Source organism: Enterobacter sp. P82, assembly GCF_037053385.1.
Lineage (GTDB): Bacteria > Pseudomonadota > Gammaproteobacteria > Enterobacterales > Enterobacteriaceae > Enterobacter.
The window spans coordinates 1-56,838 of the sequence record NZ_JBALHX010000006.1; the positions used below are offsets into that span (position 1 = coordinate 1).

Below are 56,838 nucleotides of genomic sequence, written 5' to 3' on the forward strand. Positions count from 1 at the left end.
GGACCAGCGCGGACAGGAACACATCGCGCTCACCACACCTTACGGTGCCACGCGGCTTAATCAGGGCCATATCGTTGATGAGCAGAACAAACAGCGGGGCTCAGGCTTTGAGCTGCGCACCGATGAATATGGTGTTATCCGCGTGGCAAAAGGGTTGTTCATCACCGCCGACGGACAGCAGAAAGCTGCGGGCGAAGTGCTGGACATGGACGCGGCGCTGAAAGAAATCGACATCTGCCAGCAGCAGATGAAAGCCCTGACCGCCGCCGCAGAACAGGCGCAGGCGCTGGAAGCCGATATCGCGAGCCAGAAAGCGATGTTCGACCAGCGCCTGAAACCGCTGAATGAAATGATCCACTTCCACGGCCCGCAAGGGGTGGCGTTCACCAGCGGCGAGCATATGCAGATGACCGCCAGCCAGAACGTGGCGATAAACGCCGGGGGAGACATCAGCAGCGGCTCAATGGGAAATACTGCGATTCTTGCCGGGGAAGGCGTCGGCCTGTTTGCAAGAACAGGCTCGCTGACCCTGAACGCCAGCGAAGGCCCGGTGCAGATTCAGGCGCAGAACGGTGCGATGCACATCTCCGCAGAGCAGAAGCTGAGCCTGTTATCGGCGAGCGACATGCTGTTTGCAGGTAAGAAGAAGGTGACGCTGATTGGTGGCGGCAGCTACCTGAAAATCGAAGGCGGGAAGATAGAGTACGGGACCAGTACGACGTATACGCGCAAGATTAAGCGTTCAGTGACGACGGGACCCGCTTCACAATCTGTGGACTTCCCGGAAGTTAACCCAGCGATAATGGACAAAATCTGTATTCCGTGTCTGCTAAAAGCGATTCAGGCGAATGAAGGCATTGTGCAGGGAGCATAACGATGGACATCACAGGGTTACTGGCAGCATTGCCCGCCAGAAAAGAAGAAACTATTTGCCTGTTATTCGAAGCGGGCGCACAGCCGGAAGCGGATTTCCTGACATTCAAAGCAAAGCACGAAAACAGACTGCATTCGTTGTATATCCACCCGCAGCTAATGGACTTTCAGAATTACGGTCCCTGGTTGTTGGAGGTGGATGATAAAGAGCAACTAAAGAAATATCTGAATGCCTTACCGGGATGTACTGCCGTGATCACCTCAACCCGCTATCCCCCCTCGCTGGCCGTGCAGTTGTCCCGCGGATGCACCATCGTGCCACCTGAGGGCACAGCTGTGCTGGCGCGCTTCTATGCCAGCCATGTTATTGAAGCATTGGCTGCCCGTGCAGATCATGACTGGCACGCTTGTTTGTTCAGCGACATCACGCAATGGTGGTTTCCCGGCGAAACACATTGGCAACTGCTCAGCATCGCAGCCTCCAACATTGAATACCCCCGAGATCATATCATCCGGCTGGATGAAGCCACCTGGCAGCAGATTTCGGATAAGCCGGAGGTGTCCGGTGTTTTAAAGGCGTGGCAGCAGATGCCAACCAGCCAGAACATTTCACCGTGTGCCCGGCGATTGATGGTACTTAAGGCACTAAATAAAGCTGAAAAGGCAGGTCTGGAAAAGCCCGCAGATCGTATGCTTTATGCGCTTTGCTATCTCAATGGCGGGAAAGGGGTATTGGAATCTGAAGGCTTCTGTACCGCATTGCCCAAGGTTATTCATGGTCAGATCCGATTAAGTCAGGCAATTTCTGGCATCTCATTCTGAAAGGAGTCAGTGCTGATGGGATTTTTTACACGGCTTGAAAAAGTGGAAGGTGCAGTTAACCGTTTTTACGCCAGGCGGAAAGTGTGGCTGTGGAGTGCCGTAGCGCTGCCGGTAGTGTTCGTGCTGGGCTGGATGGTGTGGGTGATGTTTTGGGCTCCCCCGATGGGAGGGGTGACGTTGATTATCCACACACGAATTGACCGGCCTATCCGGGGGTTTAGTGTGAATGGTGTCGCGGGTCCGAATTCTTCTGCACATAATCCCAATAAACCAAGTTTGTATGGTGGAGGGGCTGCAACCTGCTGCGGTGAGATTAAAGGAAAGACAGCGGAGGTCATCTGGACAGTGGATTATACAAAGGCTCAATACAATGCCGGGTTTCGAACTGAAGTGCATAGGGTTGTTATGCCGCTACCGGAGCGTAAACGGGGTGAGGATGACCTGCATGTGTACTTTTTACCGGGAGATCAGGTGCTGCTGGGGTGGAGTGATAATGCCTTCTCCCCCTATGACCCGCGCAGCCCGAACTATACGCCAGCACCGCAGCTGATGGGCAATTAAACAGGGAGTGAGTGCTGATGGGATTTTTTACACGGCTTGAAAAAGTGGACGGCGCAGTTAACCGTTTTTACGCCAGACGGAAAGTGTGGCTGTGGAGTGCCGTAGCGCTGCCGGTAGTGTTCGTGCTGGGCTGGATGGTGTGGGTGATGTTCTGGGCTCCTCCGATGGGAGGGGTGACGTTGATTATTCACACACGAATTGACCGGCCGATTCTGGGGTTCAGTGTGAATGGTGTCGCGGGTGGTAATTCCTCGGCGTTTGATCCCAAAAATAAGTATGCAGGAGAAAACGGGAAATCAACCTGTTGTGGTGCGATTAAAGGGAAGACAGCGGAGGTTATCTGGACGCTGGATGTTACTGGCACACAATATGATGCGGGAATGCGCCCTGAGCAACGCCGGGTGGTGATGCCGCTACCGGAGCGTAAACGGGGTGAGGATGACCTGCATGTGTACTTTTTACCGGGAGATAAGGTGCTGCTGGGGTGGAGTGATAATGCCTTCTCCCCCTATGACCCGCGCAGCCCGAACTATACGCCAGCACCGCAGCTGACGGGCAATTAAACAGGGAGTGAGTGCTGATGGGATTTTTTACACGGCTTGAAAAAGTGGACGGCGCAGTTAACCGTTTTTACGCCATGCGGAAAGTGTGGCTGTGGAGTGCCATAGCGCTGCCGGTAGTGTTCGTTCTGGGCTGGATGGTGTGGGTGATGTTCTGGGCTCCCCCGATGGGAGGGGTGACGTTGATTATCCATAGTAAGCTGAACCGTCCTATTCTGGAGTTCAGTGTTAACGGTGTGGCGGGTGGTAATGCCAGTGCACACGATCCAAATCATAAATATGTAAGTGAAAGTGGTGGAGCATCAACCTGTTGTGGTGCGATTAAAGGAAAGACAGCGGAGGTTATCTGGACGCTGGATGTTACTGGCACACAATATGATGCGGGAATGCGCCCTGAGCAACGCCGGGTGGTGATGCCGTTACCGGAGCGTAAACGGGGTGAGGACGACCTGCATGTGTACTTTTTACCGGGAGATAAGGTGCTGCTGGGGTGGAGTGATAATGCCTTCTCCCCCTATGACCCCCGCAGCCCGAACTATACACCGTCACCACTCCTTGAGGAGAAATAGCGATGGCATTTGATCTGGATGCCTGCATTGCGGCGGCGAACCGGGCATCCCAGGCCTGCGAGTATGGGCTGGGGAGTTGTTCACGAATACTGCATATTGGGTTCTTTTTTGATGGCGTAGGGCGCAATATCGATCAGGATGCGCCTGATAATCGGCTGAGTAATATTGCGAGGCTTTATAGAGCCTATCCCGATAAAGAAAATACAACAAATGTTGCTGTATATGGAAAACATTATATCTCAGGCTTGGGAACCCCTTTTCTCGAAATGGAAGGCGAAGCCCTTCAGCAAATTATGGACGGAACGAGTAACGCGGTGCGGGACGCGCTTAAAGATCAGCCCACCGATGCGCTGAAAGATATTTTTAAAGCCAAAGCGGGCGGTGTCAGCACTCAGGATGCGGTCAGTGAGTTAAGGCAAAAGCTGCTGACCCCGAAGGGCCAGCTCAGACTACTGGGACATGCCACCCTGAAAGGGGCGATTCGGGCAGATATCGAGGCAACTCCCTGGCTGAGGGACAACGAGTTTATCGCCTGGAGCACCGTAAGCGGGGCCGACACCCGGCTGAACAGTGTCAAAATCCGTTTTGAGCGTACCGTTGAAGATGCCCTGAAGCATGGTGAAGTGCCCGTCCGGCTGATTTCGGTATCCGTGTTTGGCTTCGATATGGGCGGAACGCAGGCCCGACAGTTTATCGACCTGCTTCTCAATGATCTGTGCGACCAAGGTGATAACGGAAAGCCAATATACAGGGGAATACCGGTTGATATTGTGTTTGCCGGGTTGTTTGACTGCTCGCGGGATACGCCGATGAGCAGTGACAACGGGCTGGACTATGCCGGCAGCGCAATGGAATGGGCGCCAGTGAAATATGCGGAAACGGCAGGCCAAATCATCTCCCTGTTCGGGCGAAAGTACCTCGACCATCAGTCGCCTCTGCCGGAAGCGGTCAAGCATTCGCTGCATCTGGTGGCGGCACACGAGCGCCGACGCTGGCGCTGCGTGTATCGTACCGGGCGAAAAGGTTTTGAGCACCAGGAAGTGCTGATGCCGGGGTGCAGCGATGATATTGGCGGCGGGTTAAAACCTGATGTGCAAAAACCGAGTGCCGAGCTCAGCCGTGTCCCGCTGCGCAAAATGTATCTGGAGGCCATGAAGGCTGGGGTACCATTTCATGACCTTAAAACCTTGAGAGAAGTATCCGCGACTGTTGCATCATATTTTTCTATTCAAGACAGCGTCGAAAGCCAATCAGTTGATAAATGGGTAGAAACATACCAGAGTGCGGTAAATGCCCGAGCACTCAGCTATCAGGCTCTGAACCGGCATCTTGACGGTTATTTTGAATGGCTGGGCAGGCAGTTTTATGAATACAAGAGTGAACTGCGTCGTCTGGAGGGTATTCGCAGTGGGATAATGACGTCCACGTCGTCAGCGTCAGGTCTGTTGGGGATATCTTCTCAGGCACGTCAGGAGATGGATAGCGTGACAGAAGATATCATCACGCTGAAAAAATACTGGGGCTGGCTGTCGGATGTGGCGAATGCTGCCAGTCTTCTGCTGACACAAACATTTTCTAATCCGCCGGAGATTTATCTGGAGAACATTCTTAAACCAGCGCGTTTGCGCGCTGAGACATTCCTGGAATGTGGTGCAGCAGGACATGATGGCAAAGCTCCTCCGGTAAGATGGTGCGTAGATGCTTCAGTGCTGTATGCGTGGTTTGTTCATGATGTGCAGCGCGCGGAAGGTATCAACGACGGTTATTTTTCGGTGCGCTGGATGGAGCCTAAGTAACAGCAGGCTCATAAACCAGACACGTTATGTACCGGGTGATGGGCGGCTTTTCCCCTGCCGCCCACTCGTCTCCAGCAACAACTCCCTCAGCCACACCTGCGCCGGGTGACGCTGCGTTCGTCCAGCAGGGCATCCAGCGTTTACAGCAGGTTGAGATCCAGAGTGCGCAGAGCCGCTTTCATGAGGTTATTCCACCTTTTTTCAGTTCACTATTATGGTTCTGCCCGCTTTTGACGCCGTGTGTTTCCCGCTATGATGAGCGGCTATTCTAAGGAGAACGCATGGTCTGGATAATGCTGGCAACGCTTGCTGTGGTGTTTGTGGTCGGATTTCGGATCCTGACTTCGGATTCCCGACGCGCCATCAAACGCTTAAGCGAACGTCTGGGGATCACCCCGATGCCCGTTGAGTCGATGATCGACCAGTTTGGCAAAACGCCGGGGAATGAGTTTATCCGTTATCTTGAGCGCCCGGACGAGGCGCACCTGCAAAACGCGGCACAAGTGTTGCTGATCTGGCAGGTCTGCATTGTCGATGGTAGCGAAGAGAACCTGCACACCTGGCACCGCATGCTGCGTAAAGCCCGCCTGGCTGCACCAATCACCGATGCGCAAGTCCGACTCGCGCTCGGCTTTATGCGCGAGATCGAGCCCGATCTGCAGGAACTTAATGCCTTCCAGCTACGCTACAACCAACTTTTCTTGCCGGAAGAGGGCGTGTTTTACCTGCACTGATCCCCTGTAATAACGACAAAAGTTGTCAAATCGTTAAATTCGTCACACTTTTGATGATAAACTGCGCGACTTTTCCGCACGTTTTTATCTTCAGGTGACGCCATGACAGAACATATCCAGCCCACGACCAGACCGCAGACCAAAGAGGTTTCACGCCCGAACTGGTCGGCGGTTTTCTCCGTGGCATTCTGCGTCGCCTGCCTGATTACCGTTGAGTTTTTACCGGTCAGCCTGCTGACGCCCATGGCGCAGGATCTGGGCATTTCCGAAGGTGTGGCGGGACAGTCTGTTACCGTAACCGCCTTTGTGGCGATGTTCGCCAGCCTGTTTATCACCCAGGTGATTGGCACCATTGACCGCCGCAAAGTGGTTATTCTGTTTAGCGTGCTGCTGACGCTCTCCTGCCTGCTGGTCTCGTTTGCTGAAAGCTTCACGTTGCTGCTGCTTGGCCGTGCCTGTCTGGGCTTAGGCTTGGGCGGCTTCTGGGCAATGTCCGCCTCACTGACCATGCGGCTTGTACCAGCCCGCACGGTGCCAAAAGCGTTGTCCGTTATCTTTGGTGCCGTTTCTATTGCTCTGGTGATCGCCGCGCCGCTGGGCAGTTTCCTTGGTGGGATTATCGGCTGGCGAAACGTGTTTAACGCGGCGGCGGTAATGGGTTTTCTGTGCATTATCTGGGTGTGGAAAGCACTGCCGTCCCTGCCCGGTGAAACCGCGCATCATAAACAGAACATGTTCAGCCTGCTGAAGCGCCCGGGTGTGCTGGCGGGGATGACAGCTATCTTTATGTCTTTCGCCGGGCAGTTTGCCTTCTTCACCTACATCCGCCCGGTGTTTATGACCATGGCGGGATTTGACGTGGATGGCCTGACGCTGGTGCTGTTGAGTTTCGGTATCGCCAGTTTTGTGGGCACCTCACTCTCGTCCCAGTTCCTGAAACGCTCCCTGAAAGTGGCGCTGGCGGGCGCACCGCTGGTGCTGGCTATCAGTGCCACGGTTCTGGTGCTGTGGGGTAGCGATAAATGGGTGGCGTCGGCGATTGCCATTATCTGGGGCTTTGCCTTTGCGCTGGTGCCTGTGGGCTGGTCAACGTGGATCACCCGCTCACTGGCCGATCAGGCGGAAAAAGCCGGTTCCATTCAGGTGGCGGTGATCCAGCTGGCGAACACCTGCGGTGCAGCCATCGGTGGTGTTGCGCTTGATCATCTGGGGTTGACGTCACCACTGGTGATTTCCGGCACGCTGATGCTGCTGACGGCGCTGCTGGTGGCAGGGAAGGTTAAAGCGAAGTAGTGTTTTTCTCCCTCTCCCGTGGGAGAGGGTTGGGGTGAGGGCATCAGGCTACGCCGATGCCTTAACCCTTCTACGCGAATCCATCGAAATCAGTACCACCGACGACACGATCAGCAGCGTCCCCAGCCAGTCCGGCAGGGTGAACGCCACGCCCAGCAGGATAACCGACAATAGCGCGCTGCTTAGCGGCTCGGCGCAGCTCAGAATGCTCGCCTTTGGCCCGCCAATCATTTGCGCACCTTTCAGGTACAGGCTGAACGTCAGCGCGGTACCGATCACCACCAGGTAGAAGAACGCCAGCAGCAGGCTGCCATCAATGACAAACGTTGTTCCGCGCCCGGCGTAGAACGGCGTCAGCATTAACCCGGCAATCAACATACTCCAGCCGACAATCGGCAGCGTGCCGTAGCGGGCGATCAGCGTTGACGGGTAAGTGGTATAAAACGCGGCGGCAAAGGCGGAAGCGATCCCGAAGAACAGCGCTGCAGGCGAAATAGAGAGTGAGGTCGGGTCGCCATGCGTCACCAGCAGAAACGTGCCGATAAGCGACGTCATTATCGCGGATAAGACAAACATACCCGGACGTTTTTTCCGCACCAGTGCAAACCACGCCACGATGATGGTCGGTGAGAGGAACTGCAACACTGTCGCGGTGGCGGCGTTAGATTTTTCAATCGTCAGCAGGAAAGTAAGCTGCACGGTGAGCGCGCCAACCAGCGAGAAAATCAGCAGGCTGAGGGCATCTTTGCGATTTTTGATGACCGAGAAAATCTTGTCGCCGTGCACGAAGGAAAGCGTGAGCAGGATAACACCGGTAAACAGCAGGCGAACCATAGTCAGGTAAGGTGAAGAAATATGGCTTTTCTCCATGATGTACTGCGCGCAAACCCCTGAGCTTCCCCATAAAACGGCGGCGATCAGGACGTTTAGCATCCCTTTACGTGTGGAACCCATGTTCTCCCCTGTTATGTTGGTTTTTTCCCAGCATAACATGGGTCGATTGCCTGTGGCGTGCAGCAAGGAGCCCTAAACCAGACTCGTCATGGGAAACGTAGCGGCGTACTTAATAATCTTCCATGCAATCCACCTGACCAATCGCTGCCCAGTAGGCGTCCAGATTGTCGCGCTTCACGGCGGTAATGGCGTTTTTGATCAGCAGTTGATTGGCCTCGGACGACAAAATCATCTCCTGCCAGGCTTTATCGCTCTGCTTTTTCTGTGGCGTACAGGTTTTCTTAATATCTTTAAGGACCTGCTGCTTTATTTGCGCCTCTTTCGCCGGATCCTCCTTTTCCTGAGCATGGACAAACGCGGCGAAGAGCAGACAAACCAGCAGGCAGACCAGGTGCGCAGCTTTCATCAAAACCCCCTTTAGAAACCACATGCTCTTGTGAAATATATCGTTACATTCAGTGTAGCGATTCCAGACAAAAGTATGATTTTCTCTTTTCTGCGCATGAGAATCGCCCACCGATGAAGTTAGTGAATCCCGCCGCCCAGCGACTGCCACAGTGTGATGCGGTTTTCCAGGTCGGTTTGCTGCAGCGCAATCAACGATTCCTGCGCCGACCACAGCGACCGCTGCGCGGTCAGTACCGTCAGATAATCTCCCGCGCCGGCCTGATAGCTGCGCGTTGCCACATCCAGCGTTTTCTGCTCGGCGGCCACGTATTCACGCTGGGCATCAAGCTGTTCGCTCAGCGTTTCGCGACGCGCTAGCGCATCGGCCACATCTTTGAACGCGCTCTGGATGGTTTTCTCGTAGGTGGCAATTAACCCTTTTTTCTCTGCCTCAGCGTAGCGCAGCTGCGCCATGTTGTTGCCGCCGCTAAACAGCGGCAGGGTGATGGATGGTGCGAACGACCAGACCTTCATACCGTGGCTGAACAGGGACGACAGCGAATCGCTGCCCACCCCTGCGCTGGCGGTGAGCGAAATCGTCGGGAAGAAGTTGGCGCGTGCGGCGCCGATATTGGCGTTGGCACTCAGCAGGTTGTGTTCGGCTTCCTGAATATCCGGGCGGCGCAGCAGCGTGCTGGAGCTGACGCCTGCCGGGATCAGGGTGATGGCGTTATCGCTCAGACTCTCCAGCGTACCGGGCAGCAGGTTATCCGGTACGGTCGCGCCCGCCAGCAGATTCAGGGAGTTTTTGTCCTGCATAACCAGGGTTTGATAACTCGCCACGCTGGCCCGCGCCTGCTGGTAAACCGCCATCGCTGAGCTGACGTCCGTTGCCGCCGCGACGCCAACTTGTTGCTGACGCTTCACGATGTTGAGCGAGTTTACGGCGCTCTCCATCGTCGATTTCGCCAGCGCCAGGTTGCTGTTATCGGCGGCGAGAGTAACCCAGGCCGTCGTCAGCTCGCTGACCATCGTCAGGCGGGTGTTCTGGGCGGTGAATTCGCTGGCAAGCCAGGTTTCACGTGCCGCCCGGGACAGGCTCTGGTTACGGCCGAACAGATCCAGCTCGAAGCTGGAGACAGCGCCATTTGCCTCATCGCTGGTGGTCACACTGCTTGCCAGCGTGCGGCTGCGGGTGTGACTCAGTTCTGCGTCCACCGTCGGGAACAATGACGAGCGGGTTTCACCGTACTGGGCGCGGGCGGCGTCGATATCGGCAATCGCTTTTTGCACATCGCGGTTACTGTTGAGCGCCATTGTCACCACGCTTTTCAGACGCGCATCGTTCATCACCTGCTGCCATTGCCTGACCACGGTCGTCGCTTCGCCGTGCGCGCCCGGCAATGTCGCCGGGACGGGGGCATCAGGTCGTTGATAGGTTGGATCGAGCGAGACACAGCCCGCACTCAACAGAGCTAACACTAAAACAGAGACGCGAAACATTATGACCTCCGGTTTGCGCGCTTACCGGAGAACAGACGTTTCACCAGTACAAAGAATAGGGGGACGAAGAAGATAGCCAGTAGCGTTGCGGCGAGCGTACCGCCGATGATGCCCGTACCGATCGCCACGCGGCTGTTGGCCCCTGCACCTGTTGCCACGGCCAGCGGTGTCACACCCGCAATAAACGCCAGCGAGGTCATGATGATAGGGCGCAGACGCGTCTGAGCGGCGCGGATAGCGGCCCGGGTCAGGGAATACCCCTCAGCCACTTTTGCCTCGGCGAATTCAACAATCAGAATGGCGTTTTTCGACGACAGGCCAATGGTGGTCAACAGCGCCACCTGGAAGTAAACGTCGTTGTTCAGGCCGCGCAGGGTGGCGGCCGCTGCTGCCCCCAGTACACCAAGCGGGATCACCATGATAACCGAAATCGGTACCGACCAGCTTTCATACAGCGCGGCAAGGCACAGGAACACCACCAGAATGGAGAGGGCATACAGGCTCATCGCCTGACCGCTCGCCAGTTTTTCCTGCAACGACAAACCACTCCACGCCCATGTGGTGCCGGATGGCAGGCTGTTTGCCAGCTGCTCCATTTTGCTCATCGCCGTACCGGAGCTCGCGCCGCTGGCGTTTTCGCCCTGAATCTCATACGCCGCCGATCCGTTGTAACGCACCAGACTTTCCGGGCCGTATTCCCAGCGGGTGGTGGCAAACGCTGAGAACGGCGTCATGGTGCTGTCGCTGCCGCGTACATACCATTTGTTGAGATCGGACGGCACGGCGCGGTAATCGCTGTCACCCTGGATATAGACCTTTTTCACGCGACCACGATCGATAAAGTCGTTCACGTAGGTTCCGCCCCAGGCGCTTGAGAGCGTATCGGTCACATCGCTGAGGGAGAGCCCCAGAGACACGGCTTTGTTGTTATCAATATCCACCTGCAACTGTGGCATCTGCGGCAGATCGTTGGCACGTACGGCGTGCAGGTCGCTATCCTGATTCGCCTCGCCAATCAGCTGGTTACGCATTTTCAGCAGGGTTTCACGGTCGGTATTACCGGCGGCCATCAGCTCGAAGGTAAAACCGTTGCTTTGCCCCAGACCGTCGACCGAAGGTGGCGTCATGGCAAAAACGGTGGCATCACGAATGGTGCTCAGCTCCTGCGTGGCACGCAGGGCAATGGCCTGGGCGGTGTTTTCTGTGCCTTTACGCTCAGACCAGTTTTTCAGCGAGACAAACGCCATCCCGGCATTCTGGCCGCTGCCGCTGAAGCTAAAGCCCTCAACGGTAAAGATAACGTCGGTATTGGCTTTCTCTTTGGTGAGGAACCACTCACGCACCTGGCGGCTCACCTCTGCGGTACGCACTGCTGTCGCCCCTGCTGGCAGGGTGTACTGCACCATTATTTCGCCCTGGTCTTCCGTCGGCAGGAAGCTGCCCGGCAGTTTCAACATCGCCAGCCCCATCGCGCCGCAGAGCAGGGCGTAGATGACCAGCATCCCGCCGGAGCGGCGCAGTGCGCGCAGCACCTTGTTCTGATAGCCGTGTTCGGTTTTGCTGTAGAAGCGGTTAAATGCGCCGAAGAAGCCTTTTTTGTGCGGTGGGGTGTGGCTCAGTACCGAGCCGCAAAGCGCCGGAGTCAGGGTCAGCGCCACCACGACCGAGAGGATCATCGCCGAAATAATGGTGACCGAGAACTGACGATAGATAACCCCAGTGGAGCCGCCGAAAAACGCCATCGGCAGGAACACCGCGGAAAGCACCAGAGCAATGGCGACCAGCGCGCCAGAGATTTCACCCATCGATTTTTCGGTCGCTTCGCGGGCGGGCAGCCCTTCGTCGCGCATAATACGCTCGACGTTTTCCACCACCACGATGGCGTCATCCACCAAAAGCCCTATCGCCAGCACCATCGCAAACAGTGTCAGGGTGTTGATGGAATACCCGAACAGCGCCAGGACACCAAACGTACCCAGCAGCACCACCGGCACGGCCAGCGCCGGGATAAGCGTGGCGCGGATGTTTTGCAGGAACAGGTACATCACCACCACCACGAGGATAATGGCTTCGAACAGCGTCTGGATCACATCCTCAACCGAGATCTTGATGAACTCGGTGCTGTCTTTCGGGTAGGCAACGTCGTAGCCTTCCGGCATCGCACGTTTAAATTCAGCGATTTTGTTCTTCACCGCCGTGGCGGTATCCAGCGCGTTAGCACCCGGGGAAAGCATCACAGCCATACCCGCAGCCGGGTGGCCGTTCAGCTTCGCGGTCGCGGTGTAATCTTCACTGCCCATCTCTACACGCGCGACATCGCTGATGTGGACGACTGAGCCGTTGGTCTTGCTTTTGATGATGATATTTTTGAACTGATCGACCGTTTGCAGGCGCGACTGGGCGCGCACGGTGGCGGTCAGCTGTTGTGCGTTTGATGACGGCAGCGCACCGATTTTACCAGCAGAAACCTGTACGTTCTGCGCTTCAATGGCGCTTTGAACGTCGGACGGCATCAGCGCGTAAGAGGCCAGCTTCGCCGGGTCGAGCCAGATGCGCATAGCGTATTCAGCACCAAACACCTGCAAGCTACCCACGCCTTCAACACGTGCCAGCGGATCTTGCACGTTACTGACCATCCAGTCGGCAATATCGGAACTACTGGATTTGTCGGTCTTATCGTACACGCCCGCGATCAGCAGGAAGTTACTCTGCGATTTTTCGACCGTGATCCCCGACTGCTGTACTTCGGTTGGTAGGCGTGATTCTGCCTGCTGGACTTTGTTCTGCACCTGAACCTGCGCGGTGTCCGGGTCGGTTCCCTGTTCGAAGGTCACGTTAATGCTGACCGAGCCGTCCGAACTGCTGGTGGAGGTGAAGTAGAGCAGGTTATCCAACCCGGTCAGCTGTTGCTCAATGACCTGGGTGACGCTGTTTTCCAGCGTCTGCGCCGACGCACCCGTGTAGGTGGCGGAAATCTTGATCGATGGCGGGGCGACGTCCGGGTACTGCGCAACCGGCAGTGTGCGGATCGCCAGCATACCCGCGAGCATAATCAGAATGGCGATCACCCAGGCAAATACCGGGCGACGCACAAAGAAACGGGAAAACATCAGGCGTTTCCTCCGTTTGTTTTCATCTCTTCGGCTTTCACTTCCTGGCCGGTGGTGACTTTGTCGGTGCCCTCAACAATCAGCTTATCGCCTGCTTTCAGGCCGCTCAGCACCAGCCATTTGTCACCGTATGTCTCGCCCGTTTCCAGCTGACGCTGTTCCACTTTGTTGCTGGCATCAACGACCAGCGCGGTGGCATTGCCTTTGGCATCGCGGGTAATGCCCTGCTGCGGCGCGAGGATCGCCTCGTTCATGATGCCTTCATCCACTCTGGCGCGCACGAACATCCCCGGCAACAGCTGATGCTGCGGGTTAGGGAAGACGGCGCGCAGCGTAACCGAGCCAGTAGATTCATCGACCGCGACTTCTGTCAGTGCCAGGTGACCTTTTTCGCTGTAGGTACTGCCGTCTTCCAGGATTAACGACACGCTCAGTGTATCGCTGTTGGTGGCGAGGGTTTGTTTACGTAAGCGCAGCAGATCGGCGCTGGAGCGCGTCAAATCGACGTACATGCTGTCCAGACCGCGAATGGTCGCCAGCGCGGTATCCTGCTGGGCGGTCACCAGGGCGCCGGGGGTGACAGAGGAGATGCCGATGCGTCCGGTAATCGGTGCGGCCACGGTGGTCCAGTTGAGGTTAATGCGAGCGCTCTCCTGCGCGGCCTTCTTTGACTCGACGCTGGCCTTGTCCTGCGCGCATGTAGATTTCGCGTCTTCCGCATCCTGACGTGACACGCCGTCGTCTTTCACCAGCTGTGCATAGCGCTGGGCTTTTTGGCAGTCGGCCGCTACCAGCGCCTGGGCTTGTTTCAGCGCCGCGGCGGCTTCATCAAACGCCGCGCGATAGCTGGAAGGGTCAATTTGATACAGCGCCTGTCCGGCTTTAACGGTATCGCCTTCGGTGAACAGCCGCTTTTGAATAATGCCGCCTACCTGCGGGCGCACTTCGGCGCTCATGACTGCGGTGGTGCGGCCCGTCAACTCACTGACGACGGAAACAGGCTGGCTCATGAGGGTGACAATCCCCACTTCCGGAAGAGGATGTTGGGGAGCAGATATTTGCGCATTATCGCACCCTGTCAGGAGGAGTAATGCCGCGATGGAGGTTGTTATGGTTTTCATAATCTTTTTCCAGGGTGAACGATACCTGCCCGTTAATCGCTTAACAGGGAGGAGGGCTATTTAAAGGCACAGCGATACCGCATCTCTGGCTGAGCCAGAAATGTAAAAAAGGGGGATTATTTATTCCCGCTAATTATTCATATGCGATTACTTCGCAGAGAAAAGCATATTTAAAATATCCTGATAAAGGGGTTCTAATTGTTCTGACGGTACTTTTAATGGCGTGAGTCGACGATAAATAGTTCCTTCGATCATCACAGCGGTAATCTCCACGCAGCAGCGAATATGCTTGTCGCTCAGGTGGGGAAACTGCTTTTTCAGGTGCTCGCAGGCGTTGGCGAACATGCGCGATTCGGCTTCTATCAGCATCGTCGCCACCTGCGGATTGCGCGTGGCCTCAGCGGACATTTCCAGCATCAGCGCATCGTCATCTTCGTTGAGGGTCTGTCGCCAGGCGAGCGCCTGCGGCATCCCTTCCACCAGGGTTTTCCCCTGCATCTCCTCAATGCGCGAGTCGATGATTCGGCGGATCATCTCTTCGATAATCGCGTCTTTGTTGCTGAAATAACGGTAAATTTGCCCGACGCTAAGCTTCGCTTCGCTGGCAATCTGCGACATGCTGGCAGCGTGAAATCCGCTGGCGCGAAAGCAGCGGCGCGCGGCGATGATGATCTCGTCCTGACGTTGTTTTTGTCTTTCTTCCAGTTTCGTACTCATCGTCGGCTACCGTGTAAAAGTGAGAATGATCGTTCTCAGTATACGTTTCGGGTGCGTATTGGAAAGGCTTTTTTTATTTACATATTGAATGAATGTTTCCTGGATTAAACAATGGAGGAAATAAGGAGTTTTTATGAAGGTTAAGCTGTGAGATATTCAGATTGCGCTGAAAATAAGGAGAACAATATGCATTTGAGCATCACTAAAAAAGTTACGCCTGAAGAAAAAGAAGAGTTACTGACGGGGCTGAGAGCCTATAACGGGCAGTTTTTAGATCTGGCGAGCTTCAGCGGGGATATTGGCGTTTACGTGCGGGACGAAAAAGGCATCATGCTCGGCGGGCTAATTGGGGTGCGTAAAGGCGACTGGCTGAATATTGATTTTCTGTGGGTCAGCGATAGCGTGCGCGGTTCCGGCGTCGGCGGTCGGATTATCAAAACGGCTGAAGACGAAGCCAGACGCCAGGGCTGCAAGCACGCGCTCGTCGATACCGCCAGCTTTCAGGCGCGCCCGTTCTATGAAAAACAGGGGTACCAGCTTCAGATGTCTTTGCAGGATTATCCTTATCCGGGCATGCAGCGACATTATCTGGCGAAAGCGCTTTAAATCCTGAATCTGTAGACAGGGTAAGCCCGGCAATCGACCGCATATAACTTATCCTTCTTATTGATTCTTTTTCGGTTTTTATTTCACCGCCTCGTTGTCGATATAGTCACTAAAACATTCAGCAAAAGGAACTGTCTTGTGAAACGTCGATTGGGTGCTCTGGTACTTGCTGGCCTGCTGCTGGCAGGGTGCGATCAAAGTGGCAGCGATGCCAAACACATTAAAGTGGGCGTCATCAACGGCGCTGAACAGGATGTGGCGGAAGTCGCCAAAAAGGTGGCGAAAGAGAAATATGGCCTGGATGTCGAGCTGGTGGGCTTCAGCGGCTCGCTGTTGCCAAACGATGCCACCAACCAGGGGGAACTGGACGCCAACGTCTTCCAGCATCGCCCATTCCTTGAAGAAGATAACAAGGCGCACGGCTACAAACTGGTCGCCGTGGCGAACACCTTTGTTTTCCCGATGGCCGGGTATTCCCGCAAGATCAAATCCGTGTCTGATCTGAAAGATGGCGCGACCATTGCTATTCCGAACGACCCAACCAACCTCGGCCGCGCGCTGTTGCTGCTGCAAAAAGAGAAGCTGATTACCCTCAAGCCAGACGTTGGCCTGCTGCCGACGGCGCTGGATATCACGGCAAATCCCAAAAACCTGAAAATTATGGAGCTGGAAGGGGCGCAACTGCCGCGCGTACTGGATGATCCGAAAGTCGATGTCGCCATCATCAGCACCACTTATCTCCAGCAAACCGGGCTGTCGCCAGTGCATGATGGCGTATTTATCGAAGACAAAGATTCGCCATACGTGAACATTGTGGTGACGCGTGAAGACAACAAAGACGCAGAGAACGTGAAGGAGTTTATTCAGTCGTATCAGTCACCTGAGGTGGCGAAAGCGGCGGAGACTATCTTTAACGGCGGCGCAGTGCCTGGCTGGTAAGCACGCTGGCGGGGAAACCCGCCTTTTCCTATTGGCCCGATTCCATCGATCATTGCCCTTTAGCCCACATCGCAAAACTGCCCCTCTGGCTATTCTCCTTATCACACTAACCGGAGGATAACCCATGAACATCACCCAAATTCGCAATGCCACTCAACTGATTACCTACGCCGGAAAACGTTTTTTAATCGACCCGATGCTGGCACCAAAAGGCGCGTATCCCGGTTTTCCGGGCACGGCGCGTGCAGACATTCGCAACCCGATGGTCGACCTGCCCGTTGACGTAAAAACGCTGCTGGATGCCGATGCGGTGATTGTCACCCACACCCATGACGATCACTGGGATCAAACGGCCATTGAGCTGATCGCCAAAGACAAACCTGTCTACGTGCAAAACGACAGTGACGCTGCACTGCTGCGCAGCCAGGGGTTTAGCAACCTGACGGTGATGACAGAAGAGACACGTTTTGGCGATATCCGTATCGCGAAAACCCACGGCGGCCAGCACGGTACCGATCGTGCTTATGCGGTACCAGAGCTGGCAGAGCGTCTGGGTGAAGCCTGCGGTGTGGTGTTGCGTCATCCTGATGAGAAGACGCTGTACATTGCAGGCGATACCATCTGGCGCGAAGAGGTGGCGGCCGATCTGCAAAAACACCAGCCGGATGTGGTGGTACTTAATGCTGGTTACGCGCATGTGCTGGGTTTCGGGCCGATTATTATGGGCGAGCAGGATGTTCTGAACGTTCATTTCCTGCTGCCGCAGGCACAGATTGTGGCGGTCCATATGGAGGCGATCAACCACTGCCTGTTAACCCGCCACGCACTGCGTGAGTACGCCGAAGCCAACCAGTTCAGTGATGCGCTGAGCATTCCACAGGATGGCGAAAGCGTTATATTCTGAGTGTTTAAAGGGGAAAGGAGAGACAAATGCCACCAGTAAACGTCGCGATTGTTGCAGTGGACGGGTTTAGCCCGTTCCACTACTCCGTTCCCTGTATTTTGTTTGGTGATACGGTATCTGGTGAAAAGCGCTTTAATGTCACGATCTGCGCCGAACAACCGGGATTACTGACCTCCAGAGACGGCTTTGCGCTCAATGCCGCGCAGGATTATTCCGCAATTGCGCAGGCCGATATCGTGGTGGTGCCTTACTGGCAGCACGTTCTGGAACGCCCGCCGCAGATCCTGCTCGATAGCCTGGTGCAGGCAAGAGACAACGGTGCGCAAATGGTCGGGCTGTGCCTGGGTTCGTTTGTGCTGGGTTACGCGGGGATTCTTGATGGCAAGCGCGCGGCCACGCACTGGGAGTTTGAGCACCAGTTCCAGTCGCTTTTCCCGAACGTCCAGTTGGATATCAACGCCCTCTACGTGGATGACGACAATATCATTACTTCAGCGGGCACCGCCGCTGCGCTGGATTGCTGTTTGTATATTATCCGCCAGCGCTTTGGCAGCGTGGTCGCGAACCAGATTGCCCGGCGGATGATTGTTCCCCCGCACCGTGAGGGCGGACAGGCGCAGTTTATTGCCCAGCCTGTACCAAAAGATACCCGCGATGCGCGGATTAACTGTCTGATTGATTATCTTCAGCAGCACATTAACGAGCCGCATAATCTGGACTCGCTGGCAGAGGTGGTTTCCATGAGCCGCCGCACCCTGACTCGCCATTTTATTAACGCTACGGGGATGAGCGTTGCCGACTGGCTAACTGCGGAACGGTTGCGACGCAGTCAGATATTACTGGAAGCCGGAAATATACCGATTGAACGCGTGGCAGAACAGGTGGGATTTGTGTCGGCGGTGACGTATCGCCAGCAGTTTAAAGCGCGTTTTGGGGTCAGCCCGGCGGAATGGCGCAAAACCTTCCGAATTCAGCCATCGTCAGCTAAAAATAATTCTGTCTCGATGGAATAAATGGCGCGGGAGACCTTTTATGCCTCAGGATTAAAAACGATCCTGACGAACGCGCATTACACCCCCTAACCTGATTTTTTTGCTGTTTAATTCTGATGTATCAGACTGGTTACAAGACGCATCTCTTCCGGTTAAGATATTCCACGTTACTTTCCAGAAGAAAAGGTAGTGGCATGACCAATATTGAAACGCAGTTACTTGAAGCAGGTTTCACCGTAAAAGAAATAGCGTATCTGAACCGAAACATTAACCGTTATGGTTCATCTCTGCTTGAGGTCGTGCTTGACTTAGGTAAGCGATTTATCATGGTTCTGTGTATTACTGCTGCTGTGGCTCTGATTTTCCTGGCGCTTCTTTTTTTCGCTGAGCAGTACAACATTGTTTCCGGGGGCATTTCTCTATTCATCGTATTGATGATTGTCTGGTTTTTTCAACCCCCGCTCATTACCTATAAAGCCTGGCGTTACAGGAAGAAATACATTAGTTCTGGCCAGACGCATTAGATATTAAATCAAATGAGACTTTTGCAGAGACACCCCAACCGACAATTTTCATGGTGAGCACTGCGCGATTCATTCCATCGACCTTGCGGTAGAAATCCAGCGGGAGATAGCGAAATAGACGCCATGATTCGGGTTTTCGTATTGCACCAAATACCGTATAGACACTTGCTGCCAGGCTTACGCTATTGAATATCCCCAGAGCTGATTCACGTTTGAACCCCATAAACTGAGCGATATCCATTACGCCATCGGCCAGCATACCGTCGGAGTTTGGTTGGTGTTGTAGCGTTCTGTTAATTTCTTTTGAAATGGCATTTGCACCATCCATAACCAGAATCGCTCCGGCAAGTACACCCACGGGATTCATTGTCATCATTGCACCAACACCTGCAACAATCTGTAACCCTGAAAGCACAACCTTAATCGACGAGATAACGTAACCGACGACCTTGTTATTTTCTTTAACCAGTTCAATCTGAGCAAATAGCTGGGCGGTACGAGAGCGAATCATTCTACTTTGGTCAAGAAGACTTTCATTCTCAGCTCGGATGTTTTTCAGGCACACCATACACTCTTCTTCAGTTTTGGCCGCCCGGGTTGCGCTAAATTGTTGCATTACAAATTGCCGGATATCGTCCATAAATTTAATGCGTGCGAGTCCGTCGCTGAGATGCTGCCCACCAACCATATTCGCAGTATTGATAAGCCTCCGCGCTTCGAGGTTAATCATTGTTTCAGCCCATGCTCGGGCATTTTGACCAGGGAAAAGTGCAATATCCATTTTGATTTTCTCATCTGATAACCAACACTTACAGATTATCCTGCCAGCATTAACTGGCAACCATAAATTGAAAATTGTATTGCGAACTGAACGTGCCGAAGATACATCACTGCAGAAAGTAATCTGTGGTTATCCCGCCCGCACGGCGGGATTTTTATGCGTCACACGGTGTTACTGAACAATCACACGGCCGTTCAGCGGCTGAAGTGGACGGTTGTTGCTGTGCTCAAGCGCCTGCTTAAACATCTCCAGCTGCTTTTCTGACAAGGTCACGGTGTTTTTCATCACCAGCCAGCGCAGCCCTTCGGTGCACGGTGGGGTGGTCAGCGAACCGCTGAAGCGATAGTAGTGCAGGTCAGCCGGGAACAACGGACGAAGATCGAGGCGTTTATCAATCGACACTTCATGGTCCTTTTCCTTCGGAAGGTGTGCCAGCAGTGGAGTCAACGCGCTGTTCTCAGGGCCTACCTCAAACATAACGGCGAGCACCGCGATATCGCCCTCTTTGCTGGCATGAACAAAATGCGCTTCCAGCGGGAAGGATTTACCGTTGATCCGGTTTTCGCTCGGAGTGTGGAAATGGTACTGGCGCAGGATGAAGGTTTGGTCATCCAGGCGGAACTCATCTTCATCGCTGGCGGTCACCTGCAGGGTGTGACCATTGTTAATCATCTTTTCGGCGGCAGTATGGAAGTTCAGTTCCAGCGGCGGCAGCGCGGCATCAAAGGGCCGACGGATATCAATCGGCGATTGAAATTTCCCGGTCTTGCAGGTGACAAACTCGTCGCTGAGTTCCCCCCAGTTATTCGGACCGGCCTTACCTTCATATGTCCAGTGCGGGGGCGTTCCAGCAAAGACAGAGGCAGAAAGGGCGAGCAGGGATGCGGTCAGAATGATTTTCATGATGTGTCTCCAGGAATAATAAATGCGCATTAAGATATTGATGGCATTGTACTCTTTCCTATAAGACCCGTCCTGATGTGTGGTTATTTAAGGCAAGGAAGATGAGAGAATAAAATCTACCCCAGCCGCTCCACCTTTGTCTCCCCCTCTACCATCTTTAGCTGATACAGCGAAAACGACCTCTGTTTCTCAATCAAATTCGCCAGCTCCGGCGAGTGGCTGGTGAGCCAGATCTGCGAGTAGCGGCTGGCTTCGGCGATTAAGCTCGCCAGTGCGGGCAGCATCTGTGGGTGCAGGCTGTTTTCCGGTTCGTTCAACGCGATAAACGCTGGCGGTCGCGGGCTTAATAGCGCCACCGCCAGGCACAGGAAACGCAGGGTGCCGTCGGAAAACTCCGCCGGTTCCAGCGGCCTGCTCAGACCTTCCCGCTGCATCATCATGCGGAAACGCCCGCTGGTGTTGTCGCTGTAAAACACGCAGCCAGGAAATGCCTGGTCGAGAATACGCATCAGCAACAGTTCGTCGCCAATCTCGACGATGGTCTGAAACGCTGCGGCCAGATTTGAGCCATCGCTGGCGAGCACCGGGGAGCGGAAACCGACCTGTGGAGCCCGCATCGCCGATCCGGATGAGACGGAAAACTCGTGATAAAAACGCCAGTTACGCAGGGATTCGCGCATCTGCGACACTTCCGGGTAAAGATGCGGTTCGCCGAGCTGTCCGAATACCGATTCGTTCTCATACAGCGTGCCGCTGTAGGTCACTTTTTCGTGATGCACGTTGTTCAGAAACACGGCCTGATTCTTGCGCTTCATCAGCTGTGACGACGGACGACGGTGCTGGCCGCTGAGCCAGATGGACTCTTCTTTGATCACCGGGTCGAGCTGAAACTGCGACGGATAAGGCAGCTTTTCGACAAAACCCACCTGCAATTCGTATTCGTAGGTTTCGGTTTCTACCGCCAGGTTCATGCGCCGCAACTGGTCGCTGCGGGTTTTCCCTGCCCAGAACACTTTCAAAATCCCACCTTCATTCGCCAGCGCCTGGGAAAACTGCCCCTGTGCCGCGCTGTGCATCAGGTAAATCGCCTTATAGATATTCGATTTCCCGGTGCCGTTTGGGCCGAAGACAATGTTGAGCTGTTCCAGCTCCAGTGACGTATCGCGAATTGAGCGGTAGTTTTGAATGTGCAGGGTGTTAATCACAGGCTGGCCCCTTTTGCAGAATAAGCCTGTATATAATCACAGTCTTTGAGATGAAATGCAAAAAAGAGACGACAGTGAGGGTGTCGTCTAAACGGGGTACTGCTTTGGGCCTCTATAGGTCACGGGGCCTTCGCATTTTTATCATCACGTTACTGCCAGACGCAGACCCAAATCATCAGGATAGGGATCAAAGTAGTTTTGCGTCATCAGATACTGGTCAGGGTATTCGGCCAGGTAGTGTTTGAGCAGCGTAATCGGGGCGAGGATAGGCAACTGTCCGTTGCGATAGTGCAGGATCACATCGCGCAGCTCGCCACGCTGGCGGCTGTTCAGCTGGTTACGGAAATATCCCTGAATATGCATCAGCACGTTGGTGTGATTTTTCCGCGAGGCGGGTTTTTTCAGGATCGTCATCAGCTTTTCCCGGTACGCCACGAAGAAGGCGTCCAGGTCTTCCCACTCGTGCAGCGACGCAACGAACGGGCCGATTTCGCGATAACCCGCCTGATGGTGCGCCAGCAGCTGGAGCTTATAGCGGCTGTGGAAATCCAGCAATGCGCGGCGCGTCAGGCCGTTGGCTCGCAGGGTGTTCAGCTCATGCAGGGCAAAAACACGTTCGACGAAGTTTTCCCGCAGAACCGGATCGTGCAGGCGCCCGTCTTCTTCCACGGGCAGCCACGGCCAGGTTTCAAGAAGGGCGGCGGTGAACAGCCCGACACCCTCCTTGCGGCCCCGGTTGCCGTTTTCGTCATACAGCCGCACGCGTTCCATGCCGCAGCTTGGGGATTTTGCGCAGACAATGAATCCCGCCAGATCGCCGATTTTCGGTAGATAATCCGCCGCAAAGTCGACCATTTTCTGCGTGAGGTTTTCGTGAGGGGGCTTGCTGAAACGCAGTTGCGTTTCGCCGTTCTCTGTCAGCGTTAAACGAATGGCAGGGCGTGGAGTAGGCAGGCCAATCGCCATTTCAGGACATACAGGCCTGAAACTGACCCACTGTGCCAGCTCGTCCATGACAAAACCCATACGTTTATGCCCACCGTCAAAGCGAACGGCGGAACCGGTCAAACATCCGCTAATGCCCAGCACAGGTTTTTTTGTCATGGTGAACACCTCCAGATCCAATACTTAAAACTTACACAATATTGATTATTTGTCCAAGTTTTGGTGAAGGTGTTTTGTATTGATATTGAATTTAAATGGATTTTATTTGAGGGTGATGACCTCAATGGAGACGTGCTGCTGCCACTGTTCAAGCTGTTTTTTGCCTGCGGCGGTGAGTTTACCGCTGGTCACCAGAAGCCATTTACGATCCGGGAATATTTCAGGTGCCAGTGCGGCCGGAGGCGAGGGCAGAATGTCGATCCGGTGGCCCTGGCCGGTGCGTGTTAAGGCTTCGAGCCAGATCTCGCAAGCGTCGTTCAGATGCCAGCCACTGAGCAGAATATTATCGCCCGGCGCTTTTTTATCACCTTCGAGGCAGAATGAGGTATAGGCGATGATGATGCCATCGAGGATCGCGCGCAGGGTCATTGCAGCGGCAACGTTAGCGGAGACCTGGCTACGCAAGGGGCGCAGTACGTTCGTGACCAGTTCTGGCCTCGGGTATTCGCGTCCGGCGTCGTAAATCATCTGGCGCAGGGACTCGATTTTGCCTTCCTGCAGGCGTTGCAGCATGTTCTGTTGCAGAGTTTGCCAGTTATTGGTTCGGCCCGGTGTCGGGCGTTCCAGCAGGGGTTTGACCTGGCCAATCGGGACGCCTTTTTTTACCCAGTCGAGGATTTTTAGCGCCTGCTGGACGTCTTCATCGCTGTACTGGCGGTGACCGCCATCCGTGCGCTGTGGTTTGAGTAAACCATAGCGACGCTGCCACGCACGCAACGTGGTAGCGGTGATGCCGCTGAGTCTGGCGAATTCGCCGATGGAGTAAGCCATGCTCGTGTCCAGAGTGGAGGAATATTCTCAATATACTACGAATTTTCCCGGACGGGATGAAGCGCCGAAAAGTGTGCCGTTTAGGTTCTGGGATTGCTCCGTGGGTGTGGGTGAAGCAGTGAAGATCGTGCTTTTTTCGTAGGGTATTACTGGCCTGCCTGGATAGACTTTTGTTATCAACGTAACGGGAGACAACGAGATGAACTGGCAGCCTTTTCGCGGCGATGCGCCGGAAAATATGACGATTTTCAGTGCGTCATTTCCCGATGTCAGCGACCAGTGGCCGATGAAAGACGATGCTGTCCGTGAGATCACCACGCTTGACCAGGCGCTGAAAGCCGAGCCAGCGCTCCGGCCTCCGCTGATTGAATACGAAGAAGGCGGACAGGCCGTGCTTGTCCCTCAAAACCGTTATTCCGAACAGGCTTTTCGTAACCGCCCGGCGCTTACCGCGTGGCGAACCCGGCTGGTGCCCTCCGCGCTGGCGCTGTTTGTGGTGCAAAACCCGCTGGAAGACCGCCTGCCTGACGGAACAAAGATGGACAGCGACAGCCGCCAGTGGTTTATCCACGCTAACGATGCGGTTGGCGTGCGCTCCCGTGCCAGAGTTCTGGCCGCGCTGGTGGAAAAGTACATTCATAACGAAAGTGAGAATAACTGGGTTAGCCTGGCGAGTGGGGCCGCTATTCCGGTGCTTGAGGCGCTGCGCGAGGCAAAGCTCGACGGTCAGCAGGTTTATCTCACGCTGGTGGACAAAGACCCCGTGGCGCTCAGCTGGGCCGAAACCATGGCGGCACAGGAAGGTATTGTTGTGGGCGAACAGCTGACCCTGCTCAGACGCAACTTGTTGCACACGCTGGTGCGTAACGAGGACTTACTACTGGAGCTGGGCGAGCAGCAGGCCGAGCTTGTCGATGCGCTGGGGATTTTCGAATACTTCAATGATGCCGATGCGGTGATTTTTCTTCAGCGCGCGCTGCGGATGGTAAAGCCCGGCGGAGCGGTGATTGTCTCGAACATGTTGACCAGCAGCCCGCAAATTGACTTTGTGCTGCGGGGTATCGGCTGGGAGGATATTCACCCGAGGTCGTTACAGCAGTTGCAGGATATCCACCTCGCGGCGGGCGTGCCGGTGGAAAACGTCACCGTGGTGGTGCCGAAGGACGGGGTGTACGCGGTGATGGAGATTAGGGTTTAGCACGGTCGGTTCCCTCTCCCTTTGGGTGAGGGTTAGGGTGAGGGGGAAAAGAGCGCAAGGAGTGACTTGAATTAACGTCCTAAACCACACATGATCCCCCCATGAAAATAGAAACCGCACTCCCCACACACTTCGAACGTCTGGTCGCGATCTGGGAATCTTCCGTTCGCGCCACACACCACTTTTTACAGGAAAGCGATATTGCGGCGCTGCGCCCGTTATTGCTCAATGCGTATTTACCTAACCTCAAGGTTGTGATTGCTGAAGATCACACAGGCGTTATTCACGGCTTTTTAGGCGTTGATGAAAATCGCATTGAAATGTTGTTTGTTGATGATGCGAGCCGGGGGAAGGGCATCGGGAAATTGCTGCTGCAATACGCCATCGCAGAGTTTGGCGTGAATGAAGTGGATGTTAATGAACAAAACCCGCTGGGGGTGGAATTTTATCGCCATATGGGGTTTGAGCAGGTCGGGCGCTCGGAACTGGACGGACAGGGGAATCCGTTTCCGTTGTTGCATATGCGGTTGGTTAAGTGAATATTCACTTAACGCAGAAATCACATTTGTTAGATATGAAATGCAACGCGTTTTCCTGTGGGAAGTTCAACGTCGATACAAAGTTTCCCACCCATTGCCTCAATGTAGCGCTTAAGTGTGGCAATTTTTAGTTCATTTCCACGTTGCTCTATCTGAGTTACTGCGGGCTGGCTTACCCCCATAAGCTCGGCAACATTTTTTTGCGAAAGCCTGAGCTCTTCACGTAAAAGTTGCAGACCCGTTTCGAGGATCATTTCCTCTGCCATTTCTTTAATTCGTTGTTGGCTATCCGGTGAACGTGACGCAATCACTTCATTTAAGGTTTTCACTTGGTTGCCTCCAGGCTTGTCAGATGAAGGGAAAATTCGGTATCTGCGATGCGAATCATTTTTTCATAAAAGGTTTTGTCGTTACTCTTATCGCCCGCGCAAAGCACAATGGCCTGACGTACAGGATCAAATGCGAAGAAAGCACGAACAGGACGACCAGCATATTGAATACGTAATTCTTTCATATGTTTATACTGTGAGCCTTTAACCGTATCTGCATAAGGACGAGGAAGACGTGGCCCATAGTGTTGCAGATTTAGCAGGTCTGCCAGTACCTTATCCTGTAATCCTTCTTCCTGTTCAAACAACCACTGCTCGAATACCTTTCCGAACCGAACCGTCCACATGCTTTCGTCCATGATAAGCTGTAGCTTATAAAAAGAATATAAGCTGTAGTTAATAAATGCAATGGCTGTCATCGACAGCCAGGCTGTTAGTGGCAGGAGTATGACAAAAAGGGGATTTCAAACGGATCGTGCAATTAAGAAATTGCGAGGCGTTTTCCAGCGTTTTTCATTCATGCCGGAGAGTAAAGCTGCCGTTTGTCCATAAATAACCTTTTTACCCACTATTACTGGAAGGTCTGGGTGGCCCTTGGTGGAACTGGACGGCTCGAGGAGGACGGTACCCGACGTCGAGTATTGCTTCGAGGTTGTGGTGATCTATCTCTCTGAAATCTGCTGTTTTTCTTCAGGTGAACTATCCGGAATTTCCGGATAGTTGAATGTTACTCAATTTTGCCTGCCGGAGACTGGATGACATCTTTGTCTGTAATGCCACCTCCATATTCTCAGCGTTAAGCTCGGCGGTGTGTATTCACTTTTGCGAGGCGCTTTCCAGGATGCTGAGTTTGGATCGCTGCGAGGGCGTCCTCTATCTCAACGAGCTTTGCTTTCGTCCGTTTATAATCATCCTGCAACCTCTGCTCCTGCTCGTTATACGCCACCAGAACGATGCAACCCTTCATCACCTTTACCGTGACCTGATGTCCGGTATCAAACCCCGCCGTGCGCAGCCACTTGCCGGACAGAATGATATTGGGCGTGGATTTGTCGAAAACATTCGGGCGGTATCCCACAATTAACGAACGCTCGGTTCCGGATTGGTCGGTGTCTGGGGTAGAATGCGAATCAGCCATAATCAACTCCTTGATAGTTGGTGAGGTTAGACGCTCCGTTTGTGTTCCCGCACATCGGGGCGTTGCTAGTACAGGAGGTTTAGGTGGCCTCCTATATGTATCAGAGTAGATGGATAGGTGGCCTCATGTCAATCATATCGCGCGAAAAAAAACCAAAAGGTGGCGGGCAGTCACCGCAGTTTAAAATGCGTATTGATCCGGCATTGAAGGAACAACTGGATGCTGTGGCGGCTGAAGAAGGGGTGAGTCTCGCCAGTTGGTTGAAGGAGCTGGCGAGGGAGGCTTTGCGATTAAGGAAAATTGAACCTAAGGGTTAATATTATGAATATAGGATTCAGCCATGCCTAAAGAAATGAATCGATATGGTACCGTTAAAGTAATATCTGGAAAATTTAAAGGACGTATTGGTTATTACGATGATGATGATTCTCTTTTTCCAGAAAACTATGAATGGGATGAAGAAAATGATGATGAAAAAATAGAAGGTGTAATCCATGTCGCTATAGTATATTTTGGTCATTTTTCTCTAGCGACTGAGCATTATGATATCTCTTATGATGATTTAGAATATGCATCAATGCACGATTTAGTAATTCGTAAAACTGAGCTTACTAAACTATGCTCCCCATACAATAAAATATCTTATAAGAAATTGTGCAGTTATTTTTCAGAATTACATTACATTGAAACTACTCTTCTGGATCAAATTGTGGAGCAGCGATATATGAGTAAACCTAGCGGGGCAAAAATTTTCATCTCTCATTCATCATTGGATAAACCATTTGCAAAGATGTTATGTATGGACCTTGAAGCAAATGGATATGTTCCTTGGTTGGATGAATGGGACATAAAAGTAGGGGAAAGCATTCCCGAACGAATCTCTGACGGATTAGAAGAAGCTGATTTTGTAATTGTTATCCTTTCAGAAAATGCTGTTTCATCAAAATGGGTAGAAAGAGAATGGCAAACAAAATATTGGAATGAAATTCAACATGATCGTATTCATGTACTTCCTTTGCTTTTAAAGGATTGCAAAATACCTGAATTATTAAAAACAAAAAAATACGCGGATTTTAGAAAGGATTTCAATACTGGATTACGGGACCTGTTAGCAGCACTCGCAACTTTGTATAAAAAGAAATGAAACTTTTGGCGGAAGATCACAGGAGTCAATGTTGAGTTGTAACTTCATGTTTTATATTGTTATTTTTACTGTACTATGATGTTTTTATACGCATTGCTATACACATGTGCTGTGGCACAGTGTATAGCAATTTAACTCCGGCTCAATCCAGCTTGGTCACTACTTCATTCATTGTATAGTGCACAAATTGCTTTCCTAGTTCGGTCAGTACATAAGATTTTGTGTTCTCGAAAGCAGACTCAAGCGTTGATGTGCCACGCTTGGCTTGCGGGGCATGTCTTTGTTTTAAGAACTGACCATCTTCTGTGGTATTACGTGCTTGCCTAATCACTCCACCTGTTGACAGATCTCTAATTAACATTTTGTAGAGATCAGCCTCAGCCGAATCTTCGCGCGGAATTATTTCATGCAATTCCATCCATATTTCATAACGGGTTACGCCTGGATTTTGATAAATAATTCTGATGACTTGAAAATGCACTTCGTGATAAATATTAAGCCAATCTATAAATAAACGAATAATATCATCAGAACATATTTTAGAACTGACAGCATTAGTTATCATATTAGAGACTAGCTGTCTTTTTTCTTGTGTATCAGCATCATTCCATACACGAAAACTTTTGCGGACTAAATCAAGATACTCCTCAGACTCAAGTCTTTCATTGATATCCTCGCCTAGTTGTTCAAATCTCTTTGCTATAACATTTAAAGTTGAATTTAAATTTTCTAGTTTTTTATGATGTTCTTCAAGCCACTTTGTTTGTAATGAGTTTAATTTTATATTGCCTTCTTCGCTTTTAAAATTTGCAATAGCACCTAAAAAACCTCCAATCCAAGGTATGCTCCCTAATGCTGCAAGAGCGAACTGTTCTGCTAATCTTTTTTTATTAGAAGGATTTAAACTATCTATTTCATTTCTAAAGTCAATAATATCGAAATTATCATCATCCATCTGAATGATTCCTTATATGTTGCATGATAATACTTAAAATATATGCTTGTTTAACATAAGGATGAATCGATTTTTGAGATTTCTATCAAGGATTAACATTTTAGTTACTATGGGCACGCAGTACTTTCCATTTAAGCGCTAGTTTCGACTATAACTACAAAAAAGTTTTTTTGCATTTAACTGTTCACACTGTTCACCTTGCCATTTTTCTTTTTAATATCATAGCGATAAGTGATGAATAGTTGGTGAAGAGTGAACAGTCGACTCTTCACCTTTGTGATTTTTGATCGTCTGGATGAGTCCGGTCAGGTGATGCGCGGGGGGATAAAAAAATTTTTTTGGGTTTGACTGTTCACACTGTCCACCTCTGGTTTTTTATTAATAATTTCATGGTGATACAGGGTGAATATACGGTGAAGGGTGAACAGTGGATTGTTCACCCTATGAAAATGGCCAGAAAGGAAAAGACCGGCTGTTGCCGGTCTGGAGTTGGTTATGTCGCTGCAGGGTCATCGCATTTCGGCAGCCAGTCGCCGTAGCTTTCTTCTTTCAGCGACAGGTTAGTTTGTATCCCCTGCTTTGTGTGCCGCTTTTCATAATTCAGGCCGTACTCTTTCAGCATCATAGGCAGCCCCAGCCCGAACATTTTCAGGCTGAGCACGTTTCTGTACCCGTTGGCCTCCATATAGGCCAGATACGCGTGATAGAGATATTTACGGTAATTACGCGGGACGATGCTGGCATTACCCATAAACATCCCGTTGGTCTGCGGCAGCATTTCCAGATAGCCGCAAAAATCAAACGTCGGGTCAGCGTCACGCTTGATGCTGAGCGCCTCGTCGGAGTTCTGCTGCGACTGGAGCAGTGCGCGCGCGGCCATCGGGTCGCTGAATTTCTGCATAAGCTGGCGCACAATAACGGCCAGCTCGCGTGCAATTTTATCCCTGAGCTGCGGGTCGCGTTCTTCCGGTGCAATCTGCTCCGGGAAATGAATAATCACCCGTCGACGGGAGACGCCTCCGCTGCGGTCGGTGAAGCGCATCGGATTATTGTTCACAGCCAGAATCACCGCCGGAATATGTGTTGAGTACGGGTTCTGGTATTTCGGGTCAACTGAAACTGCATCGCCGCCGGTGATGGCCTTGAGTCCTGCACCGTCACCGCTCCATTTTTCCTGGTCAGGCAGACGTATCAGCGAGAAGCCAATCAGGGATGCACGCTTGCGCGGGTCTTCCAGCGTGTCGATGTCGGCCGACGTGGCGTTATCCTCCCCGGCGAGCAGGGTCGCTATTTCGGCGAGAATACTTTTCCCGCTCCCGCCGGGACCGGTGACTTCGAGAAAGAGCTGCCAGTCGTAACGGTTCGCCAGCACCATAAACAGCGCGGCCAGAATTACGTCGCGTTTTTCTGGTCTGCTACCGGCAGCACGGTCGAGCCAGCGCCAGAAGTTCGGCGCGTGAGTCTCCAGCATTTCGCCTTCCACCGGCGGGGTAAAATCCACGTCGCACAGCGTACGCAGCCAGTGCGATTTATGATGTGGACTGAACAGGCCGCTTTGGGTATCGAGTACCCCGTTGCGAAAGCCAATCAGACGGCGTGCCGGTGCGGCCTGCTGAGGAATAATCAGCTTCAGCGTCTCCACCACTGAGGTGATTCTCCCCGACGAGAACGGGGCGCGCAGGCGCTGGAAAAGCCCGGCTACGTCGCGTTCGAAACTGGACGGCTGAACGACTTTCCATATCCCTGCTTCATAACGGGACAGGAGCTGGCCGTTCGCATCCACCGCCAGCGCTTCGCCGTAATGCTCATGCACCCGCCAGGCCTTGTCGCTGGCGCTCATGGCGGTAAATTCCGCCTCGCTCATGATGTCGAACGGACTTTGCGCCGGTGGCCGGATGGCGTCATATATCGCTTTTCGCGTGGCCTCCCCGCCGTGCTGCATAAACGTATCATTCCAGTCACCGAACACCGGAGGCAGGGCAACAACGCCCTCACAGGCGTCTGCGGCCGCAGCGGCTTTACTCTGACCATCGCCGCTCAGGTCACGGTCGGCGGCGAGGACAATCTGACAGGCCGGGTGTTTCTGACGGACAAGGCTCGCCAGAGAAAGGAGGTTCACGGACGACAGCGCCACCATGACGGTTTCACCGGTCAGGTGATGCACGGTGAGCGCGGTCGCATAGCCCTCTGCAATCCACAGGCGTTTTCCGGCCTGTTTTTTCCCTTCGATGGTGTGGCACGCTCCTTTTACCGCCCCGCCTTTCAGGGTGCGTTTGAGACCCTCAGAATTGATAAGCTGAAGGTTAACCAGCGTACCGGAATCGTCATACAGCGGGACGACCACATCACCGGCGCGGAACGTCACGCCGCCGGTTTTATGCATGGACGTCAGTACCGGACATTCCCGGTCGGGGAAGCCCTTGCGGGTGAGGTAGGCGTTGCCGGTTTCCGGTCGGGTTTTCTCCATGAGCCTGACGGCCAGCGCGGCCGCCGCTTTACGGTCAGCATCGGTTTCAGCTTCTGCGGCCACAATCACCTCCGGGGCAACCGGCGGCAGGTTGCCGGTCACGGCGTTCACCTTCCCGGCAGCCTCTGATGCGTTCACGCCGAACACCTTTTCGACCAGCTTAAGCCCGTCACCCGCACCGCACTGGTTACAGAACCACGTTCCGCGCCCCTCTTTATCGTCAAAGCGGAAACGGTCAGAGCCACCGCATACCGGACAGGCCTGATGGCGGTTTTTAATGACCTTCACACCCAGCGCCGGGAGAATGTGCGGCCAGTGGCCGCACGCCTGTTTTACGGTTTCCGTTACGTTCATTTTCATCTTTTTTTCTCCCTCAGTGCACAACAGGCGATTGAATGTGACGGGCGCAGAGTTCATCCATCACTGCGAGCCCGAGAAAGGACAGTGAGGGCGCGGCCTTGAGTGGTCCGTCTTCCATCAAATCTTCCAGCAGTGCACAGGCAATCTGACGGCCTTTTTCCTCGCCGTGCTGGCGCAGGTAGAAGCCCTCCAGCTCGTCGGCAATCGCACTTTCCAGCGCGTCGAGGGTGAGGTTTGGGTAGCGGCGCTGACGCTTGCATACCGTCAGCCATGCACAGGCCACGGCGCGACGATACAGCGCGGCGCGTAATACGGGCGGTAATGGCTTTTTCATACGTTGCCCTCCCCGGTCAGCCAGCGCTGATTGCAGCGTTCGACCACGCCGTCGAGCTGGGCGGTCATGAGGTAAATCACGGAGGTGAGCTGTAACTGCTGCGCAGGGTCACGACGAACGTTGGCGCAGTCCTGCACCTGCATCAGCTCATTGACGAGCTGACCGACGTTGCGCATGTGCTCAAGGCATTCGAGGTCACGGGCGGTAATGGTGGTGTGTCTCATGCGCGCACCTCCGCAACCGGCAGACGGCCGGCAAACGAGAGGACGTAATCGCGAACAAGAGAAAGGCGTGCGGCGTGTTCATCACCAGCAACGGTGCGAAGCATACAAATGCGGGGTTTACGGTCTGCACGACGAACGGCGGCAAACACAAAAACAAACTGCGGGTGTGACGGGGTGAGGGTCGTAGCCATAAGGGCAACCTCCATTGAGTAGCGGTTATCGCCACCACCGGAGCTGCAAATCTCATGGGTGGTGGCCCGGACAGGGTTTGCAGTACCGGCCTCAATGGATACCGGCCAGCCCGAAGGCTGCCCCGCCCGAACCACCATTATCTGACAGGAGCCACGGTGTAAACACCACAGCCCGAAAAATGGGTGTGTCTGAGCTACGACGAAAAAAAAGACGCATGGCGCGTCCGGTGTCGCCATTGAGTTACACGGGCTGCAAATCCCGGCTGCCGATTTTGCGACAGCGGGAAAACTATACCTGGAAACGGCGAAAAGAAGCAAGCCAGAAAAAGGGGCTGTTTGCTGAACGGTCATCATCATGCGTCATAGCCCCGGTTACGTTCGGCAATGCGATCCGCCATCCATGCCGTAATTTCAGACTGCGCCCACGCCACGTTTTTACCGCCCAGGCTGATTTGTTTCGGAAAAGCCTCCCGGCTGATGAGGTCGTAAATGGTCGACCGCGACAGACCGCACAGGTGCATCACTTCAGGCAGGCGGATAAAGCGTTCGTGAACGGCATCAGAGACCGGCATCAGCGGCGCGGCAGGGGCAGAAGACGGGGAAGAAAAAGCGGTGTGCATCGGGCTACCTCATAATGTCCATACAGTGCCGGTCATGTCCGTCCGGCTTCGGGTAGCTCCTTATTATGTCTATATTTTTCCTCAGGTCATGTGAGATTTTTGGGGAAACAAACATTGACTTTTCGCTATGGCAAACAAAGGAAAACGCTGGCAAACATATGCAAATCACTGCATTACAATGCAGCAATTTCTATTGCTTTTAGTTATACATTTTTCATTTTTAATCGAAATAAAGTCTAAGTGGTATAGACAGATCAAAACAGAAGGGTGAACAGTGGTGAACAGACGGTGAACAGTCATGTCGTCAACTGTTCACCCTTTATCTTACTGTATTGCTTATATTTTTATTTAAGGTGAACAGTGGTGAATAGTTATAAGTAAAAAAACAAACGATGAGCAAGGTTTTGCTGAGACCTTTCTCTGGCAAGCCGGGTTTTGAGTGCTGTTTGTGCCAGAACTGCCACAACTGCAATCAATCGAGATGTTGTGTGATGAAGGGCAGAATCATTTCAGGTTGAACACACGGAGAGCCTGAACATGAAACCCGAAACAGTCATTACCCCCCTGCAGAATGTAGCCGCCCAACAGTCCGCAGAGAGCTGCCAGCTCATCACAGACAAGCTGAGCGCATTCACTGCGGCCAGAAACACACATGCGGCCAGCATGAAGGAACTGAAAGAAATTGATACGTCCATTGAACGCTGTAAGCAGGAGCGGCAGACCGCCCTAAGTGAGAGTGCAGAGGCGGAGCAGGACTGGCGCAGTCGCTTCCGAACTCTGCGCGGCAATCTCACCCCTGAAATGAAAGCTGAGCACAGCAAGCGTATCGCCAGTCGCGAGCTGGCCGACGAGTTCACCGGCCTGATTGCGGAGCTGGAGACCGACCGGACACGCGCCATGCTGAATGCCTGCTCCACCGCCAGTAAATACCTGTCAGCGCATGAAGATGCCTTTACCGCTTATGCCGGTGCGGAATGGGCTCAGGTGGTCAACACGCTCCCCGTCGCGCTCATACGTGCTTTCCTGTTGCGCATTCGCGCGCTCGAAATGAAGGGTGACAGTGCACCGCAGTCCGTGGTCATCGGCGAGCTGCGCGATGCCCTCAACCGTCAGGGCAGTCTGTATCACTTCGATATGAAGCAGGAGCCGGTACTCGCCGTGACGGGCATGCACCAGCCGCAGATTACCGGTGTGGATATGGAGCTGTTACGCAGCCCGGCGAAGAGAATGAAGCTCGCCAGAAAGCTGTCTGAAAATGACGGCACTAAGGCGGAGGCATAAGTATGTTTCACTGTCCGTTTTGCAAAACCAGTGCACACGCCCGCACCAGTCGTTATCTGTCAGAGAACGTTAAACAGCGCTATCACCAGTGCGTGAATATCGAGTGCTCGGCAACTTTCCGCACGCTTGAATCCGTTGACGGGATTATCTGTTCGCCGCCGACAGAGCCGGTCATTCCTGCATCCGAACCGGCAGCCACCGTTAACCGTGCCGGTGCGTAAGCACGACCAGTCATCAGGAGAAACTTACGTGACCACACTGACGCTACAGAAAGCCTTTGAGGCCTGTCAGGCAAGCAAATCCGCCTGGCTGCAACGCAGGGAAGAACTGACGCAGGCCGAACAGGCATACCGCGAACAGCTTGCCGGCAGCGGCCACAGCGGCCGGAGCCTGCAAACGCTGCGTGAAATTATTGACGTGAAAAAGTGGGAAATTAACCAGGCTGCCGGGCGTTATATCCGCTCGCATGAGGAGGTGCAGCGCATCAGCATCCGCGACCGATTAAATGATTTTATGCAGGCTCACGGCGCGGAGCTGGCCGCTGCCCTCGCCCCGGAGCTGATGAATTATTCCGGGCGACATTCCGCCGTTCAGCGCTGCGCCATGCAGCACTCGGTCGACTATCTGCGTGAGGCGCTACAGGTCTGGCTGGCCGCCGGAGAAAAAATTAATTATTCGGTGCAGGATCATGAAATTTTAACGGCCATTGGATTCAGGCCTGACGCGGCCTCGCGCGATGATAGTCGTGAAAAATTCACACCTGCACAGAACCTGAATTACACCCGCCGCCGTGCAGAACTGGCTGCGCAGTAGTCCTTTCAAAAATCCCTGAAAATCCCGCCATTTTTACGTAAAAAAGCCATGCATGCATAAGGTGCATGGTTTTGCATGCGTTTTACCGACACTGAATCCCCCGCCAGCACCAGCACTGACGAGCTCAGAGGCCGGTCATGCACCTGCATTAAAAGCGCCCCCTTAAGCGGGCAGGCGGGGCGGGGAGAGCATTGCGCGCCAGCAGTAGTGTTTAATATTAATAAATTATCGTCAGAGCGCGTCGTTTGTGCTCGGGCGTGTGTGGGGAAGTGAGGCGCTATGGTGGCAGGGTATGAAAAAGCCGCCTGCTGGCGGCTTTGATGAGAAGGTATTAACAGGCAACTTTCAGAATTGGATAAAAAACAGTTTTATAATCGTCAGGAATTGCTTCTCTAAGCCGACTGATAACCGAGCTGTTCTGAGGTAATTGCGATGCTAAGTTACTGAGCAGCGCATCAAGCTTTTCACTGCGATCCCATTGGATCTTATAGCTTGAGGAATCAATTTTTTGAGCAATCGATAGCAATTGTTGTTTATCGTTATAAACATATTTCATCTTAATTAAATTGACACCATCATCATGAATGTCTGAATAAGTTAAAATGAAATGAATTAACTCACCTTTCTTGTAAGTTTCGATATGTTGATATTCACGTTCAAAAATCGATGTAACTAACTCATGAGGCTGAACCCCTTTTACCATGCAAAAGGAAATTATTTTATTAATCTCTTTCATGATTTGAGTATAGTTTGTCATTTAATCATCCTCTCAACTTCTGCGAGAACCTTATCTAAGTCATTAATCGACTGGAGAAGGGCCTTGTTATCTCGCTTATCAACTGGGCCATAAGCTTTGGCTAGTTTTATAAACACATATCGTACTAATATACCATCATTAGCGTCAGTTGTCTTTAAATAAGGCACGTGACGATTGAAAAGAGCATAAAGTTCTGAGCTTTTCTCATTAATACCATTATCAATCAGTAAATTAGAAACCGCATCCTGAGTGCGGGTTTTTAGGATTTCCCTCATTAATTTTCTTGCTTGGTGAGGTCTTTTCTCAATTAATTCAGGATCAATAACTTCAGCAGCTTTCTGAACTTCTTTTTCTGCTAATTTCTGGCGCAATTCTTCCAATGCATCTTCGGGTAAATCTACTCCTGCTTGCCTAATTTTTTCTATTTGCTGATTTACTGAGTCACTTATCTCATGTCGTTTTTGTTCGAATAATGCATTAAAATCAATGTCATTTAAGTAAGAATCCTTATCACTGACATATACGCTTTCACTTTCGACCCCTGCCAATTCGTTTCCTCTTTCGACATAATCTCTATCGGTGAACGTATATTCTCGAACAGTTGCCCTGCGAGCTTTCTCCACCTCCTTTTGGAAACTTTCCCACATGACGTTTAGACCTATTTCCTCATGAAAGATTACTAAGCCATTATTATCAATTTCGAAATGTGTGATTTCATTTGCAGGTATAGCTCTCAATATTCTCCCGACAACTTGGGCGAAGGCATTCAGGCTTCGATAAGGACGAAATATTGCTAGAATGGTGAGATATTTATGGTCGTAACCTTCCATTAGCATATTTACGGAAATGACTACATCACATTGATGATTATCGACTTTCATCAAAGCATCAGAAAGATCACTCGGATCCATTTCGCTGTGTACTATGACAGAAGTCATACCCTTATCTTTGTACCAATTAAATAAATCTTCTGCGTGCGCGATACTACAACCCACGGCTAAAATTTTATGAGGAATTTTTTGCGAAGTGTTTTTTAGCTCTTTAAGTTTCGTAATACTATGGTCAATAACATCTAACGAGCATTCTTTAGAAAGAGCAATGCTTTTTTCAATCCATTCTTTATCTTTGAACATTAATATTTGTTCTTTAGATAGTTTTACTCCCGGTTGTTCCGGTGTTGTAAAAAACAGCTCATGCGCATTTACAGTTTCTTTTCTAAGCCACTTAACATATTTATCTCTCATAACCTCAGATAAAGGTGTTTCGTGAATTTTTACACCTGGAATTTCCTGATTGTCGCCTCTGTAAGGTGTTCCGGTAACATGTAGTATTTTTGCATTTGAAAAATAATGAAGAGTATCACGCCAACTTTGTGCGGGTGCATGATGGGCTTCATCTATAATAATAAAATCAAAGAAATCTGGAGGTACTCTGTTAATTAATCCATTACCCCTTGTAGAAGTTATTTTTTGAATATTAGAGTAAACAATATGGCTACTTAACAGATGTTCATCGGATAACTCAGCCAGATACTCATTGACTACAGGAATATCTTTACTGCTGAAAACAATATCAAAATTAACCCAGAAGTTATCAGCAAGAACCTCTTGTGTTTTTCTTATGCTGTCTTTTGTAATAAGTCCAGGAGTAATTATTAGGACTCTTTTACGAGCAACGCCAAATGGAGCTATTGATATTAAACCACTTTTACCTGTACCTGTTGGCAAAACTACCAGCGCCTCTTTATTTTCTTCATCACTGAAGAATTCTTTTATTTTTATATAAGCTTCAATTTGTGGGGCTCTAAGTTTTGTATTACCTTCAATGTTTACCGCTGTGTTTAAAAAGTAAGACATTACAATTGTCCTTAATTAGTTAGTAACCTTTGCGGGGATAAAGTTGGTCTGCATAGAATTGAAGCATCCGATTTCTACCATCCATATACTGAGCATGGTTATAGACGCCACGAATGCTGTTTTTATCCACATGGGCGAGTTGTGTCTCGATCCATGCACTATCGAAACCCTCTTCATGCAGTATCGTTGACATTGTGTGCCTGAAACCATGTCCAGTAGCTCTCCCTTTATAACCCAACAACTCAATAACTTGGTTGACGCTTTCCTTACTTATAGGCTTTTTACGGTTATTCCGTCCAATAAAAATGTAGGGATAGTGACCAGTGATGGGTTTTAGCTGTTGAAACAAATCGATTACCTGTGATGAAAGGGGTACTAAATGAGGTCGGCGCATCTTCATTCGTTCTGCTGGTATCTCCCAAACCCCCTTATCCAAATCAACCTCTTCCCACGTAGCAAAGCGCATCTCCTGCGTTCTTACACCAGTTAGCATGACTATCTTTGTAGCATTTTTGGTGATGATGCTGCCGGTGTATGCTTCCAAATCCCGAATGAAATGAGGCAGCTCTTCAGCAGATAAAAAAGGATGGTGTTTTTGCTTAGGAACGGCCAGAGCGATAGCTAAATCAGGCGCTGGATTGTATTCAGCGCGACCAGTTATGATCGCATAGCGATAGACCTCACCGCACCTTTGCCGCACTTTTCTGGTCTTCTCTAGTGCTCCACGCTTCTCTATTCGTCGCAATACTTCAAGCAGTTCTAACGGCTTGATTTCATTGATAGGGCGTTTACCAATGAACGGGAACACATCTTGCTCAAATGTTTTAATAATTTCTTCGCGATAGGCCACTGTCCAGCGGTCAGCTTTGTTAGTGTGCCATTCTCTACATACGGCTTCGAATGAGTTCTCTGTTGAGAGTTGCTGTGCCAGCTTTTGGGCTTTACGTTCTTCCACTGGGTCTATGCCGTTTGCTACCTGCTTACGAGCTGTATCGCGTTTCTCACGTGCTTCTGCGAGGCTCACAAGGTCGTAGCTGCCAAATGACATTAGCCGTGCTTTACCGGCAAAACGAAAGCGGAAGCGCCAGCCCTTTGAGCCGTCTGGATTGATGAGTAGTGATAGGCCTTGTCCATCGTTCAATGTGTAGGGCTTGTCTTGGGGCTTTGCGCGTTTAATTTGTATGTCTGTTAGTGGCATGTGTATAAGTCAAAAATGTGTATAAAAAATCTATACACATCACTATACATATTTTTCACGGATTCAGGGAGAACTTGTCGGACAGTTACGGATGAGTGATTTACTAACTATATTTAAAATAAAGAGTTTTTAGACAATCTTGGATGGTGGCAGAGGAACTTTGGCGGAAGATCACAGGAGTCGAACCTGCCCGGGAACGCTGGCGTCCCCAACTGGATTTGAAGTCCAGCCACCTCACCGGAGATGACGATCTTCCGCGCCTGCATTGCTACATGGAGGCGGGGCGCATTATAGCTACTTTCAGGCATTTACCACATACCCCTACACACTTTTTTCACCTCTCTTTTGACCTGTACCGGGTCATTTCAGTTAATTCCTAAGAAAATCCTCATGTTAGCCCTCCGCTCTCCCCGACATTTACCGCGATCACAAAAAACAAGAAACGTAATCTGTTAACCAGAAAACGCAATACCCGCCTTTGAAACAATGGTTTAAAACCAATGCAACCGGTCTCAGCGCCCCCTACAGCGTGAAGGATAAAAAAGATGAGCGAAGTATTGTCAGTAAAAGAGAAGATTGGCTACGGCATGGGAGACGCCGCCAGCCACATCATTTTTGATAACGTCATGCTGTACATGATGTTTTTCTACACCGATATTTTCGGCATTCCCGCCGGGTTTGTCGGCACCATGTTCCTGCTGGCGCGCGCGCTGGATGCGATCTCCGACCCGTGCATGGGGCTGATTGCCGACCGCACCCGCAGCCGCTGGGGCAAGTTCCGTCCGTGGATTTTGTTTGGTGCCATCCCGTTCGGCATCGTCTGCGTGCTGGCCTACACCACGCCGGACCTCAGCCTCAACGGTAAAATGGTCTACGCCGCCGTTACTTACACCCTGCTGACCCTGCTCTATACCGTCGTCAACATCCCCTACTGCGCGCTGGGCGGCGTGATCACCAATGACCCGACGCAGCGTATCTCCCTTCAGTCCTGGCGCTTTGTGCTGGCGACCGCGGGCGGAATGCTCTCCACGGTGCTGATGATGCCGCTGGTGAACCTGATTGGTGGCGACGACAAAGCCTTTGGATTCCAGGGCGGGATCGCCGTGCTGTCGGTTGTCGCGTTCCTGATGCTGGCGTTCTGCTTCTTCACCACCAAAGAGCGCATTCAGGTGCCGCCGAGCACCACCTCCATGCGTGAAGACCTGCGTGATATCTGGCAAAACGACCAGTGGCGTATCGTTGGTGTGCTCACCATCCTCAACATCCTCGCCGTCTGCGTGCGCGGCGGGGCGATGATGTACTACTGCACCTGGATCATGGGTTCACCGGAAATTTTCGTCGCGTTCCTCACCACCTATTGCGTCGGCAACCTGATTGGCTCTGCGCTCGCCAAACCGCTCACGGATTGGAAATGCAAGGTCAGCATCTTCTGGTGGACTAACGCCGCGCTGGCGGTGGTCAGCGTGGCGATGTTCTTCGTGCCGATGCATGCCACCGTCCTGATGTTCGGCTTCATCTTCGTTATCGGCGTGCTGCACCAGCTGGTGACGCCGATTCAGTGGGTAATGATGTCCGATACCGTCGACTACGGCGAATGGACCAACGGCAAACGTCTTACCGGCATCAGCTTTGCGGGCACGCTGTTCGTGCTGAAGCTCGGCCTGGCCCTGGGCGGGGCGATGATCGGCTGGATGCTGGCGGGCGGTGGCTACGATGCCGCAGCCAAAACCCAGAACAGCGCGACCATCAGCATCATTATCGGCCTGTTTACCCTGGCACCGGCGATCTGCTACGTGCTGAGCGCCATTATCGCCAAACGCTACTACACGCTGAAAACCCCCTTCCTGACCAAAATCCTGCGCGAGCTAGCGCAGGGCGCGCGCCGTAATCAGCAGGAGTTTGAGAACCTGCCGGTCAGCAAAGAATTGCAGAACTAAGAGGACGATAAGATGAAAATCAGTGATGGAAACTGGCTTATTCAACCGGGCCTGAATGTGACTTACCCGGTTCAGGTATTCGATGTGGAACAACAGGGCAATGACCTGGTGGTGTATGTGGCGCCGCGCGACGTGCGCGAGCGCACCTGGCAGCTCGACACGTTGATGTTCACGGTGCGCCTGTTTGCCCCGCAGGAAGGGATCGTTGGGGTGCGTATCGAGCACTTCCAGGGCGCGCTGAATAACGGCCCGCACTATCCGCTGAACGTTCTGAAAGACGTGAAGGTAGAGATTGAAAACAACGCCGAGTTTGCCGAGCTGAAAAGCGGCAGCGTCAGCGTGCGCGTCACCAAAGGCGAGTTCTGGGCGCTGGACTTCCTGCGTAACGGCCAGCGCATTACCGGCAGCCAACTGAAAAACAACGGCTACGTGCAGGACAGCAACACCGACCGCAATTACATTTTCGAACGTCTGGATCTGGGCGTGGGGGAAACGGTCTACGGTCTGGGCGAGCGCTTTACCGCGCTGGTGCGCAACGGCCAGACGGTCGAAACCTGGAACCGCGACGGCGGTACCAGCACCGAGCAGTCCTACAAAAATATCCCGTTCTACCTAACCAACCGCGGCTACGGCGTGCTGGTGAATCACCCGGAAAACGTCTCGTTTGAAGTCGGCTCCGAGAAGGTCTCCAAAGTGCAGTTCAGCGTCGAAGGCGAGCATCTGGAATATTTCGTGATCGACGGCCCGACGCCGAAAGAGGTATTAAACCGCTACACGCAGTTCACCGGGCGTCCGGCGCTGCCGCCAGCGTGGTCGTTCGGCCTGTGGCTGACCACCTCGTTCACCACCAACTATGACGAAGCCACGGTCAACAGCTTTATCGACGGTATGGCCGAGCGCGACCTGCCGCTACACGTCTTCCACTTCGACTGCTTCTGGATGAAGGCCTTCCAGTGGTGCGATTTCGAGTGGGACCCGGTGACCTTCCCGGATCCTGAAGGGATGATCCGTCGCCTGAAAGATAAAGGGTTGAAGGTTTGCGTGTGGATCAACCCGTACATCGGCCAGAAATCCCCAATCTTCCAGGAACTGAAAGAGAAGGGTTACCTGCTCCAGCGCCCGGATGGCTCCCTGTGGCAGTGGGACAAATGGCAGCCGGGGCTGGCGATTTATGACTTCACCAACCCGGAAGCCTGCAAATGGTACGCCGACAAGCTGAAAGGCCTGGTGGATATTGGCGTGGATTGCTTCAAGACTGACTTCGGCGAGCGTATCCCGACCGACGTGCAGTGGTTCGACGGTTCCGATCCGCAGAAGATGCACAACCATTACGCCTACATCTATAACGAACTGGTGTGGAACGTACTGAAAGAAACCGTCGGCGAAGACGAGGCAGTACTGTTTGCCCGTTCTGCTTCTGTGGGGGCGCAACAGTTCCCGGTGCACTGGGGCGGTGACTGTTACGCCAACTATGAATCAATGGCAGAAAGCCTGCGCGGTGGGCTGTCGATTGGTCTGTCTGGCTTTGGCTTCTGGAGCCACGATATCGGCGGGTTCGAAAACACCGCCCCGGTGCACGTCTACAAACGCTGGTGCGCGTTCGGGCTGTTCTCCAGCCACAGCCGCCTGCACGGCAGCAAATCCTACCGCGTACCGTGGGCGTACGATGACGAGTCCTGCGACGTGGTGCGACATTTCACGCAGCTGAAATGCCAGATGATGCCGTACCTGTATCGTCAGGCTGCGCTGGCGCGCGAGTGCGGCACGCCGATGCTGCGCGCAATGATGCTCGAGTTCCCGGACGATCCGGCGTGCGATTATCTCGACCGTCAGTACATGCTGGGGGATTCCATGATGGTTGCGCCGGTGTTCTCCGAAGTGGGTGACGTGCAGTTTTATCTGCCGGAAGGACGCTGGTCGCATCTGTGGCATAACGATGAAATCCAGGGCAGCCGCTGGCATAAACAGCAGCACGATTTTATGAGCCTGCCAGTGTATGTGCGCGATAACACACTGCTGGCGCTGGGCAATAATAACCAGAAGCCGGATTACGCGTGGCATGAGGGCACAGCCTTCCAGCTGTTTAACCTGGACGATGGCGCAACGGCGGTGAGCGAAGTCCCTGCGGCGGACGGCTCTGTGGCGTTTACGCTGAAGGCATCACGTCTGGGCGATATCGTAACCTTTACCGGCGCGGGAGACGCTCAAAACTGGTCGGTGTGCTTGCGCAACGTGCAGAAGGTGGGCGGCGTGAAGGGCGGCTCACACGCAGGCAGCGAGTGGGGTGTGGTGGTGAAAGCCGAGGGGAATGAGGTGGTGATTCACCTCTGAGCCGTACAAATGCCCGGTGGCGCTTCGCTTACCGGGCCTACGATAATTGTGCGGTCTGATGCCCTCACCCTGACCCTCTCCCACAGGGAGAGGGAACAAACATCAAAAACGGCAACAGGGTTGCCGTTTTGCATTTCCTTGCGCCACCCGGCTTGTTTATTGCATCGGTGTTGAAACCACACCGCCCGTCATTGTCTGCTCGACTTGCTGCTTATCCATATTCACTGCATTCAGTTTCCCGTTAACGGTTGGCTTCAGCGGGGCCTTGTCCTGCACGCTGCCGCTGGCGGTGAGCTGAATGTTGCCGTCGCCTGCAATCGGCAGCGCTGGCCAACCCCAGTGCTCGATCACGTTCAGCGGCACACCGCGCCCGTTCAGGCTAACAGTGGTTTGCCGTTGCGGCAGTTGTGAAACCGTCGCCGTGGCCTCCAGAATGCCTTTCTCAGTAAACGCGCTCAGGTCAGTAATATTCACCGTGGCAGCATTGGCATTCAGTGCCAGTGACGGACGACGCACATCCACGCGGTTAAAGGTTGCCGCCGCGCCATTCAGGGTTGCGCTGCCACCCCAGACGCCCCACTGGCGATCTTTCACCAGCTGCAGGTTTGCGCCATAGCCATCAAGAGAGGTGATCTGCCACGGGAAGGTCGGATCGATGTCGATCACCAGGTTACGGCTCAGACCGAATTTTTGCAGCGTGACGCTGTTCAGCCATTCCGGCAGAGGCTCCATCCACAGCGTTTTCCAGTTCTGCGGCAGGGTATACTCCAGCCCGGCGATGGCGACATCGTCCAGCACCAGCGCTTTACCGTCGCGCTGCCAGTTGCCAGAGGTGCGCACCATGCCGCCTTCCCAGCGGGAGGTGAGCTGGTGCAACGCCACGCCCTGCGGAGAGAATTCCGCATTCAGGATTGGGTCAAACAGATGCAGCGAACCGTAGATGAATTCGCTGGCGTTCATGGATAAACGCCCTTCCTGGCTCTGCCAGTCGCCTTTACTCAGCGTCAGGTTGCGCAGGCTTAAATCAAGGTCAGTGACTGCCCAGTCCGGGCCCTGCAGGCGGGCGTCGGTTACGTCCAGTCGGCCAATCTGCAGAGAGGGGATGGTGGTCAGCGGTGCGAAGAAATCCATCAGCGTTTTATCGCTTTGCAGACGGATCTCGTTCAGACGCAGGGTGTCGATGATCCAGCTTCCGTCGGCGTTACGCAGGGCAGAGCCGGTGAGTGAACCGCGGGCCATATCGGCACCGATGGTGTTCAACACCACTTCCTTGCCGTTCAACTGACCTTCGATCAACACATTGGTGGCCGGCATACCGTTCAGGGTGAGCGAGCCTGCGCTCATCTGGATCTGCGCATTTTTGCCCAGCACGTTGCCTGCTTCTGGTTGCCAGGGGCTGACACCCCCCGTGACTTTCTGAGCACTTAAATCCCACTCCGTATTGGGGCTGTTAAAGGCCATGTTGTTCAGTTGCAAACGGTCTGCCTGGAAAGGCAGCGGCGCAGTCTGAGGAGAAAGGTTCAGCGTGCCATCGAACAGGGAGATGGTGTCCATATGCAGCGGATCGGTAACCTGTCGGCTACTGAGGCCAATATCGACTTTTTTCGCAACCAGCGTGGCGGGCTTGCCATCCCGGCCAAAGGTGACGTTTTCCAGAATGATGTGGGAAGGCGACGAAAAGCGGTGATTCATCTTGTCGAAACTGAGCTCGTAGTCGGTATTTACCGTCACCCAGTTGCTGACCTGACTCGCTCCCCAGCGGGTCTGGAGCAGGATATAGAGCGCCAGAACCACAATCAGCACGGCTACCAGAAGATAGACGAGTAGCTTTCCAATAAATTTCATGGTCTTCCATCCCGCAAAACGCACATAAAGGAGTTATGCACGATTTATGCGCAATCCTCAAGGCGGGAATGGTGTAATTAGATGTCACGGCAGGCATTGACTGCCTGCCGTGAGAGAGATCAATTTTTCTCAGGCGGGAATACGAGGTTCAGCACGATAGCGGTGATACCGCCCGCGGCAATGCCGGAAGAGAGCAGGTTTTTCACCCAGTCCGGGGCAAACTGCAGGATCAGCGGCTGCTGAGACACACCCAGACCCACGGCCAATGACAGAGCGATAATCATAATCGCGCGGCGGTTCAGCGGTTCGCGGGAAACGATACGTACGCCGGAAGCGGCAATTGTGCCAAACATCACCAGCGTTGCGCCGCCCAGTACCGGCTCAGGAATGTGCTGCACAAAGCCGCTTACCGCCGGGAACAGACCGAGGACGATCAGCATCAGCGCCACCACAAAACCGACGTAGCGGCTGGCAACGCCAGTCAACTGGATCACGCCGTTGTTCTGGCCGAAGCAGGAGTTCGGGAAGGTATTGAATACCGCAGAGACAAACGAGTTCAGGCCGTTCGCCAGCACGCCGCCTTTCAGGCGCTTCATGTACAGCGGGCCGGAAACCGGCTGCTCGGAGACGTCTGACGTGGCAGTGATATCGCCGATGGTCTCCAGAGAGGTGATCATAAAGACCAGCATCAGCGGCAGGAGCAGGCCCCAGTCAATGCCCAGACCGTAGTACAGCGGCGTGGGGACGGTGATCAGCGCGCTGTTGGTCGGCGCGGTGTTCTCTGGCAGCATGCCCAGCGCCCATGCCAGCAGATAACCCGCCGCCATGGCAATCACCAGCGATGCGACGCGCAGATACGGGTTGCGCTGACGGTTAAGCAGAATAATGATCGCCAGCACGACAGCCGCCAGCAGCAGGTTTTTCGGTGCGCCAAAGGTGTGGTCACTCATTGCCGCATAACCGCCGCCAATGGAAGTGAGGCCCACCTGAATCAGCGACAGGCCGATAATCATCACGACTACGCCGGAAACCAGCGGGGTGATGACGCGGCGCGCCAGGTGCAGTACGCGGGAGATGACCATTTCCGTGCAGCTTGCCAGCATCAGCGTGCCGAACAGCGCTGCCATCATGGTCGGGACATCCGCGCCACCGGTTTTCAGCGCTGTACCACCCATGATCAGTGGCGCCACGAAGTTAAAACTGGTGCCCTGAATCGACAATAAACCCGAACCCACCGGACCCCACGCTTTAATTTGAATAATCGAGGCCACGCCAGAGGCAAAGAGAGACATGCTGATGATGTGCTGAGTGTCCTGAGCCGGTAAACCGAGCGCCTGGCAGATCAGTAACGCCGGGGTGATCACCGCCACAAACATGGCCAGAAGATGCTGGCAGGCGGCGAAAAGCGTTTGCGGAAGAGGCGGGCGGTCTTCAAGGCGGTAAATCAGTTCGCTATTTTGCTTCTGCGCAATCGGTTGCGCATCTGGCGACTCTATGGTGTTAACGGACATCGGCGGCAATCCCACGGTGGAAAAGCGGGCATTTTATCTGACCATCTGGTAAAAGCAAACGATTGCCAGCAAAAAAAAGGAAGAAAATCTGCCGCTTTGGGCAGGTTTTCTACAACGTATCGGGAAAAAAAATTACACTTTTTGCGCCGGTGGCTCATGAAGAGCGCAAACCGGCCCAGGATAACGCCGCGTGTGTATGGAACACGCGCAATACAGGAGCCTTCTATGATTCATCTCGATACGTTGCCGACCCTTGTTGCCGCAACGCTGGTCTTACTGCTTGGCCGTAAGCTGGTACACAGTGTTTCCCTTCTGAAGAAATACACCATTCCCGAACCTGTCGCCGGTGGCCTGCTGGTGGCGCTGGCCCTGCTGGTGCTGAAAAAAAGCATGGGCTGGGAAATTGATTTTGATATGTCCCTGAAAGACCCTCTGATGCTGGCTTTTTTTGCCACCATCGGCCTGAATGCCAACCTCGCGAGCCTGCGGGCGGGCGGTAAAGTGCTCGGCGTATTCCTGATAGTGGTGGTGGGGTTGCTGCTGATGCAAAACGCCATCGGCATCGGGATGGCAACACTGCTGGGCCTGGATCCGCTGATGGGGTTGCTGGCCGGGTCAATTACGTTGTCCGGGGGGCACGGTACTGGTGCGGCGTGGAGCAAGCTGTTTATCGAGCGCTATGGCTTTGAAAACGCAACTGAAGTGGCGATGGCCTGTGCGACCTTTGGCCTGGTGCTGGGTGGCCTGATTGGCGGCCCGGTGGCGCGTTATCTGGTAAAGCATTCCACCACACCAGACGGCAGACCGGACGATGAGCTGGTGCCGACTGCATTCGAAAAACCGGATGTCGGGCGTAGCATTACTTCACTGGTGCTGATTGAGACCATCGCGATGATTGCCATCTGCCTGACGGTGGGAAAGGTGGTTGCGCAATGGCTGGCAGGTTCCGCGTTTGAACTGCCGACGTTTGTCTGCGTGCTGTTTATCGGGGTGATCCTGAGCAACGGTCTGGCGCTGATGGGGTTTTATCGTGTGTTCGAACGCGCGGTTTCAGTGCTGGGCAACGTCTGTCTGTCGCTGTTCCTCGCGATGGCGCTGATGAGCCTCAAACTGTGGGAACTGGCCTCGCTGGCGCTGCCGATGGTAGCCATTCTGGCAGTGCAGGCACTGTTTATGGCATTGTACGCGATGTTTGTCACCTGGCGCATGATGGGCAAAAACTACGATGCGGCGGTGCTGGCAGCGGGTCACTGCGGGTTTGGTCTGGGGGCAACCCCAACGGCTATTGCCAACATGCAGGCGATCACTGAACGGTTTGGCCCATCGCATATGGCGTTTCTGGTGGTACCGATGGTCGGTGCGTTCTTTATAGATATTGTCAACGCGCTGGTGATTAAGCTGTACCTGATGCTGCCGATGTTTGCCTGAGATCAGGCGTTGGAATAACGTTCGGTTTCCGGCATCCAGCGCTCTATTAACGCTGCCGCCTGTTCGGGGTAGCGTTCATGAATATGGCGGGCCAGGCGTTGAACTTCGGGGATCATCGCCTGATCGCGCAACAAATCCGCCACTTTGAATTCAGCATTCCCCGTCTGCCGCGTGCCCAAAAGTTCCCCCGGACCACGTATCTCAAGGTCTTTTTGCGCAATAACAAAACCGTCGTTGCTGTCGCGCAGCACCTGCAAACGCATCTGCGCAGTTTTCGAGAGCGGTGCTTTGTAGAGCAGTACGCAGTGGGACGCTACCGCACCACGGCCAACACGTCCGCGCAGCTGGTGGAGTTGGGCAAGCCCCAGGCGCTCCGGGTTTTCGATGATCATCAGGCTGGAGTTTGGCACGTCCACGCCGACCTCGATCACCGTGGTGGCGATCAGCAGGTGTAAATCGCCCTGTTTAAACGACTGCATTACCGCCTGCTTTTCGGTGGGCTTCATACGTCCGTGAACCAGACCCACCTTCAACTCTGGCAGTGCCAGTTTCAGTTCTTCCCACGTCGCTTCTGCAGCCTGCGCCTCCAGCAGCTCAGACTCCTCAATTAACGTGCAGACCCAGTACGCCTGACGCCCTTCGTGAGTGCAGGCATTGCGCACGCGGTCGATGATATCGCTGCGACGCGTGTCAGGAATGGCGACCGTTGTGACCGGTGTACGACCCGGCGGCAACTCGTCGATGGTGGAGGTATCCAGATCGGCGTAGGCGGTCATTGCCAGGGTGCGGGGGATCGGCGTCGCGGTCATGATCAGCTGATGCGGGTGGAAACCCTGCTGCAAACCTTTCTCCCACAGCGCCAGACGCTGATGCACACCAAAGCGGTGCTGCTCGTCGATAATCACCAGCGCCAGGCCGTTAAACTGAACCTGTTCCTGGAAGATGGCATGTGTGCCAACAATCATTTGTACCTGACCGCTGGCAATTGCGTCCTGTTGTGCAAGGCGGGCTTTGCCTTTTTGCTTCCCGGCAAGCCAGCCCACTTCAATGCCCAGCGGCGCAAACCAGGCGCGGAAATTGTTGGCGTGCTGTTCGGCCAGCAGTTCCGTCGGTGCCATCAGCGCCACCTGTTTGCCGTGGGCAATGGCGCGCAGGGCGGCCAGGGCGGCAACCAACGTTTTTCCGGAGCCTACATCACCCTGCACCAGGCGCATCATCGGTACATCAAGCGCCATATCGCGTTCGATCTCGGCGGTGACGCGCGCCTGTGCACCGGTGGGTTTAAACGGCAGCGAGGCCAGCAGCTTATCTTTGAGCTCATCATGCGGGCTTAAGGGCTGGGCATGGAAACGTTGCGCACCCGCGCGAAGCGCCAGCATGCTCAGGTTATGTGCCAGTAATTCCTCAAGGATAAGACGCCGTTGGGCGGGGTGTTTGCCACTTTCTAAATCGCTGAGCTGCAGCGTTGGCGGTGGACGGTGAAGGGTTCGCAGTGCTTCGGGCAGGCTCATCATACCCTGCGCCAGTTCTGGCGGCAGAAGCTCGGTAATGGCGCAGGTATCCAGCAGCTCCAGGGCCTGATCGGTGAGCTTACGCAGCGTCGCCTGCTTGATGCCTTCCGTCGTCGGGTAAACCGGGGTGAGTGTTTCCTGCAGCTCCGGCGTGCTGAGATCGCCCTGTACTCGGTATTCCGGGTGGATCATCTCTGCGCCGTATTTTCCGCGTTTGGCTTCTCCATAGGCCAGCACTCTGCGACCTGTCGCCAGGCTGTTTTTCATTGCCGCGCTGAAGTTGAAAAAGCGCATGGTGAGAATGCCGGTGCCGTCGCTGATCTGACAGGTCATCATCCGGCGTCCACCAAAGGTGATATTGCAGTTCAGGACTTCGCCTTCAACGGTGGCATAAATGGCAGGCAGCAAATCGCCAATTTTGTACAGCTGGGTGCGGTCTTCGTAACGCAGAGGGAGGTGGAGCAGGAGATCCTGCACGGTGTGCAGGCCGATTTTAGCCAGCTTATTGCTTTGCGCCGCGCCCACGCCCGTCAGGCTATTGAGCGGGATGGCATCCAGCAGGCGGCCTTTCATCGGTTACCCGGCGTACTGCATAGTGGCCCACCACTCGGCATCGGCTTCAATTTCGCCCTGCGCGTTGACGTGGGGGTAAGGCAATTTTTTCTGCTTCGCAACGCGAGCCAGCACCGGGTAACCACCTTCGAACAGCAGGCGCTGCTGTTCATCTTCCGGCAGCATACTGTTGCTGCGTTTGTACATTCCGGCATTCTGACGCTGGCGCTGCGCTTCATAAAGAATAAGCGCGGAGGCCACAGAAACATTGAGGGACTGAACCATACCGATCATCGGAATGATAATGTCCTGATCCGCCAGATCCAGTGCTTCCTGAGTGATCCCGGTTTTCTCCTGACCCATCAAAATACAGGTCGGACGGGTGTAGTCGATCTCGCGGAAATCTACGGCTTTAGCGGACAGGTTAGTGGCAAGTACCTGCATACCGCGCCCTTTCAGGTGGGTTACGGCTTCGCCTATGGTCTGGTGGTGTTTGACAGAAACCCAGCTGTTACTGCCTGCAGCTGCAGATACCATGGTACGCATGCGGGAGCCCGGCCAGACAGCGTGCACTTCATGCACGCCGACGGCGTCTGCAGTACGGACAATGGCAGAAACGTTATGGGGCTTATGGACCTGCTCCATGCAGACTGTCAGGTCTGGCTGACGCCTGGCGAGCATCTCGCAGATACGTGCATAACGTTGTGCATTCATAAAACTAGTTTCTGTTGCGGGTGACTTTAATCACGTCCGGCATGACGCGGATCTTGCGCATAATGTTCGCCAGATGCACGCGGTCGCGGGCGGTCAGACGAATAAAGGCGCTGTAGACGCGGCCATCTTTTTCTTCCGTGTTCAGGCTCTGAATGTTGGAAGAGGCCGTGTTAATCGCTGCCGTCAGGTTCGCCAGGGCACCCTGATGGTTGAACATATCCACCTTAATTTCGGTGATAAATTCCTGCGCGGTCTCTTTATCCCACTCGACCGCCATAAACTTCTCGGCTTCTTTCTGGTAGCCGCGAATGTTACGACAGGATTCGTGGTGGATAACCAGCCCTTTGCCCGGGCTGACGTGCGCAATAATCGGGTCGCCAGGGATTGGACGGCAACATTTTGCGAAAGTGATAAGCACGCCGTCTGCGCCTTTGATAGGCAAATGACCGTGGCTTTGCGTAGCGGGCTGCGCAACGGAGGCATCCCCCTGTTGCAGGTTTTTCGCTACCACTACACTCATGGCGTTACCGAGGCCGATCTCTGCCAGCAAGTCATCAAGCGAGGCGAGTTTCATGCGCTCCAGCTCACGCTGAATGTTCTCTTGCGGGATTTCAGCCAGCTTACGGCTGCCGCCCAACGCGTGGTTGAGCAGACGACGTCCCAGACTGACCGAATCATCGCGCTTGAGGTTTTTCAGCAACTGGCGAATTTTGGCGCGTGCTTTAGAACTCACGACAAAGTTCAGCCAGGCCGCATTCGGACGTGCGCCCGGTGCGGTAATAATTTCCACCGTCTGGCCGCTGGAGAGCGGCTGAGACAGCGGGTAAGGCTGTCTGTCGACGCGTGCACCCACGCAGGCGTGCCCGATATCGGTATGCACGGCGTAAGCGAAGTCGACCGGTGTTGCCCCAGCAGGCAGCTCGACAATGCGACCTTCTGGGGTGAAAACGTAAATCTCATCCGGGAAGAGATCGGATTTAACACTCTCGATAAATTCAAACGAGCTGCCCGCACTCTGCTGAAGTTCCAGCAGGCTCTGCATCCAGCGCTGGGCGCGGATTTGAGCGGTCGTGCTGCTTTCACCGCCGTGCTCTTTATACGCCCAGTGTGCGGCCACACCCATTTCTGCCATCTGGTCCATATCTTCGGTGCGGATCTGCACTTCGACAGGTACACCATGTGGACCGATCATCGAAGTATGCAAAGATTGATAGCCGTTCGCTTTTGGAATGGCGATGTAATCTTTCATGCGCCCCGGACGCGGTTTGTAGAGGCTGTGCATCTGCCCCAGCACGCGATAGCAGGTATCGGAGTCGTGGACGATCACGCGGAACGCGTAGATATCCATGATCGAGTGAAAACGCTGCTCTTTGAGCACCATTTTGCAGTAGATAGAGTACAGATGCTTTTCGCGACCGCTGACGCGGCACGGAATTCCCGCTTCCTGTAAACGCCCTTCAATTTCCGAGAGGATCTTTTGAATCATCTCTTTACGGTTACCGCGTGCGGCTTTCACCACCTCTTTAATCACACGATAGCGGTTCGGGTACAACGCTTCAAAACCCAGCTCTTCCAGCTCGGTTTTAATGTGATGGATACCTAAACGATGCGCCAGTGGACTGTAGATTTCGAGGGTTTCACGGGCAATGCGGCGACGTTTATCCGGGCGAAGTGAGCCCAGCGTGCGCATATTGTGGGTACGGTCAGCGAGTTTGATGAGAATGACGCGGATATCCTGCACCATCGCCATAATCATCTTGCGGAAGTTTTCGGCTTGCGCCTCTTTCTTGTCGCGGAAATTCAGCTTATCAAGCTTAGAGACCCCTTCCACCAGTTCGGCAACGCTTTTGCCAAACAGCTGTTCCATGTCCTGGTAAGTGGCAGGGGTATCTTCAATCACGTCATGCAGCAGAGCGGCCATCAGTGTTTCGTAGTCGAGTTTCATCTCGGCCAGAATACAGGCTACCGCTACCGGGTGCGTGATATAGGGTTCACCGCTTGAACGTGTCTGGCCCTCGTGAGCGTCACGTGCAACGAGATACGCCTGCTGAAGACGCTTTATCTGGTCTTCAGGCAGGTAGGTTTGAATCAGTTGATTCAGGCTTTCAAACAGATACAAGGGCGACCCGCAGGTTTAATTAACGACGACCTTCAGCAATAGCGGTTACGGCCTGCAGTTCTGCGGCTTCCTGCTCTTGCTGCTCCTGGCGCTCGCGCACGTCGAGGATCTGGTTGTTAATCAGACCTTCTTCGATTTCGCGAAGTGCAATAACGGTAGTTTTATCGTTTTCTTCCGGTACCAGCGGATCTTTACCGCCTACCTGCATCTGACGAGCGCGACGCGCGGCGACCAGCACCAGGTCAAAACGGTTACCAATTTTCTCTACAGCGTCCTGAACAGTTACGCGTGCCATACTTAAAATGCTCCACAGGTGAAGAAATGACTGGGCATGATACTGAAAGTGGGTTCAGTCTGCCAACAGTTTGGTGATTAATGCGTCATGTCGCTGCTTCTGGCGGCTCATACGCAGACGTTCTGCGCGAAGAATGGTTTTGAGATCGCTCAGCGCGGCATCAAAATCATCATTCACAATAAGGTAATCATATTCCGCGTAATGGCTCATTTCTGCAACTGCCTGTTCCATACGCTTTGCGATCACTTCTTCGCTGTCCTGGCCACGACCGCGCAGGCGGCGATCCAACTCATCTTTCGATGGCGGTAAAATAAAGATGCTGCGTGAGTCAGGCATCTTCTTGCGAATCTGCTGCGCGCCCTGCCAGTCGATATCCAGGAATACATTTACGCCAGTTGCCAGAACCTGCTCAATGGTTTCACGCGAGGTGCCGTAGTAGTTACCGAACACTTCTGCGTGTTCAAGAAACGCGTCTCTGCCAATCATCGCTCTGAATTCGTCGTGATTCACAAAGAAATAGTGTTCACCGTGCACTTCACCCGGACGCGGTGCTCGCGTGGTGTGAGAAACAGAAACCTGTGTGTCGTACAACGGTTGGGTTTTTAACAGTGCCTGAATAAGGCTGGATTTACCCGCGCCACTTGGGGCAGAAACAATATAAAGCGTGCCTTGAGCCATGAGAGTCTTTTGTATGTGTTAGCGAAGAAGTCCTACATACGGGCTTATTATACACGTCACCGCTCTGTGACGTAGCCTTTGTCACACTTTTTCCCCTCGAATATTGAATTTTGCGTGCCGTTTTCAGGTTTTATCTGTGGTTTTCAGCAACCAAAAGAAATACCGGACAGCGTCTCGCATTGTGAAACGTTGACGTTAGCGTTGTTTCAGGCATCCGGGTATACCTTCTGCAACACAAAGGAGGGGTGGCGATGTGGCAATGGATAAGCGGGTTAATGCTGTTGTGGTGTGGTTATGGGGTTGCTGTGTGTCCGGTGTGGTCGCAGGCAAAAGCAGAGAAAGAAATTGCGTTCTTAAGTGCGCAAATCAAACGCTGGGATGATGCCTACTGGAAACAGGGCGTTAGCGAGGTCAATGACGAGGTGTACGACCAGCTTAGCGGCCGGTTAAAACAGTGGCAGCACTGTTTTGGCAGTGAATCACTGGATGCCGCCATTCCTGCCCTGACGGGAAATATCAAACATCCTGTCGCCCATACCGGGGTCCATAAAGTGGCCATTAAAGAGGCGCTTCGCACGTGGATGCATGCCCGGCACAATCTCTGGATGCAGCCAAAGGTTGACGGCGTGGCGGTGACGCTGGTCTATCGTGACGGAAAGTTAATTCAGGCCATCAGTCGTGGTAATGGCCTTAAAGGTGAGGACTGGACTGCACAAGTGCGTTTAATTCCGTCAGTCCCTAAAGACGTGTCGGGTGCGCTGGCAAACAGTGTCCTGCAAGGGGAGCTTTTTTGGTTGCGCGAAAACCACATTCAACGACAGATGGGGGGAGTGAATGCACGCGCAAAAGTGGCGGGTGCGATGATGCGGCAAAAGGACAACGCGCTTCTGAAACAGACAGGGATATTTATCTGGGCCTGGCCCGATGGACCCAAGGATATGCAAAGCATGTTGTCTGAACTTTCCAGTGCAGGATTTCCTCTTACGGCGCGCTATACCTTGCCAGTTGAGACTGTAGAAGCCGTCGAGAAACAGCGTTCAACCTGGCAAAACACGCCATTACCCTTTGCCACGGATGGCATTGTGGTGCGATCCGCAGATTCTCCCCTCGGTGAAAACTGGTTGCCCGGAGAAGGTAACTGGGTTGTCGCGTGGAAATATTCCCCAGCAACACAGGTAACAGAGGTCAGTGATATTCGTTTTACCGTGGGGCGAACGGGCAAAATTTCCGTTGTAGCAGCGCTGGAACCCGTGCAACTGGATGATAAACAGGTGCAGCGAGTGAACCTGGGATCGGTCGGTCGTTGGCAGAGGCTGGATATTGCCCCGGGTGATCAGATACAGGTTAGCCTGGCCGGTCAGGGTATCCCCCGGTTTGATAAGGTGGTCTGGCGAGGAACGGATCGACAAAAACCACTCCCTCCGCCCTCACGTTATCATTCAATGAGCTGTTTTTATGCTTCACCGGAGTGTATGGAACAATTCTTTGCGCGGTTGACGTGGCTTAGTTCAAAGCAGGTACTCAACATTGAAGGTTTAGGAGAATCAGGATGGCGGGCACTCTGGCAAGCACATCATTTTGAACATCTCTTCTCATGGCTGTTATTAACTCAGTCGCAGCTGCAGTCTACGCCGGGGTTTTCCGCAGCGCGTGGGTTAGCGCTCTGGCATCGCTTTAATCTGGTGCGTGAGCAACCTTTTATTCGCTGGCTTATGGCGTTGGGTGTGCCGCTGACACAGGCCTCGCTGAAGGCGATGGGGGTCATGTCCTGGCAGAAGATGAGCGTGCGTAATGAAAAGGACTGGCTGTCCTTGCCGGGGACGGGAGAGGAGAAAGCGCGGCAAATCGTTAACTGGATGCACGCGCCTCAGGTAGATGTGCTGGCAAAGTGGCTAGCGGAGCAGCACATCAAGGGATTTTGACATTAATGAGCGCTGTGTTTGTAGTGAAAAACAGGCAGTCCAAGCTTCAGCCGCAGCGCCAGCATGCGCGCTGTAAAGCCGAACAGCAGTGTGGAGATGACCACCACATCATGGTTCGACACGTAATGTTGCAGGGCGATATACAGCACTGCTGCTGCGAAGGATATGCCTGCATACAGCTCTTTTTGAAAGACCAGAGGAATGCGTTTGCAGAACATATCGCGCAGCACACCTCCGAATACGCCCGTGATCACCGCGGCAATGGTGGCGATCACAGGCCCCTCACCCATATCGAGCGCGATTTGTGCTCCGATGATCGAAAAGACGATCAGCCCCAGTGCATCAAGCACCAGGAACAAGCGGCGCAAATGAGGCATAACGGGGGCGACAATGGTGGTTAATACTGCGGCTGTCGCCACGATAATCACATACTCGGGGTGTTTAACCCAACCGAGTGGATAATGACCAAGCAGGATATCGCGTACAGAACCGCCGCCCAACGCAGTCGCAGTGGCGATAATGATCACGCCAAAGGTGTCCATCCGGCGACGTCCGGCGGCGAGTGCGCCTGTCATGGCCTCTGCGGTGATACCAATAATATAGAGAATGTGAAGCAACATATAACCTCCGGAGTGAACGTGGGGAGGTTAGCGATTTGTGCGCAAGATCACGATTGAGATTTTCTAAGGCGATTCAGTTTGCCATATAAAATATTATCAAGCTTCGCCGCAAATGGCTTATGAATGGTGGTGCGATGAGAAATTCCGGCATGTAACGGATTAGAAATAGTAATGGATGGCGC

At 53.3% G+C, this 56,838-nt stretch carries 55 protein-coding genes and 1 tRNA gene; 24 read left to right on the forward strand and 32 right to left on the reverse strand.

The annotated features are described in order from the left end of the window. From WB237_RS19905 to nepI, 8 genes are all read left to right on the forward strand, one after another. A partial coding sequence (locus WB237_RS19905) for a type VI secretion system Vgr family protein (protein ID WP_336215710.1) occupies positions 1-874 on the forward strand: 874 nt, incomplete at its 5' end. Positions 875-876: 2 nt separating this feature from the next. Then, a complete protein-coding gene (locus WB237_RS19910) occupies positions 877-1,695 on the forward strand; it encodes a DUF4123 domain-containing protein (protein ID WP_336215713.1) in 819 nt (272 codons plus the stop codon). A 15-nt stretch (positions 1,696-1,710) separates the two neighbouring features. Continuing rightward, complete coding sequence (locus WB237_RS19915) at positions 1,711-2,256, forward strand: DUF3304 domain-containing protein (protein ID WP_336215715.1); 546 nt, start codon at positions 1,711-1,713, stop codon at positions 2,254-2,256. A gap of 17 nt (positions 2,257-2,273) precedes the next feature. Beyond that, the gene (locus WB237_RS19920) at positions 2,274-2,819 is read left to right on the forward strand and encodes a hypothetical protein (protein WP_336215717.1); all 546 of its coding nucleotides are present in this window, start codon (positions 2,274-2,276) and stop codon (positions 2,817-2,819) included. A 17-nt stretch (positions 2,820-2,836) separates the two neighbouring features. Next, on the forward strand, positions 2,837-3,385 hold the full coding sequence (locus WB237_RS19925; protein ID WP_336215719.1) for a hypothetical protein: 549 nt from the start codon (positions 2,837-2,839) through the stop codon (positions 3,383-3,385). A 2-nt stretch (positions 3,386-3,387) separates the two neighbouring features. After that, positions 3,388-5,181, forward strand: a complete 1,794-nt coding sequence (locus tag WB237_RS19930; RefSeq protein ID WP_336215722.1) for a phospholipase effector Tle1 domain-containing protein — start codon at positions 3,388-3,390, stop codon at positions 5,179-5,181. 281 nt (positions 5,182-5,462) lie between these two features. Then, a complete protein-coding gene (locus WB237_RS19935; protein ID WP_028017809.1) occupies positions 5,463-5,915 on the forward strand; it encodes a DUF1198 domain-containing protein in 453 nt (150 codons plus the stop codon). 102 nt (positions 5,916-6,017) lie between these two features. Beyond that, a complete protein-coding gene (gene nepI / locus WB237_RS19940; RefSeq protein ID WP_336215725.1) occupies positions 6,018-7,208 on the forward strand; it encodes a purine ribonucleoside efflux pump NepI in 1,191 nt (396 codons plus the stop codon). A 48-nt stretch (positions 7,209-7,256) separates the two neighbouring features. Here nepI and WB237_RS19945 read toward each other — a convergent pair whose 3' ends face one another. From WB237_RS19945 to WB237_RS19970, 6 genes are all read right to left on the reverse strand, one after another. Next, positions 7,257-8,162, reverse strand: a complete 906-nt coding sequence (locus WB237_RS19945) for a DMT family transporter (protein ID WP_336215728.1) — start codon at positions 8,160-8,162, stop codon at positions 7,257-7,259. A gap of 109 nt (positions 8,163-8,271) precedes the next feature. Then, positions 8,272-8,568 carry a YicS family protein gene (locus WB237_RS19950; protein WP_023333976.1) on the reverse strand — a complete coding sequence of 99 codons (297 nt, stop codon included), beginning with the start codon at positions 8,566-8,568 and terminating at the stop codon, positions 8,272-8,274. A 119-nt stretch (positions 8,569-8,687) separates the two neighbouring features. Continuing rightward, the gene (locus WB237_RS19955) at positions 8,688-10,052 is read right to left on the reverse strand and encodes a TolC family protein (RefSeq protein ID WP_336215731.1); all 1,365 of its coding nucleotides are present in this window, start codon (positions 10,050-10,052) and stop codon (positions 8,688-8,690) included. After that, positions 10,052-13,162: an efflux RND transporter permease subunit gene (locus WB237_RS19960; protein ID WP_336215733.1), complete on the reverse strand. Its 3,111-nt coding sequence runs from the start codon at positions 13,160-13,162 to the stop codon at positions 10,052-10,054. The genes WB237_RS19955 and WB237_RS19960 overlap by 1 nt, the downstream gene beginning before the upstream one ends. Next, positions 13,162-14,283 carry an efflux RND transporter periplasmic adaptor subunit gene (locus tag WB237_RS19965; RefSeq protein ID WP_336215735.1) on the reverse strand — a complete coding sequence of 374 codons (1,122 nt, stop codon included), beginning with the start codon at positions 14,281-14,283 and terminating at the stop codon, positions 13,162-13,164. The genes WB237_RS19960 and WB237_RS19965 overlap by 1 nt, the downstream gene beginning before the upstream one ends. Positions 14,284-14,430: 147 nt before the next feature. Continuing rightward, positions 14,431-15,000 carry a TetR/AcrR family transcriptional regulator gene (locus tag WB237_RS19970; protein ID WP_114979008.1) on the reverse strand — a complete coding sequence of 190 codons (570 nt, stop codon included), beginning with the start codon at positions 14,998-15,000 and terminating at the stop codon, positions 14,431-14,433. Positions 15,001-15,186: 186 nt separating this feature from the next. Between WB237_RS19970 and WB237_RS19975 the strand changes: the two genes are divergently transcribed. The 5 genes from WB237_RS19975 to WB237_RS19995 all read left to right on the forward strand — a co-directional run bounded on the left by WB237_RS19975 (position 15,187) and on the right by WB237_RS19995 (position 18,965). After that, positions 15,187-15,606: a GNAT family N-acetyltransferase gene (locus WB237_RS19975; RefSeq protein WP_114979007.1), complete on the forward strand. Its 420-nt coding sequence runs from the start codon at positions 15,187-15,189 to the stop codon at positions 15,604-15,606. 138 nt (positions 15,607-15,744) lie between these two features. After that, positions 15,745-16,545 carry a lipoprotein NlpA gene (gene nlpA / locus WB237_RS19980; protein ID WP_336215740.1) on the forward strand — a complete coding sequence of 267 codons (801 nt, stop codon included), beginning with the start codon at positions 15,745-15,747 and terminating at the stop codon, positions 16,543-16,545. 124 nt (positions 16,546-16,669) lie between these two features. Next, on the forward strand, positions 16,670-17,449 hold the full coding sequence (locus tag WB237_RS19985; RefSeq protein WP_336215742.1) for an MBL fold metallo-hydrolase: 780 nt from the start codon (positions 16,670-16,672) through the stop codon (positions 17,447-17,449). 26 nt (positions 17,450-17,475) lie between these two features. After that, on the forward strand, positions 17,476-18,462 hold the full coding sequence (locus WB237_RS19990; protein WP_336215745.1) for a GlxA family transcriptional regulator: 987 nt from the start codon (positions 17,476-17,478) through the stop codon (positions 18,460-18,462). A 173-nt stretch (positions 18,463-18,635) separates the two neighbouring features. Next, positions 18,636-18,965: a hypothetical protein gene (locus WB237_RS19995; RefSeq protein ID WP_336215747.1), complete on the forward strand. Its 330-nt coding sequence runs from the start codon at positions 18,636-18,638 to the stop codon at positions 18,963-18,965. Here the strand turns inward: WB237_RS19995 and WB237_RS20000 are convergent. The 5 genes from WB237_RS20000 to WB237_RS20020 form a co-directional block, all read right to left on the reverse strand. Continuing rightward, a complete protein-coding gene (locus tag WB237_RS20000; RefSeq protein WP_336215749.1) occupies positions 18,943-19,746 on the reverse strand; it encodes a DUF4225 domain-containing protein in 804 nt (267 codons plus the stop codon). The genes WB237_RS19995 and WB237_RS20000 overlap by 23 nt on opposite strands. A gap of 171 nt (positions 19,747-19,917) precedes the next feature. Continuing rightward, the gene (locus WB237_RS20005; RefSeq protein WP_336215751.1) at positions 19,918-20,649 is read right to left on the reverse strand and encodes a carbonic anhydrase; all 732 of its coding nucleotides are present in this window, start codon (positions 20,647-20,649) and stop codon (positions 19,918-19,920) included. 116 nt (positions 20,650-20,765) lie between these two features. Further along, on the reverse strand, positions 20,766-21,854 hold the full coding sequence (locus tag WB237_RS20010) for an AAA family ATPase (protein WP_336215753.1): 1,089 nt from the start codon (positions 21,852-21,854) through the stop codon (positions 20,766-20,768). Positions 21,855-21,998: 144 nt separating this feature from the next. After that, complete coding sequence (locus WB237_RS20015; RefSeq protein ID WP_336215755.1) at positions 21,999-22,958, reverse strand: YbgA family protein; 960 nt, start codon at positions 22,956-22,958, stop codon at positions 21,999-22,001. A 102-nt stretch (positions 22,959-23,060) separates the two neighbouring features. Then, positions 23,061-23,789, reverse strand: coding sequence for a MerR family transcriptional regulator (locus tag WB237_RS20020; RefSeq protein WP_336215757.1), 729 nt, complete (start codon positions 23,787-23,789; stop codon positions 23,061-23,063). A gap of 199 nt (positions 23,790-23,988) precedes the next feature. Between WB237_RS20020 and WB237_RS20025 the strand changes: the two genes are divergently transcribed. Both WB237_RS20025 and WB237_RS20030 read left to right on the forward strand, forming a co-directional pair. Further along, positions 23,989-24,987: a class I SAM-dependent methyltransferase gene (locus WB237_RS20025; RefSeq protein ID WP_336215762.1), complete on the forward strand. Its 999-nt coding sequence runs from the start codon at positions 23,989-23,991 to the stop codon at positions 24,985-24,987. A 101-nt stretch (positions 24,988-25,088) separates the two neighbouring features. After that, positions 25,089-25,526 (forward strand): GNAT family N-acetyltransferase, encoded by a 438-nt coding sequence (locus tag WB237_RS20030; protein WP_336215766.1) that lies wholly within the window; start codon positions 25,089-25,091, stop codon positions 25,524-25,526. Positions 25,527-25,555: 29 nt separating this feature from the next. On the opposite strand, the gene WB237_RS20035 is transcribed toward WB237_RS20030, so the two are convergent. The 3 genes from WB237_RS20035 to WB237_RS20045 all read right to left on the reverse strand — a co-directional run bounded on the left by WB237_RS20035 (position 25,556) and on the right by WB237_RS20045 (position 26,993). Next, on the reverse strand, positions 25,556-25,855 hold the full coding sequence (locus WB237_RS20035) for a helix-turn-helix domain-containing protein (RefSeq protein WP_128348879.1): 300 nt from the start codon (positions 25,853-25,855) through the stop codon (positions 25,556-25,558). Continuing rightward, on the reverse strand, positions 25,852-26,202 hold the full coding sequence (locus tag WB237_RS20040) for a type II toxin-antitoxin system RelE/ParE family toxin (protein WP_336215987.1): 351 nt from the start codon (positions 26,200-26,202) through the stop codon (positions 25,852-25,854). The genes WB237_RS20035 and WB237_RS20040 overlap by 4 nt, the downstream gene beginning before the upstream one ends. A gap of 449 nt (positions 26,203-26,651) precedes the next feature. Next, positions 26,652-26,993: a SymE family type I addiction module toxin gene (locus WB237_RS20045; protein WP_336215769.1), complete on the reverse strand. Its 342-nt coding sequence runs from the start codon at positions 26,991-26,993 to the stop codon at positions 26,652-26,654. Between the two features lie 125 nt (positions 26,994-27,118). Between WB237_RS20045 and WB237_RS20050 the strand changes: the two genes are divergently transcribed. Together WB237_RS20050 and WB237_RS20055 are read left to right on the forward strand one after the other, a co-directional pair. Beyond that, the gene (locus WB237_RS20050; RefSeq protein ID WP_032649915.1) at positions 27,119-27,310 is read left to right on the forward strand and encodes a toxin-antitoxin system HicB family antitoxin; all 192 of its coding nucleotides are present in this window, start codon (positions 27,119-27,121) and stop codon (positions 27,308-27,310) included. Positions 27,311-27,333: 23 nt separating this feature from the next. Further along, positions 27,334-28,137 carry a toll/interleukin-1 receptor domain-containing protein gene (locus tag WB237_RS20055; protein ID WP_336215773.1) on the forward strand — a complete coding sequence of 268 codons (804 nt, stop codon included), beginning with the start codon at positions 27,334-27,336 and terminating at the stop codon, positions 28,135-28,137. 142 nt (positions 28,138-28,279) lie between these two features. Here the strand turns inward: WB237_RS20055 and WB237_RS20060 are convergent, their stop codons facing one another. The 6 genes from WB237_RS20060 to WB237_RS20085 form a co-directional block, all read right to left on the reverse strand. Next, the gene (locus tag WB237_RS20060; RefSeq protein ID WP_003844494.1) at positions 28,280-29,092 is read right to left on the reverse strand and encodes a hypothetical protein; all 813 of its coding nucleotides are present in this window, start codon (positions 29,090-29,092) and stop codon (positions 28,280-28,282) included. A 493-nt stretch (positions 29,093-29,585) separates the two neighbouring features. Continuing rightward, entirely contained in the window at positions 29,586-31,919 is a 2,334-nt protein-coding gene (locus WB237_RS20065; protein ID WP_336215780.1) for a primase-helicase zinc-binding domain-containing protein, read from the reverse strand. 13 nt (positions 31,920-31,932) lie between these two features. Beyond that, positions 31,933-32,253 carry a DUF5375 domain-containing protein gene (locus WB237_RS20070; RefSeq protein ID WP_336215782.1) on the reverse strand — a complete coding sequence of 107 codons (321 nt, stop codon included), beginning with the start codon at positions 32,251-32,253 and terminating at the stop codon, positions 31,933-31,935. Beyond that, entirely contained in the window at positions 32,250-32,477 is a 228-nt protein-coding gene (locus WB237_RS20075) for a hypothetical protein (RefSeq protein ID WP_336215784.1), read from the reverse strand. Before WB237_RS20075 ends, WB237_RS20070 begins: the two co-directional genes overlap by 4 nt. Next, complete coding sequence (locus WB237_RS20080; RefSeq protein WP_070533641.1) at positions 32,474-33,025, reverse strand: host cell division inhibitor Icd-like protein; 552 nt, start codon at positions 33,023-33,025, stop codon at positions 32,474-32,476. Before WB237_RS20080 ends, WB237_RS20075 begins: the two co-directional genes overlap by 4 nt. After that, entirely contained in the window at positions 33,022-33,288 is a 267-nt protein-coding gene (locus WB237_RS20085; protein ID WP_000556585.1) for a helix-turn-helix transcriptional regulator, read from the reverse strand. The genes WB237_RS20080 and WB237_RS20085 overlap by 4 nt, the downstream gene beginning before the upstream one ends. A gap of 537 nt (positions 33,289-33,825) precedes the next feature. Here WB237_RS20085 and WB237_RS20090 point away from each other — a divergent pair. Genes WB237_RS20090 through WB237_RS20100 form a run of 3 tightly spaced genes read left to right on the forward strand, consistent with a single transcriptional unit; the run spans position 33,826 to position 35,382 of the window. Further along, on the forward strand, positions 33,826-34,569 hold the full coding sequence (locus WB237_RS20090) for a capsid protein (RefSeq protein WP_336215788.1): 744 nt from the start codon (positions 33,826-33,828) through the stop codon (positions 34,567-34,569). A 2-nt stretch (positions 34,570-34,571) separates the two neighbouring features. Further along, positions 34,572-34,790: an ogr/Delta-like zinc finger family protein gene (locus WB237_RS20095; RefSeq protein ID WP_045408790.1), complete on the forward strand. Its 219-nt coding sequence runs from the start codon at positions 34,572-34,574 to the stop codon at positions 34,788-34,790. Positions 34,791-34,818: 28 nt separating this feature from the next. After that, complete coding sequence (locus WB237_RS20100; protein WP_336215792.1) at positions 34,819-35,382, forward strand: phage polarity suppression protein; 564 nt, start codon at positions 34,819-34,821, stop codon at positions 35,380-35,382. Between the two features lie 331 nt (positions 35,383-35,713). On the opposite strand, the gene WB237_RS20105 is transcribed toward WB237_RS20100, so the two are convergent. The 4 genes from WB237_RS20105 to WB237_RS20120 form a co-directional block, all read right to left on the reverse strand. Continuing rightward, a complete protein-coding gene (locus WB237_RS20105; RefSeq protein ID WP_241511071.1) occupies positions 35,714-36,139 on the reverse strand; it encodes a hypothetical protein in 426 nt (141 codons plus the stop codon). Next, a complete protein-coding gene (locus WB237_RS20110; RefSeq protein ID WP_336215796.1) occupies positions 36,136-37,995 on the reverse strand; it encodes a DEAD/DEAH box helicase in 1,860 nt (619 codons plus the stop codon). The genes WB237_RS20105 and WB237_RS20110 overlap by 4 nt, the downstream gene beginning before the upstream one ends. A gap of 19 nt (positions 37,996-38,014) precedes the next feature. Continuing rightward, complete coding sequence (locus WB237_RS20115; RefSeq protein WP_252071691.1) at positions 38,015-39,193, reverse strand: tyrosine-type recombinase/integrase; 1,179 nt, start codon at positions 39,191-39,193, stop codon at positions 38,015-38,017. A gap of 161 nt (positions 39,194-39,354) precedes the next feature. Continuing rightward, positions 39,355-39,449: transfer RNA gene (locus WB237_RS20120), tRNA-Sec, on the reverse strand. A gap of 289 nt (positions 39,450-39,738) precedes the next feature. Between WB237_RS20120 and WB237_RS20125 the strand changes: the two genes are divergently transcribed. Together WB237_RS20125 and yicI are read left to right on the forward strand one after the other, a co-directional pair. Next, positions 39,739-41,130 carry a glycoside-pentoside-hexuronide family transporter gene (locus tag WB237_RS20125; protein WP_336215800.1) on the forward strand — a complete coding sequence of 464 codons (1,392 nt, stop codon included), beginning with the start codon at positions 39,739-39,741 and terminating at the stop codon, positions 41,128-41,130. Positions 41,131-41,142: 12 nt separating this feature from the next. Next, on the forward strand, positions 41,143-43,461 hold the full coding sequence (yicI, locus tag WB237_RS20130; protein WP_336215803.1) for an alpha-xylosidase: 2,319 nt from the start codon (positions 41,143-41,145) through the stop codon (positions 43,459-43,461). 156 nt (positions 43,462-43,617) lie between these two features. Here the strand turns inward: yicI and WB237_RS20135 are convergent, their stop codons facing one another. Together WB237_RS20135 and xanP are read right to left on the reverse strand one after the other, a co-directional pair. Next, positions 43,618-45,306 carry an AsmA family protein gene (locus tag WB237_RS20135; protein WP_336215805.1) on the reverse strand — a complete coding sequence of 563 codons (1,689 nt, stop codon included), beginning with the start codon at positions 45,304-45,306 and terminating at the stop codon, positions 43,618-43,620. A 119-nt stretch (positions 45,307-45,425) separates the two neighbouring features. After that, the gene (xanP, locus tag WB237_RS20140) at positions 45,426-46,817 is read right to left on the reverse strand and encodes a xanthine/proton symporter XanP (RefSeq protein WP_336215807.1); all 1,392 of its coding nucleotides are present in this window, start codon (positions 46,815-46,817) and stop codon (positions 45,426-45,428) included. A gap of 225 nt (positions 46,818-47,042) precedes the next feature. Here xanP and gltS point away from each other — a divergent pair, with 225 nt between their 5' ends. Then, positions 47,043-48,245 (forward strand): sodium/glutamate symporter, encoded by a 1,203-nt coding sequence (gene gltS / locus WB237_RS20145; RefSeq protein WP_336215809.1) that lies wholly within the window; start codon positions 47,043-47,045, stop codon positions 48,243-48,245. A 2-nt stretch (positions 48,246-48,247) separates the two neighbouring features. Here gltS and recG read toward each other — a convergent pair whose 3' ends face one another. From recG to gmk, 5 genes are read right to left on the reverse strand one after another with little or no spacing between them, the layout of a single operon-like run. After that, complete coding sequence (gene recG, locus WB237_RS20150; protein WP_336215811.1) at positions 48,248-50,329, reverse strand: ATP-dependent DNA helicase RecG; 2,082 nt, start codon at positions 50,327-50,329, stop codon at positions 48,248-48,250. Positions 50,330-50,332: 3 nt separating this feature from the next. Next, positions 50,333-51,022 carry a tRNA (guanosine(18)-2'-O)-methyltransferase TrmH gene (gene trmH / locus WB237_RS20155; protein ID WP_336215813.1) on the reverse strand — a complete coding sequence of 230 codons (690 nt, stop codon included), beginning with the start codon at positions 51,020-51,022 and terminating at the stop codon, positions 50,333-50,335. A 4-nt stretch (positions 51,023-51,026) separates the two neighbouring features. After that, complete coding sequence (gene spoT, locus WB237_RS20160) at positions 51,027-53,141, reverse strand: bifunctional GTP diphosphokinase/guanosine-3',5'-bis pyrophosphate 3'-pyrophosphohydrolase (protein WP_028017842.1); 2,115 nt, start codon at positions 53,139-53,141, stop codon at positions 51,027-51,029. Positions 53,142-53,160: 19 nt separating this feature from the next. Further along, positions 53,161-53,436 (reverse strand): DNA-directed RNA polymerase subunit omega, encoded by a 276-nt coding sequence (gene rpoZ, locus WB237_RS20165; protein ID WP_000135058.1) that lies wholly within the window; start codon positions 53,434-53,436, stop codon positions 53,161-53,163. Positions 53,437-53,490: 54 nt separating this feature from the next. Further along, positions 53,491-54,114, reverse strand: a complete 624-nt coding sequence (gmk, locus tag WB237_RS20170) for a guanylate kinase (RefSeq protein WP_028017843.1) — start codon at positions 54,112-54,114, stop codon at positions 53,491-53,493. A gap of 251 nt (positions 54,115-54,365) precedes the next feature. On the opposite strand from gmk, the gene ligB reads away from it, so the two are divergent. Continuing rightward, a complete protein-coding gene (gene ligB / locus WB237_RS20175) occupies positions 54,366-56,036 on the forward strand; it encodes an NAD-dependent DNA ligase LigB (RefSeq protein ID WP_336215821.1) in 1,671 nt (556 codons plus the stop codon). A gap of 2 nt (positions 56,037-56,038) precedes the next feature. Here ligB and WB237_RS20180 read toward each other — a convergent pair whose 3' ends face one another. Then, complete coding sequence (locus WB237_RS20180; RefSeq protein ID WP_028017845.1) at positions 56,039-56,656, reverse strand: trimeric intracellular cation channel family protein; 618 nt, start codon at positions 56,654-56,656, stop codon at positions 56,039-56,041. Between the last annotated feature and the right edge of the window lie 182 nt (positions 56,657-56,838).

What these genes read in the sequence shown, in the direction of transcription:
- WB237_RS19910 (WP_336215713.1), top strand. Translation starts at nt 877, where the DNA reads ATGGACATCACAGGGTTACTGGCAGCATTGCCCGCCAGAAAAGAAGAA.
- WB237_RS19915 (WP_336215715.1), top strand. Translation starts at nt 1,711, where the DNA reads ATGGGATTTTTTACACGGCTTGAAAAAGTGGAAGGTGCAGTTAACCGT.
- WB237_RS19920 (WP_336215717.1), top strand. Translation starts at nt 2,274, where the DNA reads ATGGGATTTTTTACACGGCTTGAAAAAGTGGACGGCGCAGTTAACCGT.
- WB237_RS19925 (WP_336215719.1), top strand. Translation starts at nt 2,837, where the DNA reads ATGGGATTTTTTACACGGCTTGAAAAAGTGGACGGCGCAGTTAACCGT.
- WB237_RS19930 (WP_336215722.1), top strand. Translation starts at nt 3,388, where the DNA reads ATGGCATTTGATCTGGATGCCTGCATTGCGGCGGCGAACCGGGCATCC.
- WB237_RS19935 (WP_028017809.1), top strand. Translation starts at nt 5,463, where the DNA reads ATGGTCTGGATAATGCTGGCAACGCTTGCTGTGGTGTTTGTGGTCGGA.
- nepI (WP_336215725.1), top strand. Translation starts at nt 6,018, where the DNA reads ATGACAGAACATATCCAGCCCACGACCAGACCGCAGACCAAAGAGGTT.
- WB237_RS19945 (WP_336215728.1), bottom strand. Translation starts at nt 8,162, where the DNA reads ATGGGTTCCACACGTAAAGGGATGCTAAACGTCCTGATCGCCGCCGTT.
- WB237_RS19950 (WP_023333976.1), bottom strand. Translation starts at nt 8,568, where the DNA reads ATGAAAGCTGCGCACCTGGTCTGCCTGCTGGTTTGTCTGCTCTTCGCC.
- WB237_RS19955 (WP_336215731.1), bottom strand. Translation starts at nt 10,052, where the DNA reads ATGTTTCGCGTCTCTGTTTTAGTGTTAGCTCTGTTGAGTGCGGGCTGT.
- WB237_RS19960 (WP_336215733.1), bottom strand. Translation starts at nt 13,162, where the DNA reads ATGTTTTCCCGTTTCTTTGTGCGTCGCCCGGTATTTGCCTGGGTGATC.
- WB237_RS19965 (WP_336215735.1), bottom strand. Translation starts at nt 14,283, where the DNA reads ATGAAAACCATAACAACCTCCATCGCGGCATTACTCCTCCTGACAGGG.
- WB237_RS19970 (WP_114979008.1), bottom strand. Translation starts at nt 15,000, where the DNA reads ATGAGTACGAAACTGGAAGAAAGACAAAAACAACGTCAGGACGAGATC.
- WB237_RS19975 (WP_114979007.1), top strand. Translation starts at nt 15,187, where the DNA reads ATGCATTTGAGCATCACTAAAAAAGTTACGCCTGAAGAAAAAGAAGAG.
- WB237_RS19985 (WP_336215742.1), top strand. Translation starts at nt 16,670, where the DNA reads ATGAACATCACCCAAATTCGCAATGCCACTCAACTGATTACCTACGCC.
- WB237_RS19990 (WP_336215745.1), top strand. Translation starts at nt 17,476, where the DNA reads ATGCCACCAGTAAACGTCGCGATTGTTGCAGTGGACGGGTTTAGCCCG.
- WB237_RS19995 (WP_336215747.1), top strand. Translation starts at nt 18,636, where the DNA reads ATGACCAATATTGAAACGCAGTTACTTGAAGCAGGTTTCACCGTAAAA.
- WB237_RS20000 (WP_336215749.1), bottom strand. Translation starts at nt 19,746, where the DNA reads ATGGATATTGCACTTTTCCCTGGTCAAAATGCCCGAGCATGGGCTGAA.
- WB237_RS20005 (WP_336215751.1), bottom strand. Translation starts at nt 20,649, where the DNA reads ATGAAAATCATTCTGACCGCATCCCTGCTCGCCCTTTCTGCCTCTGTC.
- WB237_RS20015 (WP_336215755.1), bottom strand. Translation starts at nt 22,958, where the DNA reads ATGACAAAAAAACCTGTGCTGGGCATTAGCGGATGTTTGACCGGTTCC.
- WB237_RS20020 (WP_336215757.1), bottom strand. Translation starts at nt 23,789, where the DNA reads ATGGCTTACTCCATCGGCGAATTCGCCAGACTCAGCGGCATCACCGCT.
- WB237_RS20025 (WP_336215762.1), top strand. Translation starts at nt 23,989, where the DNA reads ATGAACTGGCAGCCTTTTCGCGGCGATGCGCCGGAAAATATGACGATT.
- WB237_RS20030 (WP_336215766.1), top strand. Translation starts at nt 25,089, where the DNA reads ATGAAAATAGAAACCGCACTCCCCACACACTTCGAACGTCTGGTCGCG.
- WB237_RS20040 (WP_336215987.1), bottom strand. Translation starts at nt 26,202, where the DNA reads ATGTGGACGGTTCGGTTCGGAAAGGTATTCGAGCAGTGGTTGTTTGAA.
- WB237_RS20045 (WP_336215769.1), bottom strand. Translation starts at nt 26,993, where the DNA reads ATGGCTGATTCGCATTCTACCCCAGACACCGACCAATCCGGAACCGAG.
- WB237_RS20050 (WP_032649915.1), top strand. Translation starts at nt 27,119, where the DNA reads ATGTCAATCATATCGCGCGAAAAAAAACCAAAAGGTGGCGGGCAGTCA.
- WB237_RS20055 (WP_336215773.1), top strand. Translation starts at nt 27,334, where the DNA reads ATGCCTAAAGAAATGAATCGATATGGTACCGTTAAAGTAATATCTGGA.
- WB237_RS20060 (WP_003844494.1), bottom strand. Translation starts at nt 29,092, where the DNA reads ATGGATGATGATAATTTCGATATTATTGACTTTAGAAATGAAATAGAT.
- WB237_RS20065 (WP_336215780.1), bottom strand. Translation starts at nt 31,919, where the DNA reads ATGAAAATGAACGTAACGGAAACCGTAAAACAGGCGTGCGGCCACTGG.
- WB237_RS20070 (WP_336215782.1), bottom strand. Translation starts at nt 32,253, where the DNA reads ATGAAAAAGCCATTACCGCCCGTATTACGCGCCGCGCTGTATCGTCGC.
- WB237_RS20075 (WP_336215784.1), bottom strand. Translation starts at nt 32,477, where the DNA reads ATGAGACACACCACCATTACCGCCCGTGACCTCGAATGCCTTGAGCAC.
- WB237_RS20080 (WP_070533641.1), bottom strand. Translation starts at nt 33,025, where the DNA reads ATGATGATGACCGTTCAGCAAACAGCCCCTTTTTCTGGCTTGCTTCTT.
- WB237_RS20085 (WP_000556585.1), bottom strand. Translation starts at nt 33,288, where the DNA reads ATGCACACCGCTTTTTCTTCCCCGTCTTCTGCCCCTGCCGCGCCGCTG.
- WB237_RS20090 (WP_336215788.1), top strand. Translation starts at nt 33,826, where the DNA reads ATGAAACCCGAAACAGTCATTACCCCCCTGCAGAATGTAGCCGCCCAA.
- WB237_RS20095 (WP_045408790.1), top strand. Translation starts at nt 34,572, where the DNA reads ATGTTTCACTGTCCGTTTTGCAAAACCAGTGCACACGCCCGCACCAGT.
- WB237_RS20105 (WP_241511071.1), bottom strand. Translation starts at nt 36,139, where the DNA reads ATGACAAACTATACTCAAATCATGAAAGAGATTAATAAAATAATTTCC.
- WB237_RS20110 (WP_336215796.1), bottom strand. Translation starts at nt 37,995, where the DNA reads ATGTCTTACTTTTTAAACACAGCGGTAAACATTGAAGGTAATACAAAA.
- WB237_RS20115 (WP_252071691.1), bottom strand. Translation starts at nt 39,193, where the DNA reads ATGCCACTAACAGACATACAAATTAAACGCGCAAAGCCCCAAGACAAG.
- WB237_RS20125 (WP_336215800.1), top strand. Translation starts at nt 39,739, where the DNA reads ATGAGCGAAGTATTGTCAGTAAAAGAGAAGATTGGCTACGGCATGGGA.
- yicI (WP_336215803.1), top strand. Translation starts at nt 41,143, where the DNA reads ATGAAAATCAGTGATGGAAACTGGCTTATTCAACCGGGCCTGAATGTG.
- WB237_RS20135 (WP_336215805.1), bottom strand. Translation starts at nt 45,306, where the DNA reads ATGAAATTTATTGGAAAGCTACTCGTCTATCTTCTGGTAGCCGTGCTG.
- xanP (WP_336215807.1), bottom strand. Translation starts at nt 46,817, where the DNA reads ATGTCCGTTAACACCATAGAGTCGCCAGATGCGCAACCGATTGCGCAG.
- gltS (WP_336215809.1), top strand. Translation starts at nt 47,043, where the DNA reads ATGATTCATCTCGATACGTTGCCGACCCTTGTTGCCGCAACGCTGGTC.
- recG (WP_336215811.1), bottom strand. Translation starts at nt 50,329, where the DNA reads ATGAAAGGCCGCCTGCTGGATGCCATCCCGCTCAATAGCCTGACGGGC.
- trmH (WP_336215813.1), bottom strand. Translation starts at nt 51,022, where the DNA reads ATGAATGCACAACGTTATGCACGTATCTGCGAGATGCTCGCCAGGCGT.
- rpoZ (WP_000135058.1), bottom strand. Translation starts at nt 53,436, where the DNA reads ATGGCACGCGTAACTGTTCAGGACGCTGTAGAGAAAATTGGTAACCGT.
- gmk (WP_028017843.1), bottom strand. Translation starts at nt 54,114, where the DNA reads ATGGCTCAAGGCACGCTTTATATTGTTTCTGCCCCAAGTGGCGCGGGT.
- ligB (WP_336215821.1), top strand. Translation starts at nt 54,366, where the DNA reads ATGTGGCAATGGATAAGCGGGTTAATGCTGTTGTGGTGTGGTTATGGG.
- WB237_RS20180 (WP_028017845.1), bottom strand. Translation starts at nt 56,656, where the DNA reads ATGTTGCTTCACATTCTCTATATTATTGGTATCACCGCAGAGGCCATG.